Below are 57671 nucleotides of genomic sequence, written 5' to 3'. Positions count from 1 at the left end.
AATTTCATTCAAAACGTTATATATCTTCCTGTTGTGGCAAAAGCAGACAAGGATTCGTTTTTTTTAATGATGCTAAAATGTCGCATCATCTTAAAGATGTGAACGTAAAGTTAACCATTGAGGAATGCTTTCAATTAATGGAAGAAATGCAAAAAAGTTCGAGTGTATTTATCGAAACAGGCGGTGTACACAATGCTGCTCTATGTAGCAAAGATGGCATGATTCTTTCTCGTTTAGATATTGGTCGACATAATGCATTGGACAAAATATATGGTTACTGTCTTCGAAATCAAATTTCATTAAAAGATAAGGTTATCGTCTTTAGCGGGCGGATTTCCTCTGAGATTTTGTCAAAAGTAGCGAAGATTGGTTGTGAGGTTATTTTATCCAAATCAGCTCCTACCGACTTAGCGCTTGAACTCGCTGAAGAATTAGGAATAACTACCGTTGGTTTTATTCGAAATAATGCGCTCAATGTGTATACAAGATTAGATAGAATTGTAGATTTGTAAGAAAATCTTAGGAGAGGAGTGGTAAACATGGAGACTCAGGTTAAACAAGTCGAAACCATTTGTAGTTTTTGTGGAACTGGTTGTGGCCTTGATGTTGAGGTGGAAAACGAACAAATTGTGAAGGTAAAAGGGCATAAAGAAAATCCTTCTAGCCATGGAGAGACCTGTGTGAAGGGTGCACTTGGTTGGGGTTATATTCATAGTGACCGAAGATTAACTGAGCCACTCATTCGTAAAAATGGAAAGCTTGTACCTGCTAGTTGGGATGAGGCACTACAACTAATCGCTCATAAATTTTCAGCGATTAAGGAGTCTCATGGGCCAGATGCGTTTGGATGCTTTAGTTCTTCTCGTTCTACAAATGAGTTAAACTATCTTGTTGGAAAATTTATGCGTACCGTGATTGGTACGAATAATATTGATAGCTGTAACCGAACCTGACATGCTCCTAGTGTCACCGGTCTGGTGACTGTGTTTGGAACAGGTGCAGCAACTGGCTCTTATGATGAATTAGAAAATACCGATGTTATTCTTGTTTGGGGAAGTAACACTCAGGAATGTCACCCGATTATTTTTAATCATATGCGTCGTGGTATTAAGAATGGAGCCAAAATGGTTGTCATTGATCCTAGACGGATTGATCAAACGAAGTTAGCCCATAAGTATTTACCAGTACGTGTGGGAACTGATATTGCTCTAGCAAATGCGATGGGGCACGTCATTATTGAAGAGGGCTTAGCTCATGTAGATTTTATTCAAAATGCGACAGAACAGTTTGAACTTTATAAAGAGAAGGTACAACAATACACGCCAGAATATGCCGAGAAAATTACTGGAATACCAGCAGAGGATATTCGGGAAATTGCCCGCCTCTATGCGACTGCAGAAAAGGCAACGATTTGTTGGACATTAGGGATTACAGAACACCATAATGGAACGGAAAATGTTTTTTCTTTGGTTAACCTAGCTTTACTTACTGGTCACATTGGGAAATATGGATCTGGTCTCAATCCACTCCGCGGACAAAATAATGTTCAGGGCGGAGGAGATATGGGAGCGTTGCCTAATCGCTTAGTCGGTGGTTGGAATTACGATGACCCAGAAGGAAGAAGGCTTCATGAGCAAGTGTGGGGTGTACCGGTTCCTGAAAAGATGGGCAAACATCAGACATTAATGCTAGATGCGATGGAAACGAAGGAAATAAAAGCCCTTTATGTAATTGGTGAGAATCCAGTGCAATCAGATGCAGATGGACACCATGTAGAGAAGCTGTTCGAGAATCTTGATTTTCTCGTTGTTCAAGATATATTGATGACGAAAACGGCCATGATGGCTGACGTCGTTCTTCCTGCGAAAGGTTGGGCAGAAAACGATGGTACTCTTGTCAATTCTGAACGTCGCATCCAACGTGTTCGTCCAGCATTAAAAGGGCCAGGTATATCGCGTCATGATCATGAGATTGTGCAGGATATTGCCAACAGTATGGGAGCCAACTGGAACTATCAGTCAGCAGAAGAAGTTTGGGAGGAAATTCGTTTATTGGCCCCTAATTTTGCTGGGGTAACGTATAAACGAATTGATGAAGAAGGTGGTTTACAATGGCCTTGTCCAGATGAAAACCATCCGGGAACACCATTCCTTCATACCCGTCTTTGGTCAAACGACGTGGGTAAAAGAGCGACATTTGTGCCTACAGATTATCAGCCGCCAGCTGAGGTACCAGATGAGGAATATCCATTGATGCTGACAACTGGACGCCGTCTTCAATTTTATAATACCGGTGTTCAAACAAGTAATTATAAAAAGGTGAAAAATGCAGAGGAGGCCATCGAAATTCATCCGGATGATGCAGCTCATTTTGGTTTTGAAGATGGTGAAGTGGTTCGAGTAAGTTCCAGAAGAGGAAGTGTTGAGACTAAAATAAAGATAAGCAACAAACAGCCACGAGGCTTAGTCTTTATGTCCTTCCATTTCCCAGAACAAGCTAATACAAATCTATTAACCAATCATGCAACTGACCCTCTAGCTGGAACAGCAGAGTTCAAGGCATGTGCGGTGAAGATTGAGAAACAAGTGGAAGGATCGGTGTTAACTGAGGCGAAAGTATGATTATAATAGAGGTTTAATTAGGCAGCTTGAATTCTTAGTTTATCAAGAATTCAAGCTTCTTTTTGTTATTTTTTAGTAAAAACTACTGGTGTTGTACATACTAAAATTTACCGTTTCTCAATATGGTTAATTTTCAGTAAACAAACTTTACAAAACCTTTACAATTCATTAATGGAACATTTACAAAGAATCCTTATTGTTTACTTTAGGCAAACTACGAAATAGGACATATTCAGTCGAATTTTGGAGGTTTAACATATGAGAAGAAAATTAAAGATAGGGTCACTAGTGCTCTGTTTATCAATGATATTAGCTGCCTGTGGAAATGATAGTGCTGGAGATGAAACAGAAGCATCTGGAGGCAATGTCCATACGTTAGCCATTTCAGGCTCTACTTCTGTCGGACCTTTGGCTGAAAAATTGGCAGAAAAGTATGAGGGAAATAATAATACAAAAATAGAAATTAATCAGATTGGTTCATCCGCTGGTATCACGAATGCTATCAATGGAGTTTCAGAAATTGGTATGTCATCGCGCGAATTAAAGGATGAGGAGAAAGAGAGCTTACAGGAAACAGTCATTGCTTATGATGGGATTGTTGTTGTAACTCACCCGAGTAATAAAGTTAAAAATCTAACAATGGACCAAGTAAAAGACATATTCACAGGAAAGATTACCAATTGGAAAGACCTTGGTGGGGATGATTTAGAGATTGTTGTTGTTTCCCGTGAAGATGGTTCAGGTTCTAGAGATGCATTTCAAGAAATTGTAGGTTACTCTTCAGGCGAATTAATAAAAAGTGCGATAGTAGCAAGTGGAAATGGGAATATTAAAACGACTGTTGCAACGAATAAGCACGCGGTCGGCTTTATTTCTTTTGAGTATATCGATGAATCAGTTTCTCCAGTAAACATTAATGGAGTAGAAGCAACTGCAGAAAATGTTCTAAGTCAAAAATATGTTTTATCTCGTCCGTTCCTATTTGTTCATGTTGAGGACAATCTTACAAATGAAGGACAAAAATTTATCGATTATATTTTGAGTCCAGAAGGACAAGCGATAGCGGCTGAATCAGGGGCTATCCCAGTTCAATAATTAGCATAAGTAAAAGCAATCTTGGGGGAATGCAGAATGTCGAGCATACCGGTAAAAAAGGATGCAGGAGAAATTGGCAAGGCAAATAAAAGGAAGTATATATTAGAAAAAGTGTCTGGGAGAGTATTTTTATTTTGTGCACTTCTTTCTGTTGTCAGCTTATTGCTTATCATAGGATTTGTATTTTATAAAGGTTCGCATCCATTTATTGCAGAAGGGTATAGTTTTATTGATTTCTTGCTAGGAAGCGATTGGGTTCCAAGTGAGGACAAATTCGGGATCCTACCTATGATTGTAGCATCTATTTATGCTACGATAGGCGCCTTAATAATCGGTGTTCCGATTGGGTTATTCACTGCTATTTTCTTAGCGGAAATTGCACCGAGAAGTGTTGCAAAAATCATTTCACCCGCAGTGCAGCTTTTAGCAGGAATTCCATCTGTATTATATGGAGTATTTGGACTCGCGATCATCGTTCCTTTTTTACAAAATAACTTAGGGCTAATTAAGGGTCAAAGTTTAATAGCAGTAATAATAGTATTAGCAATCATGATGCTACCAACGGTTGTAACAGTGGCAGAAACAGCCATTCGGGCAGTGCCAAAAGCATATAGAGAAGGTTCGTTGGCATTAGGTGTTTCTCCAATTGGAACAATCTTCAAAGTAGTCGTTCCAGCTGCTAAGTCGGGAATTATGACGGCTATCGTTCTTGGAATGGGGCGAGCTATAGGTGAAACAATGGCGGTTATCTTAGTTGCTGGGAACAGCTTGGTCATTCCTACAAGCTTAACGGATAGTATCCGTCCTCTAACAACAAACATAGCTTTAGAAATGGGCTATGCATTTGGAACTCATCAAGAAATGTTGTTTGCGACAGGAATAGTATTGTTCTCGTTCATCTTAATATTAAATTTTGTTTTAGCAAGAATTAGCTCGAAAGGTGGCAATTAAGTTGAGGAAGCTAAAAGATAAAATTCTTCTTGGGTTACTTTGGTTTGCAGCTTTCTTAACAGTTGCAGTACTTGTCATGATTGTAGGTTATATTTTCTACAAAGGGATTGGCTTAATTAGCTTTGATTTTATTTTTGGTGATTATTCTCCATCTGGTGGTGGCGGAATATTACCTATGATCGTGACAACTATTTACACGATTGTTATCTCGCTGTTAATCGCGACTCCAATTGGAATTTTAGCTGCAGTCTATTTGCAGGAATACGCAAAACAAGGAAGATTAGTAAACACAATTCGTTTTGCGACAGAAAGCTTAACAGGTATTCCTTCTATTATTTATGGATTATTTGGTGCCGTGTTTTTTGTGACAACCTTGAAATTAGGTATGTCGATCATTGCAGCCTCACTTACTTTAACGATTATTGTCTTACCAGTTATTATTCGGACAACTGAAGAGTCATTAAAGACAGTACCGAGGACATACCGTGAAGGGTCACTGGCTCTAGGAACCACGAAACTCCAGACATTATACAAAGTAATTTTGCCAAGTGCTATGCCTGGTATCTTATCCGGGCTTATTCTCTCAATGGGTAGAATTATTGGGGAATCAGCGGCGATTTTCTTAACAGCAGGAACAGTGGCGGCAATGCCGGCAAGTATTTTCTCATCAGCACGAACGTTGACCGTTCACTCTTTTCTAGTCACACAGGAGGCAGGGGATATCGAACTTGCAGCGGCTGTTGGGGTCGTCCTCATCGTACTCATTTTAATCTTAAATTTAACTGCTACTTTTATATCGAAAAAGTTAAATAAAGCCAACTATTAAACGAGGTGAATGACTTGAATACAACAGTGATCGATCGTAAAACGGCGACAGATAAGTCAGCCAATACAACCGAGCAACAGACGAAAATTGCCGTGAAAGATTTAAATCTCTTCTATGGAGAGAAACAAGCACTTTTTGATGTTTCCATTGATATTAAGGAAAAAGAAGTGACGGCATTAATTGGTCCATCTGGTTGCGGGAAATCTACATTTTTACGAACACTTAATCGTATGAATGATTTAATTGACGGTGTGAAAATTAATGGGAAAATGGTTATTGATGGTGAGGATATTTACCAGTCTAATGATGTGATCAAGCTTCGAACCAAAGTGGGCATGGTATTTCAAAAACCAAACCTTTTTCCAATGAGTATTTATGATAACGTGGCGTATGGCCCACGGATGCAAGGGATTAAAAATAAGGCTGAGTTAAATAAAATTGTTGAGGAAAGTCTGCGAGGAGCAGCGATTTGGGATGAAGTAAAGGATCGCTTAAAGAGTTCTGCTCTTGGCCTTTCAGGTGGCCAGCAGCAAAGGGTTTGTATTGCACGTGCAATCGCGATGAAGCCAGAAGTAATCCTAATGGATGAACCGACTTCCGCACTTGACCCGATTTCCACTCTAAAGGTAGAAGAATTGATTGCTTCGATGAAGAAGGAATACACAATAGTTATCGTGACTCACAATATGCAACAGGCGGCACGTGTTTCTGATAAGACAGCCTTTTTCTTAAATGGTGAGATTATCGAATTTGATGAAACAAATAAAATCTTTTCTATGCCATCTGATCAAAGAACCGAAGATTACGTTACTGGTCGTTTCGGTTAAGCGGAGGAGAAAAACATGGTTGTTCGCGAGAATTTCGAAAATAGTTTGCAGGAATTGCAAGTAAAAATGGAAGAGATGACTCAATTGACAGTGGAGTCTTTAGAAAAATCATTTGATGCACTTAAAACTCAGGATGTTGAATTAGCTCTAAGAGTTATAGAAGAAGATAATGAAATAGATGATCTAGAAGAAGAGATTAATCAATTGGCTATTTGGCTAATGGTGAAAGAGCAGCCTGTAGCAAGAGATTTACGCAAAATCATTGGTGCCATTAAGATTTCCTCAGAGGTTGAACGAATCGCAGACTTTGGAGTTAATATTGCCAAAGCAACGATTAAGATCGGCAATGGAGATTCATTAATCAATAAGACAAGCCTTGAAGCGATGAAGGAAGTATGTATTACTATGTTGAACAAGGCTCTAAAATCATTTTTCGATGAGAATATGGCCCTTGCAAAAGAAGTTGGCGATATGGATGATGAGGTTGATGAATATAGTGATGAAACCTATAAGCAACTTACTGGCCACTTATGTGAGAGGCAAGAAGAAACAAACCAATTGGTGCAATTATTGTTTGTGAATCGTTATTTGGAACGGACTGCAGACCATATCACGAATATTGCAGAAAGCGCAGCATATTTAATAAAAGGTCGGAAATATGATTTGAATTGAAGAAAGGCTGGAATCTTTGTGGATCAAAGGTTTCAGCTTTTTTTTCGATAGGAAATCTTTACGGAGACAGCCTACACCAAAGTGACCCGATTTGTGTTGAAAGTGCAAATTCAACTTCATTATTGAAAATTCTAAATATTTCTGCTACACTTTCACACAGAAGGGTGATATTCATATGTCGCAGTTAAAAGATAAGATCATTACGACCTCGTTGCAATTGTTTGAAAAACATGGGTACCATGGTGTCACGGTTAATCAAATTGTTGAGGAAAGTGGTACTTCAAAAGGAGGGTTTTATCACCATTTTAAATCAAAAGATGAACTTCTGTTTTTAATTCATGATTACTTTATTCAATATGCATTAGACAAAGCTAAGCATGCCGTTCAAACCTACACAACATCCACTGAACAACTTCAAGCGATCATTTACTATCATGTACAAGTATTTGAGCTTTACAAACCACACATCTCCGTCTTCTATCAAGAAAGTAAGTATTTAAAACCCGAGTACGAAGAAATCATTAAACGAAAAAGAGATGAATATCGGGATATTGTTTTTCAAGTCATTCAGGATGGGATTCATTCTGGAGAGTTTCGTTCTGATCTGTCAGTTGAAATGACAGGTATGGCCATTTTAGGAATGTTGAATTGGATGTATAAATGGTATAAATCAGACCGAGAAAAAACGATTGAGGAAATAGCAGCTCATTTTATTGACCTTATTTTGCAGTCTGTATTAGTGAAGTAATAATTATATTTTATAAAATTTAAGCGCTTTCATCAGTCGACCCCGATACCGACCAACTAGTCGGTCTTAAGGGTTGTTCGATTCAGAGATTCGGTTTTGTTTATAACTTGTCCCATCAATGAATATATATGAATGAAGGAGGAACGAGGAATGAACTTTGAATTAACAAAAGAACAGCAAATGGTAAAAGACATGGTGAAGGAATTTGCGGAGAAAGAAGTGGCGCCAAAAGCGGACCATGTTGATAAGACAGGCGAGTTTCCGGTACAGACATTTGAAAAAATGGGGGAGCTTGGACTATTGGGAATTCCTTTTCCGGAAAAGTATGGTGGTTCAGGCGGAGACACGATCTCTTATGCCATAGCTGTTGAAGAAATCGGGAAGGCATGTGGCAGCACAGGTTTAAGCTATGCGGCAGCAGTTTCCCTTGGTGCCAGCCCCATTTATTATTTCGGAACAGAAGAGCAGAAACAAAATTTTCTTGTCCCATTAGCAAGTGGAAAGGGACTAGGAGCTTTCGGTTTAACAGAGCCAAATGCAGGCTCAGATGCTGGTGGAACGAGAACAAAAGCGGTTCTTGATGGTGACGAGTATGTGATCAACGGAGAAAAATGTTTCATTACAAACGCTGAGTATGCCAAAACGATTACCGTAACTGCCATGACGGGAAAAGATGAGCGGGGAAAAAATATTATTTCTGCAATTATCGTTCCTACTGATACACCAGGATTAACCATTAATAGCAATTACGAAAAACTTGGAGTTCGTGGTTCGAATACATCAGAAATTATTCTCGAAAATGTTCGTGTTCCGAAAGGAAATTTACTTGGAGACCCTACTGGTGGATTCAAACAATTTTTATATACATTAGATGGCGGTCGAATTTCCATTGCAGCTCTTTCCGTTGGGATTGCCCAGGCTGCTCTCGAAAAAGCATTAAGTTATGCCAAGGAAAGGACTCAATTTGGCCAACCGATTGCAAAGTTTCAAGCGATTCAATTTAAGTTAGCGGATATGGCAATGGAAATTGAGTTAGCAAGAAATATGGTTTATAAAGCTGCATGGCTCAAAGATAACGACAAGCCTTTTACAAAGGAATCGGCTTACGCGAAATTATTCGCTTCAGAAGCAGGGTTCCGAGCTTGTAACCAAGCAGTCCAAATTCATGGAGGCTACGGTTATATGCGTGAATACGAGGTGGAGCGGTATTTACGTGACATCAAGCTCATGGAAATTGGGGAAGGCACATCAGAAATTCAACGACTCGTCATTGCTAGACAGTTAGTTTAATAGAAACAAATATTTTCTAATGAGGGGGATTCAAATGGACGTTAGTGGAATTTTAAAAGTCGTTTCCGAAAGTAAGCTCGTTTATCCAACTGAAGAAAGACAAGTAAAAACCTCAATTGGAAGCAGTCAAGCTTTTCAAGAACTTCTGCAAAAATCCCAACAAGATCCCGCAACTTTTTGGAATGATGTCGCGAAAGAATTATTTTGGTATGAGCCATGGCAACAAACAATGAGTGGAAGTCTACCAGAGTTTCGTTTTTTTGAAGGGGGGATTAGCAACCCCTGTGTGAATTTACTTGATCGTCACGTGGAGAATGGGGCTGGCAATCGTACCGCTCTTATTTGGGAAGGTGAAAATGGAGATACAAAGTTTTTTACCTACAACATGCTGCTAGCTGAAGTGAATCGTTTTTCCAATGTGCTCCGTTCCTTTGGTGTGAAAAAAGGGGATTGCGTCGCCATATTTTTGCCAAACCTAGCTGAAGCGATTATCGCTGTCCTTGCATGCTTCCGCATTGGAGCCATATATAACACGATTTTCTCTGGTTATTCAGAGAAATCATTGAAGGATCGTCTTGTTAGTTTTGAACCAAAAATCATCGTGACGACCGATGCATCACCGAGACGGGGAAACACGATTCACTTAAAGGAAAAAGTGGATGCGGTCATTTCGGATATCCCTTCGATTGAAGCGGTAATTGTCGTTAATCGTTTAGGAACAGAAGTCAATATGACTGAGGGACGTGACTTCTGGTGGGATGAATTAACGAAGAAGGCGAGCATCCATTGTGAACCGGAAAGGCTAGAAGCAAATGATTATGGGATCGTCTTTTATACAAGTGGAACAACAGGGAAACCAAAGGGCGTCGTCCACTCTGGAATGGCCTTCGTCGTGCAAAATTACATTTATAGCAAATATCATATGGACCATCATGATGACGATGTGTTCTGGTGTACGGCTGATATTGGTTGGCTAACGATGCATATTTGGGGGATTGCTGGAGCATTAGCGAATGGAGTTACGACAGTTGTGTATGAAGGGGCGATTGACTTTCCGAGAAAAGACCGGTTCTATCAAATGATCGAAAAGTATCGTGTTAATAAATTGTTTACCGCTCCAACAGCACTACGGATGCTAAAGAGCTTGGGAGATCAGCTTGTGGATCAATTTGATTTATCCTGTCTTGAGGTCATTTCCCTTGTAGGTGAACCGTTTGACCCTGAATCATGGCAATGGACGTATGAAGTATTAGGAAAGAAAAATATATGTGTTAATAATACGTGGGGACAGACGGAAACAGCTGGATGTCCAATTGCGGGAGCAGCGTGGTTAACACCGATGAAGCCTGGTTCAGCAGGAATTCAATTTTTAGGAGCAGATGTAGCAGTCGTCGATGAGGAAGGAAAACCTGTTCCTCCTGGCACCTTAGGGAATTTGGTAATTCGAAAACCATTCCCGATGCTATGTCGGACCCTGTGGAAGGAGCCGGAACGCTATTTATCTTCTTATTTTAGACAGGTGGAAGGTAGTTATTTTGCTAGCGACTTGGCCTTGATTGATGAAGATGGCTATGTATGGGTTGTGGGTCGCTCGGATGATGCCTTCAATGTGGCTGGTCATCGCTTAAGCACGATGGAAATTGAAAGCGCTGTGCTCGAATGCGAAGGTGTAGCAGAAGCCGCTGTCATTGGGGTACCAGATGATATTAAAGGAGAGGTTCCGCTCGTATTTGTGCGAGTAAGCGATATTTCACTTGGGACCGATAGTTTGAAAGAAACAATTAATGAACGGATTGTCGAGCAGATTGGAAAAATTGCTCTACCGAAAGCAATCATTTTTACAGAGGCTTTGCCAAAAACGGTCAGTGGGAAAATCATGCGCCGATTATTAAAGGAAATCGTTACAGCTGGAAAGGTTTCAGGTGATATTACGGGGCTAGAAGATCCAGGAACTGTGTCGCAAATTCAAGAGATTATAAGCCGAAAGACGACCGTGAAGTGAGCCTTAAGGCTTGTCGTTGCATCATTGGGAGGTGTGTCTATGTTTTCGAAAATTTTAATTGCTAATCGTGGAGAAATTGCAGCACGTATTATCCGCACATGTAAAAAAATAGGAATTCAAACAGTAGCCATCTATTCCGAAGCAGATGCAGATGCTCCGTATGTATACATGGCGGATGAAGCCTATTGTATCGGAAAACCTCGTGTTCATGAAAGCTACTTACAGATTGAAAAAATTCTTGAAACAGCCAAAGCAGCAGGTGCGGAAGCCATTCATCCTGGCTATGGACTTTTAAGCGAAAATGCTGAGTTTGCACGAAAATGTGGGGAAGCTGGCATTGTGTTTATTGGTCCTAGCCCTGAAGTGATTGAGAAAATGGGTAGTAAAGTAGCAGCCAGAAATGCGATGAAGGAAGCGGGTGTCCCTGTGGTACCAGGTACCGAAGCGTCAGTTGCTGATGTGGGAGAGGCGATTGCGGCTGCAGTGCAAATTGGTTATCCCGTGATGCTCAAGGCAAGTGCCGGTGGTGGCGGAATTGGCATGCAAGTTGTGCAAAACGATGAGGAATTACTAAAAGCATTTGAGGGGAACCAAAAAAGGGCGCAAATGTTTTTCGGTAATGGAGAAATGTATATTGAGAAATTCATTGAAAATCCTCGACATATTGAGATTCAATTATTGGCTGATAAGTTTGGTAAATGTGTGTACTTATGGGAGCGGGAATGCTCCATTCAGCGTCGTCACCAAAAAGTAGTCGAGGAGGCCCCTTCACCATTTTTAGATGAAGACTCCCGTAGGAATATGGGAGAAGCAGCGGTGAAAGCTGCCTTAGCTATAGGCTATGAAAATGCCGGGACGATTGAGTTTTTAGTAGATGAAGAGAAAAACTTCTACTTCTTAGAAATGAATACCAGATTACAAGTTGAACATCCAGTAACAGAAGAAATTACGGGGCTTGATTTAGTAGAGGAACAACTACGAGTGGCAGTTGGGGAAAAGCTACGCTGGTCTCAGGAGGCAATAAAATTGGAAGGGCATGCGATTGAGGTCCGTATTTACGCAGAAGATCCAAAGACATTCCTTCCATCTCCAGGGAAAATCACAGCATTTGCTCTCCCTACAGGTGAAGGGATTCGCCATGAGCTTGCAGTACATGAATCGTCTACGGTTACGCCATTTTATGACCCAATGATTGGAAAGTTAGTAATGTCTGCCCCGACACGTGATGCAGCTATTCAACGCTTAACGGAGGCTTTGGAGCAATACCAGATCGAAGGGATTAAAACGAATATCCCGATGCTCCGGGAGGTTGTGGCTCACAGGGCATATCAAAATGGAGAGACGACGACTAATTTCATAGAAAAATATATTCAAAAATAGGAGGAATCATCATGGCAAATATTCAATCTAATATGGCAGGTAGTGTATGGAAAATACTCGTGAATGTAGGGGACGAAGTGACCGAAGGACAGGATGTCGTCATTTTAGAATCGATGAAAATGGAAATTCCGATTGCTGCGGAAGCAAGTGGTATCGTGAAAGAGATTAAAGTAAGTGAAGGGGACTTTGTCAACGAGGAAGATGAATTAGTGATATTAGAATAATTCCTGGAAAGGAATGTGAGTGATGAACCTTCAAAAGAAAGTAACGATTAAAGAAGTTGGGCCACGTGACGGGCTGCAAAATGAGAAGCAAATGATCCAGACAGAAGATAAGATTGAATGGATCAACATGTTATCTGAAACAGGGTTAACTTATATCGAAATTACATCCTTTGTGAATCCAAGGTGGATTCCTCAATTAGCGGACGCGGTTCAAGTAGCGAAATCGATTAAACGAAAAAACGACATTACTTATGCAGCGCTTGTCCCTAATGAAAGAGGTCTTGAAGGAGCATTGGAAGCCAATGTAGATGAAGTGGCTGTGTTTATGTCTGCCTCTGAAACTCACAATCTGAAAAACATTAACAAATCCATTTCAGACACATATCCGGTGCTAAAACCTGTCATACAAGAGGGAATTGTTGCAGGGAAATCAGTGAGAGGCTATGTTTCTACTGTATTTGGTTGCCCTTATGAAGGGGAAGTTTCTATCGATTCGGTACTGGCTGTTTCTGAGCAGTTATTTTCATATGGAATTGAGGAGCTTTCTTTAGGCGATACGATCGGGGTTGCCAATCCTAAGCAAGTGGAAGAGGTTTTAACAGAAGTATTGAAGCGATTCCCTCGAGAAAGAATCGCGATGCATTTTCATAATACAAGAGGGACGGCACTGGCAAATGTGCTCGTTGCACTGAATCTTGGAATTACAAATTTTGATAGCGCATTAGGGGGGCTTGGAGGTTGTCCATACGCACCAGGTGCATCTGGCAATCTTGCAACTGATGACCTGCATTATATGCTTGCGGGTATGGGAATTGAAACAGGTATTAATAAAGAAAAGCTTATACAGGCTGCACGATTTTTAGAAGAAAAAATGGGAAAGGAGCTTCCAAGTCATACGATGCAGACGGAACGAAGCAAGATTTCGAATTAGAAAGGTGGGCACCATTTTGTCGGCAACTGTTTTACTAAAAATCGAAAAAAATATCGCCACAATTACATTGAATCGACCTGAAGCAGCTAATGCTTTTTCGATGCAAATGCTCACTGAATTTAGAGAACTCATCGAAGATTTTAAGTATAACTCTTCGATTCGGACTGTCATCCTCACAGGCTCTGGTGAAAAAGTATTTTGTGCAGGGGCAGATTTAAAGGAACGAGCTAGGATGACTCCTATTGAAGTAAAGCAGACAGTAGCCTTAATTCGTCTAGTCATCAATTCTGTTGAACAACTCCCGATGCCAGTGATTGCGGCTATTAATGGAGTAGCCTTTGGGGGAGGGCTGGAACTCGCTTTAGCCTGTGATATTCGGATAGCTACTGAAACGGCAAAGGTAGGCTTGACTGAAACGTCGTTAGCGATTATTCCAGGGGCAGGTGGTACACAACGTCTGCCTCGACTCATCGGCTTAGGGAAGGCAAAGGAGCTAATTTTCACAGCTCAGAGAGTGGATGCATATGAGGCAAAGGAAATCGGCTTAGTAGAATATGTCGTTCCGAAAGAGGAACTTTTACAAAAAGCGATGGAAATCGCCGATAGAATTGCCGATAATGGTCCAATTGCTGTAGCTCAAGCAAAAATTGCTATCAATAAAGGAATGGAAGTTGATTTACAAACAGGTCTAGAACTTGAACAGATGGCTTATGCCATGACTATCCCTACTAAAGATCGTATCGAAGGATTAACAGCTTTTAAAGAGAAAAGAAAACCGCAATATAAGGGGGAATGATGGATGGCTGTTCAAGCACAGGGGGAAGAAAAAATGGAACAATATCATGAACTCGTTGAAAAGATTAAACAAGGCGGCGCAAAAGGATATCATGAAAAAAATGCGGAAAAAGGTAAGCTATATGTTCGCAAGCGCCTTGAACTACTTTTTGATGAAGGATTAAAAGTAGAAGATGCCTTCTTTGCTAACTGTATGGAGGATGGACTGCCAGCAGATGGCGTGGTCACAGGTATTGGGAAAATTCATGGTCGCACAGTCTGTGTGATGGCCAATGATTCAACAGTTAAAGCAGGGTCATGGGGAGCTCGCACAGTGGAGAAAATCATCCGAATTCAAGAGACAGCAGAGAAACTTCAGGTCCCGATGCTGTATTTAGTCGATTCGGCAGGTGCGCGAATTACCGATCAAATCGAAATGTTTCCAGGCAGGCGCGGGGCTGGGCGAATTTTTTACAATCAAGTAAAACTATCCGGGAAGGTTCCGCAAATATGCTTACTATTTGGACCATCTGCAGCGGGTGGTGCTTATATTCCAGCATTTTGCGATATTGTCGTGATGGTTGAGGGAAATGCGTCAATGTACCTCGGTTCACCAAGGATGGCGGAAATGGTCATTGGTGAAAAGGTGACACTTGAAGAAATGGGTGGCGCGAAAATGCATTGCTCAGTCTCAGGCTGTGGAGATGTATTGGTTAAAACAGAAGAAGAGGCATTAACTTTTGCCCGCCGCTATCTAACGTATTTTCCACAGAATTATAAAGAAAAGCCAGAAGTAGTGAAGTCTATTTCGCCTAAGCGATTTGAAAAATCAATTGAGGAGTTGCTTCCAAAGAATCAGAATGCTCCTTTTAATATGTACGAATTAATTGATCGACTCATCGATGAGGATTCTTTTTGTGAAATTAAAAAACTGTTTGCCCCTGAGTTGATCACAGGTTTTGCCCGATTGAACGGTCAGTCGATTGGAATACTTGCTAATCAGCCACGTGTAAAAGGAGGGGTCCTGTTCCATGATTCGGCTGATAAAGCAGCGAAGTTCATTACTTTGTGTGATGCTTACCACATCCCGCTCTTGTTTTTAACAGATGTTCCAGGTTTCATGATCGGAACCAAGGTAGAGCGTGTCGGCATTATTCGTCATGGGGCAAAAATGATTTCCGCGATGAGTGAGGCAACTGTACCGAAGATTTCGGTTATCGTCAGAAAAGCGTATGGAGCTGGGCTTTATGCAATGGCAGGTCCCGCCTTTGAACCTGATTGCTGCTTAGCTTTGCCTTCAGCAAAAATTGCCGTTATGGGACCAGAAGCGGCCGTGAATGCAGTGTACGCCAATAAAATCGCGGCTCTTCCTGAAGAGGAACGGCCGGCATTTATTCAGCAGAAGCGGCAAGAATACGACCAGGACATCGATATTTATCGTCTAGCCTCTGAAATGATTATTGATGGAATTGTCGAACCGAACAGCCTTCGTGATGAACTTGCCAATCGTCTGGAAATATACACATCCAAGTATCAAGTATTTACTGAGCGGAAGCATGGGGTATATCCGGTATAGAGAGGCTCATAAGAAAAACGCAGGAATTCCTGCGTTTTTTCTTATTTCTCCCTCGTCATCTTCACAAGTGTAATAATATCCTGCGAAACAGCCTCATACGGAACGTTATCTTTCTTCAAATCATTTTTAATTTTTTCGATCAGCGTCACTGCTTTCGGATTGGTAACGGTTAGGGTTTGAACATTACCATTAAAAACTTTGTTCATGTAATTTTTTGCTTTATCAAGATTGTCATCCACATCTGGAGCTGCTGTCTCCTGTGGTGCGTCCTGATTATTCCCATTAGGATTTGTTATTCCGTTGGCACTGTTAAGAACATGGTCCTGCATCGAATCATATTGATTCGAAGTCGTTTCAGCTGCTGCTCGTGCAAGAATAACCGTGTCATCTAAAACAAAAACCTTTATCCCGCTAATTCCTTCACCACCTAATCTTGACTCTAGGTGAGAAGAAATCCCTCCATCGTGTAACCCGGAACTTCCAATCATACTATAGACATCTGTTCCGGCTCCATGAGTCATTCCACCGTGTTCATCGGTAGTTTGTCTTTTTTCGCCATTTTCACTTGGGATAATTAAGCCATCATTCAAATTTTCAGTAGATACGCTTTTGTCATAAACATTTGTTGCATGAGGGCTGTGAGTGTCGATATGCTGTCCTTCTTCTGCTTGAACAGTTTCATCCACTTCATTTTGCTGTCCTGCGCACGCCGAAAGGGTCAATATGACTCCTAAAGGAACCGCTATTTTCCAAACTTTTTTCATATTTTTCCACCTCTAAAAAATAGATTTTAAGTTATCTTGCCCAAATTATTTCTGTGTATGAATGGATTTTTTTGGGGCAATCTATCGGTAAAATGTAGGAGGTGGATTTTATGGCTGAAAATGCTAACCAACAGGAAAAAAATGAATCTCTTACTCGCCGTAGATTTCTAAAGAATTCTGGGATCGCCATTGGTGGACTGGCAGTAGGTGGTGCATTAGGTAGTTTAATCCCATTTAAGGACAAAACGGATAAAGACGGAGTTAAAACCGAACAAAAAGCTGAGAATTATAATCTTGCCCTCATGTTTTTTACACAACAACAGTTTCGAATGGTCGAAGCAGCGACAGAGCGAATTTTCCCAGCCGATGATAATGGTCCAGGGGCAAAGGATTTAGGAGTGGCTTATTTTATTGATCATCAATTAAGTGGAGACTGGGGGTTTAATGCAAGGGAATACATGCAACCGCCATTTTTTAAAGGTGAAAAAGTTCAAGGGTATCAAGGTCGCCTTAGACGACGTGAGATTTTTGATATTGGACTTCGAGAACTACAAAATCATAGTTTAAAAAAATTTGAAAAGAACTTTATTGACTTAGATGAGGAGCAGCAAATTGAGGTTTTAACGGATTTTGCCGAAGATAAGGTTCAGCTTACAACGATTTCTCCTAGTGGATTTTTTAATATGATGAGGACCGCAACATTAGAAGGGGCTTATAGTGATCCGTTATATAGTGGAAATCGCAATATGGATGGCTGGAAAATGCGCAATTATCCAGGTAGTCAAATGGCCTATACGGATGTGATTGATCAAGAGTTTAAGGTAATTGCACCAAAGAGTCTTAAGGATCATTTAGGACATTAATAGAATGGGGTGAAGAGCGTGGCGAAGAAATTACCAAAAGTAGATGTGGTCATTGTTGGTGTTGGCTGGGCTGGCGGAATTATTGCTGCGGAGCTAACGAAACAAGGCCTAAATTGCGTCGGATTAGAAAGAGGAAAAGAACGAAAAACGGAAGATTACTTTATGGTGCATGATGAACTGCGTTATGCTCTCAGATATGAGCTAATGCAGGATCTTTCGAAGGAGACCATTACGTTCAGAGGCAATGAAAAGCTTCGAGCACTTCCTATGCGCCAATATGGTTCTTTTATATTGGGCGATAATTTAGGCGGATCAGGGGTTCATTGGAACGGGCAAACCTATCGTTTTCTTCCTTACGATTTTGAGATTCGTAGCAAAACAATTGAAAGGTATGGGGAAAAAAAGATTCCAAAGGACATGACGATTCAGGATTGGGGTATTACCTATGATGAACTGGAGCCCTATTTTGATAAATTTGAAAAAATGGCCGGCATTTCCGGGGAAGAAAATCCCCTTGGGCCAAAAAGATCTAGCCCATATCCAACTCCGCCGATGAAAACAACACCGGCACTGGAAAAATTCCGTAAAGCAGCAACAAACTTAAAGCTCCATCCATATAATCGTCCTTCTGGAAATCTATCAGAGGCGTATACAAATCCTGACGGGGTTTCGCGGGCGGCTTGTCAATATTGTGCGTATTGTGAGCGATTTGGTTGTGAATATGGAGCGAAAGCTGACCCAGTTGTAACGGTAATTCCAGTAGCGAAAAAGACAGGAAAGTTTGAAATACGTACTCATTCGAATGTGAGACGGGTGTTGAAATCAGGTAACAAGGCAACAGGAGTTATGTATATCGACACAACAACAGGCGAAGAAATTGAACAGCCTGCGGACATCGTGGTACTCACAAGCTATGTTTTTAATAATGTAAGATTATTGCTGCAATCAGGCATTGGTCGTCCGTATAATCCTAACTCTGGGACTGGAGTTATCGGGAAAAATTATGCTTATCAAGTTCAAAAAGGGAGTGCCACAGGCTTTTTTGAAAAAGAAGAGTTCAATACTTTTGCTGGTGCAGGTGCACTTGGCATGGTGCTCGATGATTATAATGGCGATAATTTTGATCATACGAAGCTAAATTTCATTCATGGCGGATCGATTGCTATTTCTCAAACAGGACTTCGTCCGATATCTAACAACAAAGTACCAAAAGGAACACCTACATGGGGAAAAGAGTTTAAAGCAAATTCGGTTAAATATGCTAATCGGATGTTATCCGTTGGGGGACAAGGGGCTAGTATGCCGTTTAAGCACCATTATCTTGATCTCGATCCAACCTATAAGGATGAGTTCGGTGACCCATTAGTGCGGATTACCTTTGATTTTGAAGAACAGGACCGGCAGCTAGCCAAGTATTTAAATGAACGCTGTATTGAAATCATGAAAGAAATGGGTGCTGATCTAGTGGACCCATTTGAAGAGCTAGGTCCATATGATATCACGACTTATCAATCGACTCATAATACAGGTGGTGTCATTATGGGAGCAGACCCAGATGCATCGGCCGTTAATAATTATATGCAAATGTGGGATGCTGAAAATGTCTTTGTCGTTGGTGCGACAGCCTTCCCTCATAATAGCGGCTATAATCCAACTGGGACGGTTGGGGCTTTAGCTTACCGAGCAGCTGAAGGGATTTTGTCATATAGAGATAAAGGTGGAATTTTAGCTTAAGAGGTGGTCAGTATGTTATCGAATATTGGTATTCCTGGATTAATCCTTATTTTAATCATTGCGTTGATCGTGTTTGGACCGAAAAAGCTTCCGGAAATCGGTTCTGCTGTGGGAAAGACCTTATCAGAGTTTAAACGAACAGCTACCTCTATTATTGATGAGGATGAGGAAGTTATAGAAATGGTTGAAGAAAAACAACTATAAATATGTATTAAGCAAGTTTTATTTAATATATAGTAGAAGCACGACTATAACAAGTAGACCAAATCATTCGGTTTGGTCTTTTATTATTCCTTTAAAAGGAGGATTTTGTTATTGTTAAAATATCCCCAAGTTAAAGTTCGTAATCATCTAGAATATATAAGTATTTCACCAATTCAGACAGGAAAGTAACTATTTAGACGAATCATGATTGGAGGTTTTTTATGATAAACGGAAAGTCACCACTTGTTATCGCTATTGCAGCTATTTCTGGTGGAGGGAAAACAACAATTACAAAACAGCTAGCTCAGAGCTTGGATAATTCAAGGACTCTCTTTTTTGATGACTATGATTTTAAAGGTCCAGATGATATTGTTGATTGGATTGAGAATGGAGGGAATCCGAACGAATGGAATTTAGCACCGCTTTTAAAGGATCTAAATCTGTTACTAGCTGAACCTCTCGATTTCATTATGTTAGATTTTCCTTTTTCTTATGAACATTCTCTAGTAACGGAGTTCATTGATTTTTCAGTCTTTGTAGACACCCCATTAGATATTGCTATGGCTCGCCGGATCCTCAGGGATTTTCGTGAAGGCTCGACGGAAGATATCTTAGTAGATATGGAAATTTATATTTCTAGAGGGAGACAGGCATATCTTCATATGCTACAAACAATAAAGCCTACTGCAGATATAGTCATTGATGGAACATTACCAGCAAGAGACATTATCCATGTTATTATGAATCACCTAGAGCTGAAAAAAGGATTGGATAACTAGAACCCAATCCTTTTTCGTATGCGACACTACATCCCCTCATAAAAAGGCAACTCAATAATAAAAGTAGTTCCCATCCCGTATTCACTTTTAATGTTAATTTTCCCCTTTAACTGTTCAATAATTTGAAAGGAAATCGTCAGGCCAATTCCAGTTCCTTTTTCTTTTGTGGAATAAAAGGGTGTACCAATCCGAGAAAGTTGTGATTTGGTCATGCCTTCACCATTATCGGCAATTTTAATGATTACTTTTTTGCTAGCGGCATAGGCCTGTATTTCTAGTTTTCCATTACTCTCCATGGCCTCGATTCCATTTTTTAAGATATTAATAAAGACCTGTTTAACTTCATCAGTATTCCCATTTATATAGAGGTTATCTTCAATTCTTGAAACTACTTCAATATTTTGGAGATTTGTATAAGAAGTCATAAGCTCGATTGTTTTCGTCAATTCTTCGCTAATGTTGACCATTTGAAACGATGAGTTATTCGGCCTTGCTAAAGATAGATAATCATTAATAATATCCTGAGCACGAGTCAATTCTCCCAAAGAAATATCGATATAATTCCGTTGTGTATCGGTAATATTTTCATCCCTCTTGATCAACTGTAAAAAACCGTTAATCGTCGTCATTGGATTTCTTACCTCGTGAGCAACCGATGCAGCAAGCTGGCTAATTACATTCAGTTTTTCAGAACGTTTTAACTCCCGTTGTAAAAATAATTGTTGTTTCAGATTTTCAATAAGAAGGAAGACAAGCATTAACGTGAACCAAGTGATTAAAGAGAAAATAAAAACCGTTAGAATGTAGTCAAGTTGCTCTCTTTTAATCATCGTAATACTTCTAGTTAACGTTATAAGCCAATAGACGGCACTAATGGAAAGAAGCTTTTTTTTCAAGCTAAGTAGTTTGAATTTTTTTCTAAGATAATAAAAAATAACTGTGATAATAGAATAGTTGATAAATAATATTAAGAGGTTGATTTCATCCAAGTAATACAAATAAAACAACATAATGATGACAGTGATGATTCCGGGTATCATCCCGATATACATGAAAGCGACAATAATGGGTATTAACCTGAAATCATACTCAAACCCATTTACATAACTAACTGGAAAGGACATCGTTAATAGGAGAATGATAATAACCATTCCTAATAGCTTTCCTCTGTGAGATTTACTAGAATAGATATTTTTTAGTATGGCTAAAAAATAGAATACAAGAATAGGAAAGATGACAATTAGAACATGATATAGTATGTGACCAATATTCTCTAGCAAGACACAGAATCCCCCTAAAAACGCCCAATTTATTCTCCCATTTTCTTAATTTCTACAACAATAGATATAATCCTTCAAAGGATTTGTAAATCCTACAAATTTTGCGGTGGGAATTTTTACCTCGGAGATATTTAGGTGGTAACAAGTGTGTATTTGCCATATACTTGGAATTGTAAAAGAGGTGAACTATCTTTTGATTGAAATAAAAAAATTTCATATTCAGATACTCATATTGATATTGAGGACTTTAGTCATTGCGATAGCGGGAGCGCTGATCGCAAACTTTATCCATCTTCCGATTCCATGGTTACTTGGTTCTATGGTCTCGGTTCTTATCGCTTCGAGGATGGGACTAAAATTATACTGGCCTAGGAGAATGCGAGATATTGCCATTGTCATTGTAGGTTATTCTATTGGTTTATCGTTTACTAAGGATGCGTTAAGATTAATACTGATTCAGCTCCCATCCATATTCCTAGCAACGATTTTCATTATCGGCTTTTGCGTTGCTTTAGCTTATCTAATTTCCAAAATAACTGGATTGGACTATCCATCTGTACTGATTGGAAGTATTCCGGGGGGACTGTCACAGATGCTTCTTTTAGGAGAAGAAATTAAAGGAGTCAATCTTTCAATTGTGACATTTCTACAGGTATCGAGGTTGATCTTGATTATTATTTTTGTACCTTTGTTAGTATTCAGTCCATTGGTTAAGAATGGCTCCACTAATGCATCAATGGTGATCCATTCTCCAACAATTACTTTAGTTGATTTGTTCCCAAATATATTGGTTTTCATACCTGTTGTTCTATTATCTATTATACTTGCGAAGAAGTTTAAATTCCCAACCCCATACTTAGTTGGTCCTATTTTTGGTACTGCAATCGTTGGATTAGTAGGATTTCAAGGTCCATCACTTCCATCTAGTGTACTAGATGTATCCCAATTAATGATCGGGTCGTATATTGGTTTATTAATTCACTTTGAAGAAATTGAACATAAATTAAAAATGGTTGGGGTGGCAATTAGTTCAGGAGTTTTGCTTCTGTTAGGATCCTGGGGATTGAGTTGGCTCTTTGCACATATGAAACATATATCATTCTCCACAAGTGCTCTTAGTTTGGCTCCAGGAGGAATGGATCAAATGGGGATAATTGCTGCAGAGATTCATGCTGATCTTTCCATCGTGGCAGGATATCAGTTGTTTAGGTTGTTTTTTATCTTTTTTGTTGTTCCCCCTATCCTTAGAATTTTTATTCATCATTTATATCGAAAAAAAGGTTTAGAACCTCACAAAATAGAAGTTTAGAAATCATCAACATATCATGTGCAAGAACCCATTATAAAAAAGACAGGAATCCAAAATAAGGATTTCTGTCTTTTTTTTATGGCACAAAAAATGCATGGAAATGAGGAAAATAAATTTAGGAGGATAAAGATGACTTACGAAAATGTGAAAGTGTATACAGATAGTAGATTAGGTGTCATTAAAATTAATAGACCAGAGGTAAGAAATGCTCTTGATGCAAAAACCTTACAGGAAATCACTCATGTTTTTGACCTTTGGGAAGAGAATGACGAAGTGAACGTAATTGTACTGACTGGTGATGGAGACAAATCCTTTGCTGCCGGAGCAGATATCAGACAGCTCAAAGATAGAAAACCCTTAGATGCATTATTACCTGGTAATCAGGGCGTTGCACAACGGATCGAAAATAGTAGCAAAGTGACCATTGCCGCCATAAATGGATTTGCTTTAGGAGGAGGATGCGAGTTGGCTTTAGCTTGTGATATTCGTATCGCAGCTGAACATGCCAAAATAGGGCTTCCTGAACTAAATCTATCGATTATTCCAGGAGCCGGGGGGACGCAAAGACTGGCAAGAATTATTGGGAAGGGTCGAGCAATGGAAATGATTCTTACCGGTGAAATTATTTCGGCAAAGAAAGCAGAGCAAATCGGATTGGTCTCATCTGCTGTTCCGAAAGAAGAATTGTGGGCCGTTGTCGAAAGCATGGCTGAAAAAATTATTAAAAAGGGACCAATCGCACTAAAATTAGCCAAAATGGTCATCAATCAAGGATTCGATGTTGATTTAAAAACAGCTTTAATGTTGGAAAAGTTTGCGCAATCTATTTTATTTAGTACGGATGATAAGCTTGAGGGAGTATCGGCATTCTTGGAAAAAAGAGAAGCACTGTTTAAAGGTGAATAAATGTAAACAATAAGAACGCAACTGTTCAAAAATGCAACACGAAGTTTTCAAGGAAACTTATAGCGTAAAAGAAAATTGGAAGTTTGTAAATTGGCACGGTTTATGCAAGGAATAAAGACGAGAAGGAATAATAAATTCGTAGAAACATTGAAAGGGGAAATTAAGAATGGATTTCAATTTTACAGATGACCAACAAGAATTGCAAAAGTGGGCGAGAAGCTTTGCAAAAGAAAAATTCTCAGAAAAAGCATATACATGGGTGAAAAATGGGAAAGTTCCTTGGGAGAATGCAAAAATTTTAGCAGCACACGGATTAATGGGGATGACCCTTCCTGAGGAAGATGGTGGGCAAGGACTGCCATTAATAGATGCCATTATTGTCATGGAGGAAATTGCAAAGGTGTGTCCAAACACTGCAGATATGTTTCAGGTTGGGAACTTTGGTGCGATTAGACAATTATCCGCTTATGGAAGCAAAGAATTAAAGCAACGTATTTTGCCATCTATTTTATCAGGGGAGAAATTAATTTCTGTTGCAATGTCTGAACCGAATGCTGGATCAGCTGTAACCGATCTTAGCACACGAGCTCGTATCGAAGGAGATAAGGTCATCATTAATGGGACTAAAGTATTCAATACACATGGTCCACATAATTCCTATTACGTCGTATGGGTTCGATTTGGAGAAGGAGTGAAAACTTCTGGAGCGATTTTAGTAGAAAGAGATTCTCCAGGATTCATAGTTGGGAAAACAGAAACACATATGTCTGGTGAGGAGCATTGCGCCTTGTATTTCGAAGATTGCGAAGTGCCGATCGGCAATATCCTTGTACCTGAAGATGGATTTAGAAGACTCTTTACGATGTTCAACATTGAAAGAATGGGGAATACCGCTCGTTCATTAGCACTTGCTCAAGCTGCATTTGATATGGCTGTTGAACATGCGAAAGAAAGACAGCAGTTTGGCAGGCCATTAGCGGAGTTTCAGGGGATTCAATGGAAAGTAGCAGAAATGAAAATGAAATTGGATGCAGGAAGATTGTTGCTTTATCGCGCTGCAACGAATGCAGATAAAGGAGCACCTAGTCCGTTAGAGTCCTCTATGGCAAAAGCTTATATCAATACGACGGCATTTGAAGTTGCCAATGAAGCTGTACAGATCTTTGGAGGGTACGGATATTCAACCGATTACCCACTTGAATATATTTTTAGAAGAGTTAGAGGCTGGATGATTGCTGGCGGTACACCTGAAATGATGAAGAACAAGATTGCGGAGGATGTATTCGGAATGAGATTTAGCCAGAGAAAAAAATAACAACAATTAATAGGAGGAAATGAGTTGGCTGAAAATAATATAGTAGTAGAATCCAATGTCGTCGAAGCAAAAGCTCATACTTTCCTGATGGAATTTGAAGGCGCCGAGCTTTTAAGAAAATTTGAGCTTCCTGTAGCTAAATCCAAATTAGCGAAGACGAAAGATGAAGCAAAAGAGTTTGCGGAAGCAATCGGATATCCAGTTGTATTAAAAGGAATGTCAAAAGACATTGTTCATAAGACAGAGGCAGGGATTGTAAAATTAGCTATTCAGAATAAAGAAGAACTATTTAGAGCTTATGAGGAAATTGTTGAAAACGCTTTAACATATAATCCAAATGCAAAGTTAGAAGGAGTCCTAGTGCAGGAGTTAGCTCCGAAAGGAATTGAGCTAATTCTTGGGATTAAAAAAGATCCAACCTTTGGTCATCAATTAATAATAGGTCTTGGCGGCACGCTCGTAGAAATCATGAAGGATTTTTCCATGAGAATGATGCCGGTCACTATTCAAGATATAGATGAAATGATGAAGGAACTAAAAAGTTTTCCAATATTGGATGGGTATAGAGGAAGGAGTGGAATTAACAAACAGCTACTATACACAAGTTGCTTATCTTTAAATGACTTAGTAGAATCTCATCCAGAAATTGAAGAATTGGATTTGAATCCGGTTATATTTACAGAAAATGAAGCAGTTATCTGTGATGTTCGAATTTTAATGGGAGAACAGGTAAAAGGAAACAGCCTTGATCGAGATTTATCCCATGTGTATCAAATGATTAATCCACGCTCCATTGCTGTTGTGGGTGCATCTACAAATGAAAAGAAAAATGGCGGAAGACTATTACGCTATATTGTTGAAAATGGATATACAGGTGAATTATATCCGATCAATCCTGGGGCTGAACAAATTAAGGGATATAAAGCCTATCCAAGCTTATTAGATGTTCCAGGAGAAGTGGAATTAGCCTGCATTATTGTCGGAGCAAGTCATGTCCCGAAAGTAATGGAGGAATGTGTTGCAAAAGGTGTGAAGGCGGCCATTATTTATTCTTCTGGTTTCGCAGAAGTTGGAGAAGAAGGGAAAAAGCTTCAAGAACAAGTTTTGGATTTTGCTAAAAAGGGAAATATTCGCGTTCTCGGCCCAAATTCAATTGGCATTGCGAGCCCAAGTAAAAATATCTACACGGCCTTTGGTGCGGCGCTTGAATCAAAAATTAAGCTTCCAGGCAATATCGGATTCGTGTCACAAAGTGGTGCGATGGGAAGTGCTTTGTTAAGCCGTGCCTGGGAACAGGGGGCTGGGTTCAGTCGTTGGATTAGTGTGGCCAATGAAGCAGACTTATCTACGTCTGACTTTGTAGAAGTCTTGGCAGACGATGAATTAACAAAGGTCATTACAATCTTTATGGAAGGTCTTAAGAATCCAAAAGCTTTTGAACAGGCAACAAAGAAAGCATTAAAAGTTAAAAAACCGGTTCTTGTTTTCAAAACGGGTCGATCAAGCATTGGAAAAAGGGCTGTTCAATCTCATACCGGCTCCATTGCTGGTGATGATGCTGTCTATTCAGCTGCATTTAAGAAGTTTGGTGCTTTAAGAATTCAGAGATTAGATGAAATCATCGATGTTTCACATGCCTTTACCGTACAACCACTACCAAAAGGGAAGAGGATAGGTGTCATAACAGCTTCTGGAGGGGCATGTAGTATTATTGCAGATTTATGCTCTGAACGTGGGCTAGAGGTTCCTGAATTAACAAGTACTTCAGAGAAAATAAAAGAATATATCCCGCCATTTGGTTCAGCACAAAATCCAGTTGACGTGACGGCGGAAGTGATTGCCAAACCTGAGATGTTCAAGAAAGTAGTGGAAACGCTTATCCAGGATTCAGATATCGATGGTGTCATTGTTATGTTAACGACTAATGCTGACCCAGGTGCGACTATCATAGCCCAATCATTAATTGATGTATTCAAGAATCACGATAAACCGCTAGTTATTGGTCGACTTGGTGCAGAAATGATTGCTCCTGAAGCAATGGCCTTATATAGCAAAGAAAATCTTCCAGTGTATCCGACCCCAGAAAGAGTCGTGAGTGTCATGGATTATCTGGTTAAATACAGTGAAATTTTGAAGAAAAAGCAATAGCAAAAGGAATGGAGGGAGAAATCTTCTCCCTTTTAATAGTTCACTACATGATACCGCATGGGAAGTTATACAGAAAGTTGAAAGGGGAAGTTTGATGTGACAAAAATCGCGATTATTGGATCTGGCGTGATGGGAAGAAGTATTGCCTACACAGCTGCTTTAGCTGGATATCAGGTCTATTTGCAAGATATCCACACAAAAGCATTGGATGATGCCCAGGCTTATATACAAAAGGAACTAAAACAATCGATTGCAAGGGGTTATGTAAATCCTGAAGCAGAAAATGAAATTCAACAACACTTGAATTTTACAACAAGCATGGAGGCAGCCGTTTCGGATGTCGATTTAGTGATTGAAGCTGTTATTGAACGAATGGATGTAAAAATTGAAGTGTTTAAAAAGCTTGATGAGATTTGTCCTGAACATACGATTTTGGCCACTAATACTTCTACTATGAGCCCTACTGAAATAGGCGCTCAAACGTCGAGAGCAGGACAGTGTATTACGATGCACTTTTTCAATCCAGCTCACAAAATGAAACTAGTAGAAATTGTGAGAGGTCTAGATACAACGGATGAGACCTATGAAATTGCGAAGGAAGTCGCCTTAGGGATGAAAAAAGAAGTGGTGGAAGTAAACGAGTTTCCTGGATTCGTGACGAGCCGAATGAATTGTCTAATTGGAAATGAAGCGATGAACATGTTAATGGAAGGCGTTGCTTCTGCTGAAGATATTGATAAAGCCATGAAATTAGGCTTAAATCATCCAATGGGTCCACTCGAGGTAGCAGATTTGGTCGGACTTGATTCCCGACTTCGTAATATGGAATATCTCTATAAGACATTGGGTGAAAAATATAGACCTTGTCCTCTACTGATTAAATATGTAAAGGCAGGCAGACTTGGAAGGAAATCGGGTATCGGTTTCTATAACTATAACTAAGAGATGGGGTTGAACAAGGATGAGAGATGTTGTTATCGTGGATTCGGTTCGAACGGCCATTGGGAGATTAGGTGGTAGTTTAAAAGAGGTAGAAGTCGATCATCTTGCTGCGAAAGTCATCGATGGAATCATCAATCGAACAGGAGTAGAGAAAGAAAAGGTAGATGAAGTAATTTTAGGACAAGGGAAACAAAGTACGGATACACCAAATTTGGCAAGAGTGGCTTCCCTTAGAGCAGGACTTCCTGTAGAGATCCCTTCTTATACGATTCATCGACAATGTGGTTCAGGACTTCAAGCTGTAAATAATGCTGTGCAACAGATTCAATGTGGACTATCCGATTGTATTATTGCTGGTGGTGCAGAGAGCATGAGCACGGCCCCTTATTACATCCGGAATGCACGTTTTGGATTTGGGGCTGGAAATGGAGAAATATTGGATCCAAATACGGAAAGTCAACCGCGTTCCCAACCAATTGATCAATATGGAAGCATAACTATGGGGTATACGGCTGAAAATTTAGCGGAAAAATACAATATTTCTCGTGAAGAGCAAGATGAATTTGCTTTAAGAAGTCAGGAGCTAGCGATCCAAGCGATAGAAAAAGGAATTTTTCAACAAGAAATAATAGATTATGAGATTTCTAGAAAAAAAGACAAGATTGTTTTTAATACTGATGAGCATCCTCGAAATACGCAACTAGAAAAACTGTCCACTCTCCAACCTGTTTTTAAGAAAAACGGGACGGTCACAGCAGGTAATAGCAGTGGAAGAAATGATGGTGCGGCAGCCCTTTTAGTTATGTCTGAGGAAGCTGCGAACAGGTATGGAATGAAACCTAAGGCAAAGGTAATTGCTCAAGCAGCAGCAGGGGTTTCCCCAGAGATCATGGGAATTGGTCCAGTTCCATCTACTGCCAAAGCGTTAGAAATGGCAGGATTAACAATTAATGATATTGGATTAATTGAATTGAATGAAGCATTTGCTGCCCAATCATTGGCTGTGCTTAGAGAATGGAATACGGATATCAATAAAATAAATGTCAATGGAGGAGCCATTGCGTTAGGTCATCCAATTGGAGCATCTGGAGCCATTCTCATGACGAAGCTACTCCATGAACTAGAAAGACGTGGCGAAAAATATGGCCTTGTCACACTATGTATTGCTGGTGGCCTTGGGATAACAACAATTGTGGAAAACTTCCAAGTATAATGATAGAGATTATTTCTTAAATAAAATTCATTTTGAATACCTAAATCGATACATCTTGTAAGTGTAAAACACATGCAAGATGTATTTTTTTTGTTGAATCTTTGTTTTAAAATTTAAATTTTCTAAAAATATATGATACGATGAACTGGTAATTTAGTTGAAAATTTGGACATCAGTGTTTAAAATTCTAACGCGTTGAAGCTTATATGGAAAGGGGATATTAGATGAGTCCAAAACTTATCATGACTGCTGGTTATCCAGAGTTAGTAGAAATGATTGAAAAAGTTTCCAATGAACTGCAAATTGAAGTAACAGTTGTAAAAGGAATCTTAACGGAGGCAGCTGAAAAAGTAAAAGAAATGGTTGACAATGGAAACTATGAAGTTGTTATTAGCCGAGCAGGGACAGCTAAAGCTGTTAGGGAAATTGTCGATTTGCCGGTTGTAAATCATGACTCTGATCAGTTTGATATATTACAAGGATTTATTCGAGCCAAGCAATTAGGTGAAAAAGTTTGCTTTATTACATATCCAGAAGAAGGATTCCTTTTTAATTTTGAAGACATGATGAAAGTGATTGGATTTGAAGTCACGATTCTTCCATATAACTCAACAGAGGAACTAGAACAGCAAATTAAAGTTGCGAAGGAAATGGGGATTGATGTCGTACTAGGTGGTGGTATTCGTTCTGCACAAATCGCCAAGAGCCATGGAATGAAAAGTATGTATCTCACCGCCAGTGAACGAACCATTAAAAGAACACTTATCTTAGCCAACAAAGTAGCGGAAGATCGGATTCTTCTCAAGGAAAAAGCAGTACGTCATAATGCTGTCATTAATGCTTCTGAGGAAGGAATCCTGTTTATTAATGGAGATAGAGAAATTGAAACATGTAATCCTGCTGCTGAACGAATATTGAACCTGAAAGCAGTCGATGTACTAGGAAAGAATGTAGACGAAGTTGCAGATGAGCAGCTAGTAAGTTTTCTACATGAAAAAGAGATTTATACGAGCAGAGGTAATTTTACGAGAAAGAATATTAACGTAACCTTTGAGCCTGTTTTAGTTGAAGAGAAAAGAATTGGAACCGTTATCACTTGTCGTGAAATAAGTAAAATCCAGAAATTAGAAAACAAAATTAGAAGGGAATTGCACTTAAAGGGTTTAGTGGCGAAATATTCTTTTCATGACATCATTCATCGTAGTAAAAAGATGGATGATGTTATCCAACTAGCAACAGAGTATTCTCGAACTGATTCCACCGTTTTGATCATTGGTGAAAGTGGAACCGGAAAGGAACTTTTTGCGCAAAGCATACATAATGCAAGTAAAAGAAAAGATGGCCCTTTTGTAGCAGTTAACTGTGCAGCTCTACCGGAATCCATTTTAGAAAGTGAGCTTTTTGGATATGCCGAAGGAGCCTTCACAGGGGCGAACAGGGGAGGGAGACAAGGGTTATTTGAACTCGCGCATGGGGGAACGATCTTTTTAGATGAAATCGGAGAAATCCCTTCTCATATTCAGACAAGATTACTAAGGGTATTACAAGAAAAGGTTGTCATGCGAATTGGGGGAGATCGTGTTACCCCAGTGGATATAAGAATTATTGCAGCAACGAATCGGAAACTTTGGGACTTGGTAAAAGAAGAGAAGTTCAGATTGGATCTTTATTTTAGATTAAGTGTTTTACATCTAGAAATTCCACCACTATTTCAGCGTAGAGAAGACATTCCACTCTTGGTGAATTCGTTAATGAAGAAACAAGGAGCAGCAAGCGTTTTTGAGGATCTCCCAGAGCAACTAAGGAATTTTTTCACTTCTTATCATTGGCCAGGAAATATTAGACAGTTGGAGAATATCGTGGAGAGACTTCAGCTTAGATTATCAAATGCAAAATTTTTAGGCAAGGAATTTGTTCATGAAGTTTTAATGGAGACTGAATCGGATGCTCGCACACAGCAGGCTCAGGATGGACTAGTAGTAAGCTTAGGAACAATGGAAGAAATTGAACAGCAAGTAATTCACAATATGTTAGAACGCTACAATCAAAATCGTACCCTAGTGGCAGAAAAATTAGGAATAAGTAGAACAACATTATGGAAGAAGCTAAATGGATAATATGGATTTGAATGAACCATTCATTAGATAAATGAACAATGTTTTGAAAATGAACAGCTATTGAATCCGTGTTTAAATATTGAACTCGAATCTTTGAAACGCAATTTTCGCTCCTTTATTTATAGCAATCTAAAAATAAGAAAATGTTGGCACAGATCTTGCTAGGTTATATAAGAAAAAAATAAGGGGCTGGTTATCCTATAATATTAGGTAGGTGAAAGTGTTAGTGAAAAGTGTAGAAGTGGTATGTCAGGAAGGGATCACCATCGTTTACTTAAATGAACCGGATTCTTTAAATGCTTTAAGTAAAACCTTAAAAGAAGAATTGGGCAAAGTATTAGCCCAAATAGAGAACGATGACTCGATTAAAGTCGTTATTTTCACTGGAAGAGGAAGGTCATTTTGTGCTGGTGGAGATGTAAAAGCCATGAAGCTTTCCTACGATCCGATAGAAGTAAAAAAAGGAATGGAAGCATCCGCAAATATGATTAAGAAAATTCGTGGCTTATCTAAAATTACGATTTCAGCTGTAAATGGATATGCAGCAGGGGCCGGAATGAGCTTAGCCATTTCTTCGGATATCATCATTGCAGATGAAAATGCTAAATTCGTCTTATCTTTTAAGAATGTAGGCTTAATTCCAGACTTAGGTTTACATTATCACTTACTTAGAAGAGTAGGTGAATGGAAAGCAAAAGAATGGATATGGTCTGGGAAAAGACTAACCGCTCAAGAGGCATATGAATATGGGTTTGTCACAGAGATTGTACCAGATGGTTTGTTATTGAACAGAGCACTTGAAAAGGCCCAGGAATTAATCAAAGGCCCTATACAATCCTATATTTCCTCTAAACTGATAATCAATCGTTTTCAACAGGCTAGCCTTGATGAAGTACTTGAAAAAGAAGTGGATATTCAAACCATCATAAAAGGTACGAATGAACATAAGGAAGCGGTAAATATGTTTTTTTCAAAAAGGTAAATTAAAGCGTTTTCAAAAGATAAGCAGGCATATACTGCATGTGTTTCGTAGGAAAGGAGTTCCTTTAAACATGAGAAAAGTTACGGAAGAATTGGCTGAGTATGTGGCAGACTCTATTAATCTCGTTTTACATGAAGAATTGGTTCATCAAGTGAAACGAGTTATCTTAGATTATTTTTGTTGCGCCATAACTGGTTCGAAAACAGCTGTAAGCAACCAAGTATTTCAAACTCTTTTAAATTTAGATGGAGAAGGAGATTATAACGCAATTGGCTATGAAAAAGGTCTATCAAAAACAAATGCAGTGTTTATAAATGGAACGAGCACACATTGTTTGGATTTAGATGATGGTCACACGAATGGCTCTATTCATCCTGGCGTAGTGGTCTTACCACCTGTTCTAGCGGAGGCCCAGAAAATAAAACCGAGTTTTGAAGAACTAGCGAGAGCGATCATTATTGGTTATGACATTTGTTTACGAATTTCTTCGGCTATCCATCCTTCATCTAGAAAGAGAGGCTTTCATAATACGCCTATCGCAGGAATTTTTGGTGCTGTAGCCGGTCTTTGCGTACTGAATAAGTGTGGAAAAGAGGAAGTACGCAATGCATTTGGGATTGCAGGTAGCTTTGCTGGTGGAATATTTGCTTTTCTTGGTACGGGTTCAGAGGTAAAACGAATTCATCCTGGTCAGGCTGCACGTGATGCCATTTTAGCAGTGGAGTTATCAATGAATGGGTTAACTGGACCGAAATCAGTTCTGGAATCAGAGAATGGATTCTTTCAAGCGTTTGCTGGAGGAGATATATCAGTAGAACGGTTATTTTTAGATTTGGGTACATCCCATGAAATAATGAATATCTATTTTAAACCACATCCATGTTGTAGACATCTTCATTCATCTATAGATGCCATATATAAAATAAAAGAGAAGACCAATTTGAATCTTACTGAAATTACTTCGATAAGAGTAGGCGTCAATAGCATAGCGTACAAACATCGTCATCACGAATGCCAATCATTTCTTGATGCACAGATGAGTTTGCCTTATTCTTTGGCGTTAGCACTCGTTCATCCATCGCTTGAAATTGAACATTTTACACCGGAGAATTCTACGGACCTGATTAGAAATTTAGCAAAACGTGTAGATATATACATTGATGAAAGAGCTGAACAAGTATATCCATATGAAAGACCGGCATTTATTGAAATTACTCTTAAAGACGGTACTAAAATGGTTGAATCGGTATCAAATCCGCTTGGTGAGCCATCTGTCCCATTGGATGATAAGAAGTTGAAGGAGAAATTCTTAGGAAATTGCAAAGGAATTATGGGGGAAGACAAGGCACAACAAACCATTGATAACATTTTCAATAAGGACATTAATTTAGATTTTCTATATAGACTCTAACTCTTCGTCATATTTTGACATATTTAGATGATTGAAAACAATTGCAGATAAGCTGAACTTGGCATGAAAATTGCTTGTAATATATGTATCTACTGAAATAAATTTTGAGTTCAAAGGGAGTGAAGAGATGGGAAGAATAGATGTTTTAAATCCAGTTGCCGTAACTGGTATGAAGGACAAAAAGGATGTTTCAAAGCTTGAAAAGCTAGAAGGAAAAGCAATCGCCTTTCTAGATAATTTAAAACCACAATCCGACCAAGTTCTCTTTGGGATAAGGGATTATTTTGAAAAAAGAGGAATTCGTACAAAGGTTTTTAGAAAAATTGACACCCCAACGGCTGTACCTGAACCAGTGGTGCAAGAAATTAAAGAAAAATATCACGCTGTCATAACAGGAGTAGGTGACTGAGGGTCCTGCACATCATGGAGTGTCCATGATTCAATTACTTTTGAAACACTAGGAATTCCAACAGTCACGATTTGTTCGGAGGTTTTTCAGCCATTGGCTGTTATGGAAGCAGAGGCAAAAGGATTTCCAGATCTAGTGATCAAAGAAGTCCCACATCCTCTTGGAAGTGCATCAGCAGAGCAAGCATTCCAATATGGGGGAAATATTGCTGAGGCTATAGCCAAATCTTTAACCGAGCCTTCTTCTACTACTGAGAGTAAATCACATGAAAAAGAATTTGAGCCGATAACGTTTGATATGAAAATGGATAATCCACTCGAATTCTTTGATCGAGTAAATGAGTACTTTTATAACCAAAAATGGTCAGACGGATTGCCGTTTATCCCTCCGGTTCCTGAAAGGGTAAAAGAAATGCTTGAACATACATCGCATAGCCCTTACGAATCATTAGGAGAATTTCCACCTGCATGGGCAAACACAACGGTTGAGAAGGTAGCTGTTAATGCAGTCATGGCTGGATGTCGACCTAATTATTTTCCTGTCGTTCTTACAGCTGTTCAAGCTTTGTTGGATAAAAGATTTAACCTGTATGCGATTCAGGCTACAACCAATCCGGTTACACCACTTATTGTGGTCAATGGACCAATAGCAAAAGAACTAAAAATGAACAGTAAGGCGAATGTTTTTGGGCAAGGGAATATGGCGAATCTGACGATTGGTAGAGCCATTCGCCTTTGTATGTTAAATATTGGAGGAGCCTTACCTGGTGAAATGGATCGAGCAACCCAAGGGCAACCAGGAAAAATAAGTTTCTGTATTGCTGAGAATGAAGAGGATAATCCGTGGAATGCTCATCATATCGAACAAGGATTCTCAGCCAATGAAAGCACTGTTAGTGTTTTCGGTGTGGCAGGAACTCATAATATTCTCGAACAAACCAGTACAACTGCGCAGAATTTGCTGATTATGATAGCTGGCTCGATGACCCCATTGGGAATTAACAATATGACCATTGGTGGAGAAGTCTTATTGGTATTCTCTCCTGAACATGCCAAATTGATTGAAAAATGTGGTTTCTCTAAGAAGGATGTTCAGAAATTCTTGTATGACAACGCACGTGTTCCAATCAGTCAGTTTCCAGAGGAAACACGAAAGCAGTTATTGTTCAAGAGAAGAGAGAAATGGTTTTCCAATGTACCAGAATATTATTCCGTTCCAGTGGTTGATTATTTAGAGGATATAAAAATATTGGTAGCTGGTGGGGCTGGAGCCCATACTACTTTTATGCCATCATTTGGTGCCGCGAGTAGAACGGTTACTAAATTAATAGAATAGCTGTCTTTACATGATACACACTATTTTCACAGTAGCATTTACACAAAGGGGGATCTCACATGTTTACCAAAGAACGTATTATCAAACTTAGTTTATCGGGGTTAATATTCATAACTTTCGCTTATCTTGCAGGATGTTCAAGCAGTGCTGCGGGAAAAGATGGAGGAACGAATCAATTAAAAATTGTTACCGCTACAACGACAGGGGCGTATTATCCAGTTGGTGGGGTAATGGCCTCTATTCTAAGTGAAATGGAAGGTTATAACTTCACAGCAGAGGCGAGTGGAGGTTCACAAGAAAATGCTAGATTAATGGATTCAAAACAAGCCCAAATTGGTTTTCTTGGCTCAGATTCATCCTACAATGCTTATAATGGCTTGGAGTCTTTTGAAGGAAAAGCAATTGAATTGGCAGGTCTAGCGCAAATCTACTCGATGCCTTTCCATGTTGTAGTACTAAAAGGGAGTGGCATTGAGTCGATGGAAGACTTGAAAGGAAAGACCGTTGCTGTAGGTGCACCCGGTTCCGGTACATCCGGTAAAGCAAAAATTATCCTAGAGGAATTTGGTCTTCCTTTTGAAAAAGAAATAAAAGCAGAATATCTCAATTTTACAGAGGGAGCAGAGGCCCTAATTGATGGAAATGTAGATGCAGTTATTATCTCAGTTGGACTGCCATCTGGAAATATCCAAGAACTTGCAACATCTCATGAAATTGAATTGCTTCCTTTTGAAAAAGAAAAAATCTCCAAGCTAATTGAAAAATACCCGTACTTCCGAGAAACCCAAATACCTGGTCGCACCTATAAAGGGATTGATGAGGATGTAACCGTGGTAAGTGTTCCAACGGATATTGTTGTTGCTCCAGACTTGGATGAGGAACTTGTTTACAATATGACAAAAATGCTTTATGACACACATTACGATCAGTTTATCAATTCACATGCAAGTATGAAGGAGTCAACACTTGAAATTGCCCCTTATACAAGTGTCCCACTACATCCTGGTGCTGAAAAGTTCTATAAAGAAAAAGGTGTATTAAAGTAGAAAAATTTGAGTGGAGAACCTGAGATAGATGGATTTATCTACAAATATTTGACCGAGGGAGGTTACACAATGGTTAAAAAGTTAGTCTTTTTTATTGCGTTGGCGACTTCATTATTTACTGTATATACGGCTACTTTTGGACAATTCACACCAGTTCTCCAACGCGGGATTTTTATCGGATTAATTCTCTTACTCGTATTTTTACTATATCCAACTAGTAAAAATAAAAAATGGTTAAGAGTTATCGATATTATCGCGTTACTTGGAGTAATTTCTTCTATAACGTATCTTTATATTTCTTATCCAACGATCGAAAGCAGGATTGGGTATGTCAATCATGCAGATACCATTTTTGGTTTGATTCTCGTAGTACTCTTGCTAGAAGCTTGTAGACGTGTAACGGGCTGGGCTTTGACTATTATCGCAGGTATCTTTTTAGCCTACGGATTCTTTGGATTCCTAGTCCCAGGCTATTTTGGTCATGAAGGCTATGATCTTGCACGATTAATGACAACGATGTTTTTAACTACTGAAGGGGTATTCGGTTCAGCATTAGCAGCAGCGGCTACATTTGTTGCGATGTTTATTATCTTTGGAACATTTCTTGAAAAAGGTGGTGCGGGCCAAGTATTTATTGATCTTGCCATGGCTGTTGGTGGAAGAAAAAGAGGTGGCCCAGCAAAAGTGGCAGTGTTTGCAAGTGCTTTAATGGGCTCTGTAAACGGTAGCCCAGTAGCAAATGTTACGACTACGGGAGTGTTCACGATCCCGTTAATGAAAAAAGTTGGCTATAAGAATGAAGTGGCCGGGGCAGTTGAAGCAGTTGCTTCAACCGGTGGCTCCATTTTGCCGCCAGTCATGGGTGCTGGCGCATTTATAATGGCCGAAATGGCGGGTCTTCCTTATTCGGCAATCGTTACTGCTGCTGTAATCCCTGCTCTATTATATTATTTGTCTATTTACATGGTGGTTGATTTTGAGGCTGCCAAGAATAAGCTCGAAGGTCTATCGAAGGAAGATACTCCTGATTTAAAGGAAACGTTGAAAAAAGGGATTTTGCTCCTGCTTCCGTTATTTGTGTTAATCTTCTTTTTAGTTTTTGCAAAAGTATCTGTAACTAGAGCTGCTCTGTATTCGATTTTGGCAGTAATCATCGTCAGCTTCTTTACCAAGGATAAGAAAATGGGGATTCGATTATTGATTGAAACCTTTATTGCATCGGCCAAGAGTATGATTGTTGTATCTGTAGCCTGTGCAACTGCCGGAATTGTCGTTGGGATTATAACACTTTCTGGACTAGGACTAAAACTATCAGGTGTATTGCTTTCCATTGGTGAAAGCTCTCTATTCTTAACATTAGTTTTAACGATGATTGGGGCGGTTATTATTGGTATGGGACTACCACCTACACCTGCCTATATTGTTTTTTCTGTCTTAGCTACGCCGGCACTCGTTCAATTAGGAGTACCGTTACTGGCTGCACACATGTTTGTATTCTACTATTCTTGCTTTGCACCTATTACGCCACCAGTTGCGTTAGCGGCATTTACTGCTGCAGGTATTTCAGATGCAAAACCTTTTAAAACTGGCTGGACTTCGTTTATCTATGCACTTCCCGCTTTTATCATTCCTTTCCTATTTATATATGGGCCGGAATTGATGGGAGAAGGTACGTGGCCACAAATTATCTATAGTACTTTAACGGCATCGATTGGAGTAATTGCGATAGGAGCTGCAACAACTGGCTGGTTTAGGAAAAATCTAGTCATTGTTGAGAGAATATTAATGCTTGTCGCTGGTGTCACTTTGGTTATTCCTGGATTATTGTCTGATATCATTGGAGTCATCCTAATTGTGGTTGCAAATTTGCTGATCCAAATTAGAAAGTCAAAGGCTTCGAATTTAAATAGTAATAACTCAGTAAAAGAGGCTGTGGAATGATGGAGCTGAACAATACGATTCGTGGTTTATTAAAGAATGCAGTGGAATTTCATGTCCATTTTGCACCTGATGGACTAACAAAGAGAAAAAATGATGCGTTTGAACTCTTGAAAGAGGCAAAGTCTGTAGGGATGCGAGCGGTTGTTTTGAAGAATAAGAGTTTTGGTACAGGGGCTATCGCTCTTCTCGCCAATAAATATTGTGATGGAGCAAGGGCCATTGGCGGGATTACGCTTGATTCAAGTGTTGGGGGACTTAATCCAGAAGCAGTGGCTATCGAAGCGGCAATGGGTTCCAAAATTGTTTGGATGCCAACCTATTCTTCCAAAAATGATCCAAACCATATGAATACGAAGAAGCAGAAAATTAGAAACAGTATTTCCATTGTTGATACTGAAGGGATTCTACTACCAGAAATAATAGAAATTTTAGGAATTATTAAAGAGAATGAAATGATTTTAGCAACAGGTCATATCTCGAGAAATGAAATTTTTATACTATTTAAGACTGCTATCGAAATGGGGATCACGAGACTTGTTGTTAATCACCCTCTTACTCCATCAGTAGGGACACGTCTTAGCATAGAGGACCAAATCATATTATCAAAAATGGGTGCTTATATGGACCATTGCTGGGTTGCTACACGACCAAAACATTCCCGCTTGCCAATAAGTGACTATGTAACCGCTATAAAAGCAGTTGGAGTAGATAAATGTATCATGTCAACAGATTTTGGTCAGGTTCATAACCCGACACCACTTGAAGGCTTCCGGGATATGGTTCAAGGCCTATTGGAGGAAGGCTTTACAATAGAAGAACTTGAACAAATGATCAAACAAAATCCAGCCCAATTATTGGATCTTGATGGGAATGATTAAAGGATGAAGAGTGAGATAAGACTAGGCTTCATCGGATTTGGAGAAGTGGCACAATCAATTTCTGCTGGTTTAATGGAGGTTGGGTTTGGAGATCTATTTGCTTATCATTACAGAGGACTTCATGTTTCCACGAAATTACAAGAGCAGGCAAAGGAGCTAGGGGTTAGGCTGGTTGGAACACAGAATGAGTTAACAAAAGAGTGCAATATAATCTTTAACGTTACAAGAACGTCAGTTGCCAGAGATACAGCTTTTGGTATAATGCCCTTCTTAACAAAGGAACATCTATATGTTGATCTAAATAGCACAAGTCCACTTGTTAAGAGAGAAATAGCGGAAGTGTTTGATAAGCAAGGTTTAGTGTTTATTGACGGAGTATTAATGGCCCCTTTGCCACTGACGAAACATCGTGTCCCGATCATTGCATCAGGGGCAGGGGCTGATAGGCTCGCCGAAATACTCAAGCCTCTTGAAATGAATATTGAAGTGATTGAGGGAAGCCCTGGAACGGCTTCTAGTATTAAAATGATTCGAAGCATGTTCATGAAAGGACTTGCTACTCTTTTAATAGAAACCTTTGTTGCCGCTAAACAGTCTGGAGATGGTTATGAAAAAATCATGGGATCGATTCGACAGACAATGGATACGACTCCCTTTGATACGTTAATGGAACGGTTCTTAACAGGTACTGCAAAGCATTCCGGTAGAAGAATCGGTGAAATGGAATCTGCCCTTTCTTATGTCTCTGAGTCAGGAATGGTCCCTGTTATGACAAAAGCGACGAACGATCTATTACAGATGATTTCTACTGCCAAGGACGCACAGGATTCTTTCCTATTACCGAGTAATCAAGATGAGCTATACTCCTTTTACAAAAACGTTTTTACGGAGGAGGAGAATCGATGAGTAAGGATAAATATTTTTCGCATGAGAAATTAAAATCATTGGTTCAGAGTATTTTTACGAACATTGGGCTGAATCAGAAGGATGCAAATGTTATTGCTGATCACCTTGTATTAGCGAGTTTAAGAGGTGTCGATTCTCATGGTTTAAGTAGGGTTCCGATATATGTTAAACGAATAAAAGAAGGTCTTGTAGATATTCATGGTCAGGTGAAGATTACTCATGAGACTCCTTCTTCAACTCTCATTGATGGAGATAATTTACCCGGAATATTGGTGGCGCAAACAGCGATTGAACTTGCTGTTAAAAAGGCGAAGACTTCTGGTATTGCCATGATTGGAACGAAGAATTCTAATCATTGTGGGATGCTCGGGGCTTATGCGTTATACGCTGTGAAGCATAATATGATTGCCTTTTTAACCTCCAATGCATCCCCTTCCATGGCTCCTTGGGGAGGAATGGGGAAATTTTTTGGAACAAATCCTTTTTGTTATGGAGTACCAGCAGGTCAAGAACAGGACATAATCTTGGATATGGCTACAAGTGTTGTTGCCAAAGGGAAAATCAGATTAGCGGAAAAAAAACAAGTGCAGATCCCTGAAGATTGGGCGATTACCAAGGACGGTAAACGAACGACCGACCCTACGGAAGCGTTGGATGGACTAGTTCTTCCGATGGCGGGTCCAAAAGGATATGGTCTTGTTTTATTAAACGATATATTATCGGGGGTCTTTACAGGTGCTAATTATGGTCCCTATATCTCTTCTATGTTTGAACAAAAAATACAAGGTGTAGGTCACTTTTTCGTCGTTATGAGACCAGATTTATTCCAAACGCTGGATACCTTTAAAGATAAGATCGATCGTTATATTACTGAAATCCGTAGGGTGAGACGTATGGAGGGGATTGATCGAATCTATTTGCCAGGTGAAATTGAACGTGATATCGAGGAAAAAAGAAGAATAGAGGGAATTCCGTTAACGGCTTCTTTGCTTGATGAACTGAACAAAATTTCATCTGAATTAAATATCCATGCTATTTAAAGGAAGATGAATAATTTGTTCAAAATGGGAGGGGAAAACATGGCTGAGTCTACGTTACAACAAAGTCCTTTCTGGAATTATATTAATATGAAGGAAATGGTATCAAAGGATGGATATGGAGAAGTGGAAATCAGTGTTTTTCCAGATCTATTACAACGAAGAGGGCATGTCCATGGTGGAGTAATCGCAACACTTGTGGATGCCTCCATCGGTTGTGCGATTCGTTCCTTATTGAAAGAGAATGAAATATCCGCAACGATTGAGTTAAAAACGAATTATCTTCGACCTGCTATCAGTGCAAAGCTAGTGGGAAAAGCGCAAATCGTACAACGGGGTAGATCCATTGCGGTAGGAGAAACGAAGGTTTGGGATGAAGAGGGGAAGTTAATTGCAATGGGTACTGCCACTTTTAACATAAAGGAAAAGGGATGACAGATGGCAAAGTACTGGGATGATTTCCAAATTGGAGAAACGTATAAAAGCGATAGTAGAGTTGTCCAAGAAGAGGATGTTATGCAATTTGCTTCTCTTTCTGAAGATATGAATCCTTTACATCTTGATGAAGAGTTTGCAAAAAAGACTCCTTATGGAAGAAGAATTGCTCATGGCATGCTCGTTCTATCAAAAGTGACGGGGCTACATTATGGATTAGGTCTCTTCAAAGGAACTTCGCTTGGAGTATTAGAAATACAATGGAAATTTAGAAAACCAGTTTTCATTGGAGATAGTATTGAATTTGTTGCATCTGTAGAGGACAAAATTGAAACATCAAAAAAGGATAAAGGGATATTGGTACGTTCCATTCTAGTTAGAAATAGCAACGGAGATATCGTACAGGAAGGGAAGTTTATAAATCTAATTAGAAGGCGAAATGGGTAAGACTATCTACATGCCTTTACCCTTCCTATTATTTGATAACCAAGCAACAAAGGGAGACTGAGATTTCAGCTCCTTTATTCTTTGTTAAGGGAGGCTTGAACATTGCAATTGCTCATGTTTCTAGGAATTCAACTGTTCGTGTCAATCGTTTTACAAGGAACAAAACCAATTGTATCTTTGTATGCAGATTCCCTAGGAGCATCCGCAGTCGAAATTGGAATATTGGTATCCGCATATGCATTTTTACCGATGTTATTAGCCATTAAGATTGGAAAAGTTCTCGATCGGATCGGGGCGAAAAAGCTTACCTTGTATGGGGCAATTGGAATGTTAATCGCTGTGATTGTCCCAATTTATGTTCCCAATTATTATGCACTCGTTTTTACTCAATTGGTCATTGGATGTTCCGTCATATGCTGTTTGATTTCCATGCAAAAAACCATTGGTAACCTACCAGGAAATCGTGACAAGTTAATCGCTCTATTTAGTTTGATAGGCGCAATGGGAGAGTTTATTGGGCCTGTCCAAATGAGTTTTATTTATGAACACTTAGGAATTAAGGAAACGTTTGGGATGAGTATTATTCTATTACTTTTCGTTATTTTGATGGTACTTGTATTGCCTAAAACCTCCTGGAGAAAAATAGAAAATTCAACAACTAGTCATGGCAGCACCTTCGCTCTACTAGCAAATATGAATTTACGTAAAGCCATGATTATTTCTGGTTTAGTATTGAGTTCGAAGGACCTCTTCGTTGCCTACTTTCCTATTTACGGTACAGACATTGGACTTAGACCCAGTACGATTGGTTTGATTATTTCTGTCACGGCTGTTTCAGCGATGGTTGTTCGGATTTTACAATTTCCATTAGTGAATCGTTTTGGACGAGGAAGAGTACTCACAGGAACTTTATTGTTAAGTGCCATTTGCTTTTTGCTTATACCCTTATTTTCAAAAATTTATATCCTATTTCTGATCAGCGCATTATTGGGACTTGGTCTTGGATTAGGGCAGCCATTAAGTCTTGTCTTCGCATTAAATGTTAGTAAAACCGAAAGGCATGGAGAAGTACTCGGATTGCGATTAACGATTAATCGTGTTTCCCAATTTACTGCACCTTTTGCATTTGGAGGTGTCGGAATGATAGCTGGAGTAGGAACCATATTCTATATTATTGGCTCGGTTATATTTATGGGGATGTTTTTTACAAAAATAAATGGAGAGGCCACGGAAGGGTTAGATGAAAAAAATATATCTTGAAAATTGGTGAGGAAATAAACCCTTGCTATTTTTTTGTCTTAATTAATGTTCAAATAAATAACAAGATGAACAGAGGTATGTATAGAAAATAAACGTTCTAAAAGTGAGTTAAGAGATTCATTAAGAAAAATGGCTTATTTATTAGGTTTTAAAATATTTTTTAAAAATTTTAAATATTGGCATTAAACTTGCTTGAATAGTAAATGAACTAAAATTTTAGGAGGGGTAAAATGAAGGAACAAATATTGGAGGTATTAGAGCCGTTTAGAAAAACACTTCAGGCTGATGGTGCAGATCTTCAAGTCAACAATGCAGATACACAGAATATTACCATGGAATTAGTAGTTGCTGATGAAACTTGCCTTGATTGTATTGTTGCTAAACCTATTATGAGTAATATCATTGAAAGTCAACTTAAGAAAAGTGGTATTCCTTTTGAACAGCTCAATCTAGTTTATCCTGAATTTTAAATAGAATTGATAGTAAAACTAAATGTTTCAAATGATTTAGAAGGATTGTTTTTACAACATAATGAAAGCGTTGTCAAATTATATTTGAGAATATATTTTATGATAAATACTTATGAGAAAGAAGGGAAAAACGTGAAAAAGAAGAGACTCTTTAAAAAAATATATTCTATTTGTATAGCATTTTTAGTTATTGGAATTCTTGCAGCATGTTCAGGTCAGTCATCCTCTGGATCTAGTGCGGGATCAGGCGGTACAAAACAGTATAAAATCGTAACTGCGACAACTACTGGTGCCTATTATCCAGTTGGAGGAGTCATGGCATCCATTCTAAGTGAAATGGAGGGCTACAACTTTACTGCAGAAGCAAGTGGGGGATCACAAGAAAATGCACGCTTGATCGATTCTGAACAAGCCCAAATTGGATTCTTTGGTGCTGATACGTTATATAATGCGTATAATGGGCATGAAGCGTTTAAAGAGAAACCAATAAAGTTAGCAGGACTCGCACAAATTTATTCCAATCCATTCCATGTCGTTGTTTTAAAAGAAAGTGGCATTACTTCTATTGCTGATTTAGAAGGAAAAAAAGTAGCTGTTGGTGCTCCAGGTTCCGGAACATCTGGAAAGGCAAAGCTAATTCTTGAATCCTATGGACTGATTTTTGATGAAAATATGAAGGCGGAATATCTTGATTTTGCAGAAGGTTCAGAGGCACTAATTGACGGGAATATAGATGCTGTTATCATTTCCGTTGGTTTACCATCAGGAAATGTACAGGAACTTGCCACATCCCATGAAATTGAATTAATCGGTTTCGAACCTGAAATGACCAAGCAGATTATGGAGCAATATCCATACTTTACTGAGACAGTTATTCCGCGTGGAACTTATAATGGAATTGATAAAGATGTAACAGTCATTAGTGCCCCAAATGAGATTGCGGTTGACCCGGACTTAGATGAGGATTTTGTGTACGAAGTCACCAAAATGCTATATGAGACAAAATATAAAGAATTTGTAGCTTCCCATGCAAGTATGAAGGATTCTACTTTGGAAATAGCTCCAAATACAACGGTGCCACTCCATCCAGGAGCAGAACGCTTTTATAAAGAAAAAGGTCTGATTGAATAAGAAATTTAGATGAAACAAGCCAGCAGGAAGAATGTTTTCTTTCTGCTGGCTTGCTGGTTATTCATTAAGCTTTTTCTTGATTCTGAACTCTTTTTACCATTGGATAGAAAAATATCCCGCTTGCGAGTAAAGCAACGCCCAATAGGAATGTTTTCAAATCAGATGTACCAGTGAAAATCACCCAAAGTGAGTAAATCGTTGCAAGTACAGCAATGATTCCATCAGGCACTCTATTAGAGCCACTTAAGTAGGTTTCTCCTGTAGTAACTAGCTTCAATTGATACAATGAAGAAATTAAATACGGAACAAGATAAGCTAATGTTGCAATGTATATGACGAAGTCAAATGCACTGGCAATCGAACTTGAAATCGTTGAAAAAAGAAACACTTGCGCTAATCCGTTAGAAAGAATAAGGGAGAAGACAGGCATTCCCTTATTGTTTTCCTTTAAAAAGGCGGGTATAAATAAGCCTTGCTTTGCTGCTTGATAAGGAACCTCTGCACTTAACAAAATCCAACCTAATGTGGAACCTAATAAGCTAATTAGTCCAAGTCCAGCGATTAAATACGCTCCGACAGGCCCTAAAATCGTCTCGATTGCATCAACTAAAGGTTTCTCAGATTGAATCAATTGCTCTTGAGGGAGAATCCCCATCACAAGAACACTAATCCCAATATAAATGGCTAAAGCGATGAAGAGTCCAAGAATCGTAGCTTTCTTAACATCCTCTTTTCTTTTGGCTCTTCCGGCAAAAACGATTGCTGATTCTATTCCAAGGAATGCCCACAGGGTAGAAACGGCAGCATTGTTAATTTGACCTAGTAACCCAACCGTATTTCCAGCGTCATCATATCTTGGTGCGTCAAATGGTAACAAATAGCTTTTTTGAAAAGCAAATAATGCAATGACGATAAAGATGAAAAAACCGATAACCTTCGCAAATGTAGCGATAAAGTTAAGGGTTCCTGCTCCTTCAATTCCTTTTAAAATGATGAAATGCATGCCCCATAATAGAACTGAACAAATAATAAAAGTGACAAGATTCCCTAATTGAAGCGTAAAGTCGCCAATTTGAGTGACTGTCGCATCACTATTAATAATCGGAAAGAAAGTAGATAAGTAGCTAGTAAAAGTGGTGATGATGGCCACATTCCCTGCGAAATTTCCAATCCAGTAGCCCCAAGAAGACATAAAGCCTGAAAGAATGGAAACATTTGAATCTTTTTTAAACAATTCTTTCGCATAAATTTGCGGTCCACCATTTAATTCAGGTTTTCTAATAGCGAGGTTTCCAAACACGAGGGCAACCATAAGAACTCCAAATCCAGTCAATCCCCAACCTAATAATACTCCTGCTGGGCTTGCTGCTTCTGCTAATACTCGTGGGAGCATAAATATACCAGAACCAACCATGTTCCCAACGACTAAAGCTGTTAAAACCCAGAAGCCTAATTTATTTTCAGCCATAAAAGGTTATTCTCCCTTCAATGTGTAAATGATTTTTTATGCACAGAAATTCATAATAACCATTTCGACAAAAATCGTCAATAGCTAATCCTTTTTCTACTTATTTAATATATCCAATAAGTAGATGAGCTTAACAAAAATACTTTCGATGCTCTAATAATTTTCATTGATAAAGATAAATTAGTATTTTATAATAATTAGAAATATTACGAAAATTTATCATGCAAAAGGAGGGCACGCGAATGAAACTCTATATGTCAGTAGACATGGAAGGAATCACAGGTTTAGTAGATTATACCCATGTTGATTCTCGGCAGCACAATTATGAACGCTCTCGTCAAATCATGACAGATGAAGCAAATTACGTGATCAATACAGCTTTTGAACAAGGCTGTAAAGAAGTAATTGTGAACGATAGTCATTCGAAAATGAATAATTTATTAATTGAAAAGCTCCATCCTGAAACTCAGCTTATAAATGGAGGAGTAAAACCTTTTTCTATGGTAGAAGGCCTTGATGAAAGCTTTTCAGGAGCTATTTTTGTTGGATACCATGCACGTGCTTCAATGAAGGGTGTTATGAGTCATTCGATGATCTTTGGAGTCCGCCATTTCTACATAAACGACGTTGTTGTTGGAGAATTAGGGTTCAATGCTTATGTAGCTGGATATTATGGTGTTCCCGTTATCATGGTAGCTGGTGATGATCAAGCAGCAAAAGAAGCAGAGGAACTCATTCCGAATGTGACAACGGCAATTGTCAAAGAAACGATTACACGCTCTGCCATTAAATCTCTTACCCCTACAAAAGCCGGACAGCTTTTACAAGAAAAAACGGCGATTGCACTTAAGAATAGACATCTCGTGAAACCACTCATTCCACCAGAAAATCCAGTACTAAGAATTGAATTCGCCAATTACGGACAGGCTGAATGGGCTAACCTCATGCCTGGAACAGAGATTGAACCAGGTACAACAACTGTTCGATTCCAAGCCAAGAATATTCTCGAAGCCTATCAAGCCATGTTAGTTATGACTGAATTAGCGATGCATACCGATTTTTGTTAGGGAGTGAGTAAATGGCTACATATTTGATTAAACGATTCTTCGCCATGATTGTGACATTATGGCTCATTATCACGTTAACCTTCTTTCTCATGCATGCTCTTCCTGGTTCACCCTTTAATGATGAAAGGAATACGAGCGAGGCTGTTCAGAAAAACTTAATTGCCCACTTCAACCTCGACCAGCCAGTTTCCGTCCAGTACATAGAATATCTTAAATCCATCGTTCAATTTGATTTTGGCCCTTCAATTAAGAAATCTTCACAAACGGTAAATGACCTACTAGGAAGGGGTTTTCCTGTTTCCTTTGAATTAGGAATGGTCACGCTGGTGGTCGCAATTATATCAGGAATTTTACTAGGTATTGTTGCGGCGCTTAAGCACAATGGGGTCATTGATTACCTCGCGATGACCATCGCTGTATTAGGGATATCAGTGCCAAACTTTGTACTAGCTACCATGCTAATCCAGCAGGTGGCAGTGAATTGGGAGCTCTTGCCCGTCGCAACATGGAAGAGTTGGAAGCATATGGTGCTACCAACCTTAGCTCTTGCAACTGGTCCTATGGCAATTATTGCCCGACTTACTCGTTCCAGTATGCTAGAGGTGCTCACACAGGATTACATCCTAACGGCGAAAGCCAAAGGGTTAACTCCTTTTAAAATCGTCTTCAAACATGCGTTGAAGAATGCACTATTACCGGTTGTAACCGTTCTTGGTGCATTGGCCGCTGGAATTTTGACAGGGACCTTCGTTATTGAAAAAATCTTTGCTATTCCCGGAATGGGGAAGTATTTCGTAGATAGTATTAATAATCGTGATTACCCAGTCATCATGGGAACGACAATTTTTTATAGTGCTCTATTAATCTTTTTATTGTTCTTGGTGGATGTAGCATATGGGATTCTCGATCCAAGAATCAAGCTACATAAAAAGGAGGGACGATGATGGAGGCACCAAAGCAGCAGGATACATCCTTTACTCAACCAAATATTCTTGACGAGTGGTTTGTGCCAAAGAAGCCAAACAAAGACGAAGCGGAAGCGGTTGTTAGACCGAGTGTCTCTTATTGGAAAGATGCATGGTATCGTCTCTTGAAAAATAAACTAGCAATGATAGGGCTCGTGAGTTTGATATTACTAGTTTTGATGGCAGCATTTGGACCAATCATTGCGCCAGATTCAGCCGAAACAACCGTTCTTCAAAATCAAAATCAGCCTCCATCCTCTGAACATTGGTTCGGCACAGATGAGCTGGGTCGAGATGTGTTTATACGGACGTGGGAAGGAGCTCGCATTTCTCTATTTGTCGGGGTAATGGCTGCCCTTATCGATTTTATCATAGGTGTTGCCTATGGCGGGATTGCCGGGTACAAAGGGGGAAGAACGGATCATTATATGATGCGTTTTGTTGAGATTCTCTACGGCCTTCCTTATTTGTTGGTTGTTATTTTAATTAGTGTTGTCCTTAAGCCGGGTCTATTTTCTATCATTATTGCTCTTTCGATTACCGGATGGGTAGGAATGGCTCGAATGGTTAGGGGGCAAGTTTTGCAAATCAAAAACTATGAATTTGTGCTAGCATCGCAAACATTTGGAACGAAAACGTCAAGAATAATCCGCAAAAATTTGCTTCCGAACACAATGGGACCCATTATCGTCCAAATGACTTTAACCGTACCATCCGCCATTTTTGCGGAAGCTTTTCTAAGCTTTCTTGGGATCGGTATTCAGCCACCTTTTGCAAGCTGGGGCTCGATGGCAAATGATGCATTACCTGTAATCTTGTCAGGAGATTGGTGGCGATTATTCTTTCCAGCCTTCTTCATTTCCTTAACGATGTTTTCCTTTAATGTTTTAGGGGATGGATTACAAGACGCACTTGATCCGAAGTTAAGGAGGTAACAGCTATGGAAAAAATACTGCAAGTAAAGAATCTCCATGTCTCTTTTCGAACCTATGGGGGAGAGGTTAAGGCGGTTCGTGGAGTGACTTTTGATTTACATAAGGGAGAAACGATTGCGATTGTCGGGGAATCAGGTTGTGGGAAAAGTGTAACGGCGAAAAGTATTATGGGCCTTATTCCTAACCCACCAGGAAAAATTACCGACGGAAAAATTCTTTTTAAAGGAAAGGATTTAGCAAAATTACCGGATAGGGAGCTGCGGAAAATACGTGGCGCAGATATATCGATGATTTTCCAAGATCCAATGACCGCTCTGAATCCAACGTTAACGATTGGCGAGCAAATTATGGAGGGGATCATTCAGCATCATAAGATTGCTAGGTCAAATGCTCGAAAAAAAGCGCTGGAAATTTTGGAGTTAGTCGGGATTCCGAGCCCGAAAAGTAGACTTAAGCAATATCCTCATCAGTTTAGTGGTGGAATGAGACAAAGGATTGTGATTGCCTTAGCGCTAATCTGTGAACCAGAAGTGATGATTGCTGATGAGCCAACAACCGCATTAGATGTGACCATACAGGCGCAAATATTAGATTTATTCCGGGATATCCAAAAGAAAACCGGCGTATCTATCATTCTTATCACCCATGACTTAGGTGTAGTTGCCCAAGTGGCGGACAGGGTCGCGGTTATGTATGGGGGAAAAATTATAGAGACAGGAACAAAAAGAGAGATCTTTTATGAGCCTCAGCATCCTTATACAAAAGGATTGCTAAATTCTGTTCCTCGTATAGATATAGAAGATGCTGAGCTTGTACCAATTGCTGGGACACCTCCTGATTTATTTGCACCTCCAGCTGGCTGCCCATTTGTGGCTAGGTGTGGGTACGCGATGGAGGTTTGTGACAGAATCTATCCGACTCAAACGCTGAAAGGGAATGAACATCAAGTTTACTGTTGGCTTCAGGATGCCCGAGCTAAAACTAGTTTTGCTACTAAACGGTAACTTCTTTTAGAGATAGACTCTAGAAGTTAAATAAATACCTAGTTACATACCAAAACGTTAGGGGGAAACAGAATGAGGAAGTATTTATCGATCTTTTTAGCAACTCTATTAATCTTTGTTTTAGCAGCGTGTACGGCAAATGAGGATGCAGGAGAAGATCCTAAGGACGAAGATGGAGCGACAGAAGAAGCGAGTGAGAAGGTTCTCTATTGGAACAATAGTATTGAACCAACATCATTTGATCCTCCCGTTGGATTTGACGCAGTTTCTTGGAGTGGGTTAAACAACCTAATGGAGGGATTAACACGTCTAGACGAGTCACACACTCCACAGCCTGCTATTGCAGAAGACTGGGATGTTTCTGAGGATGGAAAAACGTATACCTTCCATATCCGCGAAAATGCGAAATGGTCAAATGGAGACGATTTGAAAGCTTCTGATTTTGTCTTTGCGTGGAAACGTGCCCTCGATCCAGAACTTGCAGCTTCATCAGCATTCTTGGGGTACTTAATTGAAGGGGCAGAGGCCTACAACAGTGGCACAGGGTCTGCCGATGCAGTAGCAGTAAAAGCAGTTGACGACAAGACGTTTGAAGTAACACTTACAAGTCCACAAGCCTATTTCTTAAACATTATTTCGTTGCCAACCTTTTTCCCAATTAATGAAAAGGTAGCAACAGAAAATCCAGAGTGGTTTGCAGAAGCAGAATCATTTGTCGGAAATGGTCCATTTAATTTAACAGAATGGGAACACGACAGTCACTTTGTGATGGAGAAAAACGATCAGTATTGGGATGCTGAAAATGTGAAGATTGATAAAATTCATTGGGCAATGGTTGATGACCCGAATACAGAGTATCAAATGTACCAAGCTGGTGAGTTAGATTCATCTAATATTCCACCAGAGTTAAGTGAACAGCTATTTGAAGAAGGTGATGTAGAAATTGTTGACCAAGCTGGACTATATTTCTACCGTTTTAATGTCACGAAAGAACCGTTCCAAAATAAAAATATTCGTAAAGCATTTGCTTTAGCTGTTGATCAACAGCAAATCGTTGATTATGTAACGAAAGGTAAGGAAGAGCCTGCATATGGATTTGTTTCTCCAGGGTTCCCTGATGCCAATGGGCAAGATTTCCGTGAAACAAGTGGAGACCTTTTAAAAACAAATGTTGAAGAAGCAAAAGAATTGCTGAAAAAAGGGATGGAAGAAGAAGGCTATGAGACACTTCCAGAAGTTACTTTAACCTATAGCTCAACTGAAACACATAAAGTAATGGCAGAGGCAATTCAACCTATGTTTAAAGAAGTATTAGGTGTCGATGTGAAATTACAAAGTGTTGAATCCAGCGTGTTTTCAGAGGAACAAACAGAATTGAAGTATCAATTATCTCGTAGCTCATTCTTAAATGACTTTGCTGATCCGATTAACTCTCTGGAAAGCTTCCAAACAGGACATTCGATGAACCGGACTGGATGGAGCAACGCAGAGTATGACAAGTTAATCCAGGATGCTAAGAAAGAGTCTGATGAAGCAAAACGATTTGAAATGTTGTATCAAGCAGAGAAAATTTTAATGGACGAAGCACCAATTTTCACTGTTCATTTCTATAATCAAACATTCTTACAAAATGAAGCTGTAACAGGTGTCGTTCGTCATCCAGTTGGCTACGTTGAGTTTAAATGGGCAGATAAAGCAGAGTAATTTTTTTGATATGAAAGGGGTGTTCAATCGGACATCCCTTTTCCACTAACGATTTGGAGGCGTATTGTCGATGATGTTGCCAGACCGTTTAAAACAAGGAGATATGGTTGGGATTATTGCTCCTGCTAGCCCTCCTAATTTAGAGAAACTTGAGAGGGCGATTACTTTTCTATATGGGTTAGGTTTGAACGTCAAAATCGGGAAGAATCTTGAAAAAGAGTATGGCTATTTAGCAGGACAAGATGAGGAAAGATTAGCGGATTTGCATGAGATGTTCGCAGATGATGAGGTCAAAGCCGTCTTCTGTGCTTGCGGTGGCTATGGAACTGCAAGACTTGCTGACGCAATCAATTATGATGTCATCCGTAACAATCCAAAAATCTTTTGGGGCTATAGTGATATTACCTTCCTTCATACCGCAATTCGGCAGCAAACTGGATTGGTGACCTTTCATGGACCGATGTTAGCAAGTGATGTTGGGCAAGAGGACGTTAATGAGTTAACAATGAAAACTTTTTCACAACTATTTGAGCCAACGGCAATTACTTATTCAGAACAAATTTCACCTTTGCATATATTAATAGAAGGTGATGTGACGGGGATTCTCGTCGGTGGGAATCTTAGTTTATTAACAAATACATTAGGAACAAAATTCGAGGTCGATACAGAGGATAAGATTCTTTTCATTGAGGATGTCAATGAAGAGCCTCGGTCTGTTGATCGAATGCTAAATCAAATGTGGATGGCAGGTAAGCTACAAAATCTTAAAGGCGTGTTAGTCGGGGATTTTAAAAATTGTACCCCTCATCGTGAAAAAACACTTTTACTAGAAGAAGTCTTCGATCATTACATAAAGAAAATCAATAAGCCTACTATGAAAGGCTTTAACATTGGCCATTGCTCGCCAAATATTGCTGTTCCGCTAGGTGTAAACGTTAGGTTGAATACGTTTGATAAGAAAGTTGTATTTGAAAATGGGGTCCAATAAAGAAGAGGTGGATCATGATGAACATTACAAATATCGATACTTATAAAGTGTCTGTACCGTTGATTAAACCTTTTAAGACGGCGTTACGTACCGTTGTTGTAGCAGAGTCGATTATTGTAAAAGTCACCTGTGATAATGGGATTATTGGCTGGGGAGAAGCACCACCAACTCATGTGATTACAGGAGAAAGCCTCGCAAGCATCGAGGCGGCCATTCAACAAGTGATGAAACCTGCTTTATTGGGGAAAAGTCTGTTAAACTATGAAGCTATTTTTCACGAGTTGTCGGCAGTTTTGGTGGGAAATTCAAGCGCAAAAGCTGCGGTTGATATGGCATTATATGATTGTCTAGCGCAAAACTGTCGGCTTCCTCTTTACCAGTTTCTTGGCGGACATAAGGACGAAATTGAAACAGATTTTACTGTTAGTGTGAATGGTCCAGAAGAAATGGGAGAGGATGCTGTTCGCTATGTCCAGCAAGGTTTTGATGTGCTAAAAGTGAAAGTCGGGAAGGATGATATTGCTACGGATTTGAAGAGGATTGCTGAAATCCGAAAGCGTATTGGTAACGAGATTAAAATTAGGCTTGATGCGAACCAAGGCTGGCAACCGAAAGAGGCGATTCGCATCATTCGGAAAATGGAAGATTTAAATTTAAATATTGAACTAGTAGAACAGCCTGTTAAAGCACATGATCTCGAGGGATTAAAACAAGTAACTGATGCGGTCGAGACATTGATTATGGCCGATGAAAGTGTGTTTACGCCGAAACAGGCGTTAGAGGTTGTGAAATCTAGAAGTGCTGATTTAATCAACATTAAATTGATGAAGGCCGGAGGAATCTATCAAGCTACGATTATCAATCAGCTCGCTGAGGTAAGCGGAATGGAATGTATGGTTGGAAGTATGATTGAGACACGCCTGGGAATTACAGCGGCAGCTCACTTTGCGGCTAGTAAGAAAAATATTACGCGCTTTGATTTTGATGCACCACTTATGTTAGCGAAAGATATTGTCGATGGTGGCATTCAATATAATGGAAGAAAAATTACTTTTTTAAATCGTGCGGGCTTAGGAATTAGTCAAATTCATGTGGAGGGAGAGGTTGTTCATGGTTAACGCTAAGGTTGTTAATGTTCCAGTGGCTACAGTTTGGACTTCATTCGATTCACCTCGGGAGTTTGACCAAAAGGCGATTTCTTACCCAGTGGATATTCAGGATTGGATCGACAGTATGTCCTATGAAGAATCCCTGGACCTCTGCAATTCTAATCTTGTTCAAACTCAAGTTCTATTTGGTGAAGAAGTATTGGTTGTGGAAGAAAAGGATGGCTGGTCAAAGGTTCTTTTACCTGAGCAAGCATCTAAAAAGGATGAACGTGGCTACCCTGGTTGGATCCCGAATGCTCAATTAAGGAATGTTGCCGAATGGAATGTTAAGACTGTACCGATTGCTGTCGTCACTAGTAAAAAAGCTGAGATTTTTGACGAGGAGAGAGCTCCGCTATTTCTATTAAGCTACCAGACGACTCTGCCAGTTCTTGGTCAAGATGAAGAGCGGGTGAAGGTACAAACACCAACAGGTTTTGGATATTTGAAAATTGAGGATGTTGAGATTGCTCCTTCTTTTGCTGAACGGAAACTAGGAAATGGACAGGAGATCGTAGCAGCAGGCGAGCAATTTTTAAATCTGCCTTATCTTTGGGCCGGAACGAGTAGCTTTGGATATGATTGTTCAGGTTTTTGTTACAGCATGTGTAAAGCAAATGGCTACATCATTCCGAGGGATGCGGGGGACCAAGCTGGAGCTGGAAAATCTATACCCTTGAGTGCGATCGAGCCAGGAGATCTCCTCTTTTTCGCCTATGAAGAAGGCAAGGGAAGCATTCATCATGTGGGGATTTATTATGGGGATGGGAAACTTCTTCATTCACCGAAAACGGGAAAGACGATTGAAATCATTGACCTAAAAGGAACCATTTACGAAAGAGAATTATGCGCAGCAAGCCGTTACTGGTAGATTCGGAGGAAGATAAAATGGAAAAACAGGTACTTTTAGAAGTGAAAAACTTGAAGAAACACTTTTCCCTTAGCCGCAAAACTACTCTGAAAGCTGTTGATGGAGTCTCGTTTCAAATTTATCAAGGAGAAACGTTTGGAATTGTTGGCGAATCAGGCTGTGGAAAATCAACAGCAGGTAGAACGATTATCGGACTGTACGATCAAACAGAGGGCGAGGTTATTTTTAACGGGAAAGATGTCCATTCATTAAATAAGCATGAAAAATTCCAAATGCAGAAAAAAATGCAGATGATCTTTCAAGACCCGTATGCCTCATTAAACCCGAGGTCGACCGTTCGCGAGATTATTTCTGAACCAATGGAGGTTCATGGTTTATATCCGAATAAGTTAGAACGGTTGGAACGAGTGTACCAATTATTAGAGGATGTTGGTTTGAATCGAGAGCATGCCAATCGCTATCCTCATGAATTTAGTGGGGGGCAACGGCAAAGAATCGGGATTGCTAGAGCATTAGCGTTAGATCCTGATTTTATCATTGCTGACGAGCCTATCTCTGCCCTTGATGTATCCGTTCAGGCACAGGTTGTCAATCTGCTAAAAAAATTGCAGGAGGAAAAGGGATTAACCTACCTATTTATTGCACATGATCTTTCGATGGTGAAGCAAATAAGCAATCGCATTGGGGTTATGTATTTGGGGCATCTTGTGGAATTAACGTCAAGTAGCCAATTATACAAAAATCCTCTGCATCCTTATACGAAAGCATTGTTATCAGCAATCCCGATTCCAGATCCGGATATTGAAGACAAGCGGGAACGTATTATTTTGGAAGGGGATATTCCTAGTCCGATTGATCCGCCAAGTGGCTGTGTCTTTAGAACACGCTGTGCACATGCGATGGATGTTTGTGCAAGGGTGAGGCCAGAGTGGCAGGAAATCGATTCTGATCATTTTGTTGCTTGTCATCTTTATAGTCAGGCTGAAAACAATGACGCGGCGGGTCCGAAAATAAACTTGATGGCGAAAATATGAAGCGGTTAGTCGATAGTATCAGAAAGCAGATTGAGTTGTGTCCAGGACGCATTAGTCTTTGGGTGGAAATTGGTGATTGGTCTTTTGAGCATGATAGTGAACGAGTGTATTCATCAGCTAGTCTTATTAAGGTTCCCATTTTGATTGAAGTACTTCGACAGAATGAAAAAGGTCTTTTTTCTTTGGCTGATTCTTTGCAGATTGGGGAGGGGCAGCGTGTAGGTGGATCAGGGGTTATCCAAGCTTTGGAACAATCTTTCTGGACGATTAAAGACTTAATGACTTTGATGATTACAGTCTCAGATAATACAGCTACTAATATGCTTATTGAGTTATTAGGGATGGATGCAGTGAATGAAAGTATGGAGTTAATGGGATTGAAAAAGACAAAACTTCAGCGTAACATGATGGACTTTACTGCGTTGCAGCAGGGAACGGATAACCAAACTTGTGCTAGTGATATGATTCGCTGCTTAAAAGTAATTGATGAGTGTGGATTTTTAACGGAGAAAAGTTGTCATGAGGCAAAAAAGATTTTGCAACATCAACAGTTTCATAAAATACTAGAGCTTCTTGACTCGGATAAAGGGTATATGGGAAGCAAGTCTGGTAGTCTGCCAGGAGTTGAGCACGACTGTGCCATCATCAATTATGAAGGTAAGACTGCTTATGTCGCGATTCTAATTGATCAAATACCGGACGGAAAAAGCGGTACTTTATCGATGAAGGAAATCGGCAAGGCTGTATTTGACGCAATGACCACAGTTTAGTTTGTTAGCTGTGGTTTTTTTGCGTACATCGATTTAAGTTGTAAGACAAAGTGGTTTGAATGACAGAATGGCTCTGGGAGGAGGGAAAGTTGTCAATGAAAAGTAGTTTGAATGACAGAATGGCTCTGGGAGGAGGAAAAGTTGTCAAACAAAATTAGTTTGATTGACAAAATGACTCTAGGAGAAAGTCAAGTCCTTAATCTTGTGTAAAAGTGCCAACAATGGGTTTTCAACTAAACTAAAAATTTGTATAGTAAACAAGAATTATTTCGAATTTATATTGAGAGGCGGGCATGATAGCCTGGAGGGCGAGCCAGGTGTTGTAAAACTCCTGGCTTCCTGGCTTTACTTCATGCCCGCTGGAGGCTCAATGTCAATTCGAAATTAGGCATTCCCACCACATATGGAAAGGTAGTATAGCCTATTTTTTTCTTGGTTTTCCTCTAGTAATTTGTTTCATCGATTGTTCCTCGTTTACCTGCATGAGAACAGCTCCAATCAATCTAAATGCGGATTGAGTATTCGGAAATATACGGAT

Annotated in this window: 52 protein-coding genes (1 of these 52 running past the window's edge); 49 read left to right on the top strand and 3 right to left on the bottom strand. The window is 39.5% G+C overall.

Features of this window, described 5'->3' with window-relative positions:
* The 15 genes from fdhD to FAR12_RS13795 form a co-directional block, all read left to right on the top strand.
* A protein-coding gene (fdhD, locus tag FAR12_RS13865; RefSeq protein ID WP_170972204.1) for a formate dehydrogenase accessory sulfurtransferase FdhD crosses the window boundary here: on the top strand, positions 1-512 show its 3' portion. 280 nt of this gene lie to the left of the window's left edge; the window shows 512 of its 792 coding nt (coding positions 281-792); its start codon lies beyond the left edge, outside the window; it ends in the stop codon at positions 510-512.
* 27 nt (positions 513-539) lie between these two features.
* A complete protein-coding gene (fdhF, locus tag FAR12_RS13860; RefSeq protein ID WP_126409258.1) occupies positions 540-2621 on the top strand; it encodes a formate dehydrogenase subunit alpha in 2082 nt (693 codons plus the stop codon).
* A gap of 258 nt (positions 2622-2879) precedes the next feature.
* The gene (locus FAR12_RS13855; RefSeq protein ID WP_126409257.1) at positions 2880-3716 is read left to right on the top strand and encodes a phosphate ABC transporter substrate-binding protein; all 837 of its coding nucleotides are present in this window, start codon (positions 2880-2882) and stop codon (positions 3714-3716) included.
* Positions 3717-3752: 36 nt separating this feature from the next.
* Complete coding sequence (gene pstC / locus FAR12_RS13850) at positions 3753-4667, top strand: phosphate ABC transporter permease subunit PstC (RefSeq protein ID WP_126409256.1); 915 nt, start codon at positions 3753-3755, stop codon at positions 4665-4667.
* Between the two features lies 1 nt (position 4668).
* Positions 4669-5493 carry a phosphate ABC transporter permease PstA gene (gene pstA, locus FAR12_RS13845; protein WP_126409255.1) on the top strand — a complete coding sequence of 275 codons (825 nt, stop codon included), beginning with the start codon at positions 4669-4671 and terminating at the stop codon, positions 5491-5493.
* Positions 5494-5519: 26 nt separating this feature from the next.
* On the top strand, positions 5520-6320 hold the full coding sequence (pstB, locus tag FAR12_RS13840; RefSeq protein ID WP_425456184.1) for a phosphate ABC transporter ATP-binding protein PstB: 801 nt from the start codon (positions 5520-5522) through the stop codon (positions 6318-6320).
* A 15-nt stretch (positions 6321-6335) separates the two neighbouring features.
* A complete protein-coding gene (gene phoU, locus FAR12_RS13835; RefSeq protein WP_126409254.1) occupies positions 6336-6992 on the top strand; it encodes a phosphate signaling complex protein PhoU in 657 nt (218 codons plus the stop codon).
* Between the two features lie 175 nt (positions 6993-7167).
* Positions 7168-7740, top strand: a complete 573-nt coding sequence (locus tag FAR12_RS13830) for a TetR/AcrR family transcriptional regulator (protein WP_126409253.1) — start codon at positions 7168-7170, stop codon at positions 7738-7740.
* Positions 7741-7890: 150 nt separating this feature from the next.
* Positions 7891-9030: an acyl-CoA dehydrogenase family protein gene (locus FAR12_RS13825; RefSeq protein ID WP_126409252.1), complete on the top strand. Its 1140-nt coding sequence runs from the start codon at positions 7891-7893 to the stop codon at positions 9028-9030.
* Between the two features lie 34 nt (positions 9031-9064).
* Positions 9065-11032 (top strand): acetate--CoA ligase, encoded by a 1968-nt coding sequence (locus FAR12_RS13820; RefSeq protein ID WP_126409251.1) that lies wholly within the window; start codon positions 9065-9067, stop codon positions 11030-11032.
* Between the two features lie 39 nt (positions 11033-11071).
* Positions 11072-12412 carry an acetyl-CoA carboxylase biotin carboxylase subunit gene (gene accC, locus FAR12_RS13815; RefSeq protein WP_126409250.1) on the top strand — a complete coding sequence of 447 codons (1341 nt, stop codon included), beginning with the start codon at positions 11072-11074 and terminating at the stop codon, positions 12410-12412.
* A gap of 11 nt (positions 12413-12423) precedes the next feature.
* Complete coding sequence (locus FAR12_RS13810; protein ID WP_126409249.1) at positions 12424-12636, top strand: acetyl-CoA carboxylase biotin carboxyl carrier protein subunit; 213 nt, start codon at positions 12424-12426, stop codon at positions 12634-12636.
* A gap of 22 nt (positions 12637-12658) precedes the next feature.
* Positions 12659-13567, top strand: coding sequence for a hydroxymethylglutaryl-CoA lyase (locus FAR12_RS13805; protein WP_126409248.1), 909 nt, complete (start codon positions 12659-12661; stop codon positions 13565-13567).
* Positions 13568-13583: 16 nt separating this feature from the next.
* Positions 13584-14363, top strand: a complete 780-nt coding sequence (locus tag FAR12_RS13800; protein ID WP_126409247.1) for an enoyl-CoA hydratase — start codon at positions 13584-13586, stop codon at positions 14361-14363.
* Positions 14364-14396: 33 nt separating this feature from the next.
* Positions 14397-15917 carry an acyl-CoA carboxylase subunit beta gene (locus tag FAR12_RS13795; protein ID WP_170972212.1) on the top strand — a complete coding sequence of 507 codons (1521 nt, stop codon included), beginning with the start codon at positions 14397-14399 and terminating at the stop codon, positions 15915-15917.
* 41 nt (positions 15918-15958) lie between these two features.
* Here the strand turns inward: FAR12_RS13795 and FAR12_RS13790 are convergent, their stop codons facing one another.
* The gene (locus tag FAR12_RS13790) at positions 15959-16681 is read right to left on the bottom strand and encodes a hypothetical protein (RefSeq protein ID WP_126409245.1); all 723 of its coding nucleotides are present in this window, start codon (positions 16679-16681) and stop codon (positions 15959-15961) included.
* Positions 16682-16791: 110 nt separating this feature from the next.
* Between FAR12_RS13790 and FAR12_RS13785 the strand changes: the two genes are divergently transcribed.
* The 4 genes from FAR12_RS13785 (at position 16792) to FAR12_RS13770 (ending at position 20261) form a co-directional block, all read left to right on the top strand.
* Positions 16792-17544, top strand: coding sequence for a gluconate 2-dehydrogenase subunit 3 family protein (locus tag FAR12_RS13785; protein ID WP_126409244.1), 753 nt, complete (start codon positions 16792-16794; stop codon positions 17542-17544).
* Positions 17545-17562: 18 nt separating this feature from the next.
* Positions 17563-19278, top strand: a complete 1716-nt coding sequence (locus tag FAR12_RS13780) for a GMC family oxidoreductase (RefSeq protein WP_126409243.1) — start codon at positions 17563-17565, stop codon at positions 19276-19278.
* A 12-nt stretch (positions 19279-19290) separates the two neighbouring features.
* Complete coding sequence (gene tatA / locus FAR12_RS13775; RefSeq protein WP_126409242.1) at positions 19291-19482, top strand: twin-arginine translocase TatA/TatE family subunit; 192 nt, start codon at positions 19291-19293, stop codon at positions 19480-19482.
* A 221-nt stretch (positions 19483-19703) separates the two neighbouring features.
* A complete protein-coding gene (locus FAR12_RS13770; protein WP_126409241.1) occupies positions 19704-20261 on the top strand; it encodes a nucleoside/nucleotide kinase family protein in 558 nt (185 codons plus the stop codon).
* A gap of 26 nt (positions 20262-20287) precedes the next feature.
* On the opposite strand, the gene FAR12_RS13765 is transcribed toward FAR12_RS13770, so the two are convergent.
* On the bottom strand, positions 20288-21541 hold the full coding sequence (locus FAR12_RS13765) for an ATP-binding protein (RefSeq protein WP_126409240.1): 1254 nt from the start codon (positions 21539-21541) through the stop codon (positions 20288-20290).
* Between the two features lie 238 nt (positions 21542-21779).
* Here FAR12_RS13765 and FAR12_RS13760 point away from each other — a divergent pair, with 238 nt between their 5' ends.
* From FAR12_RS13760 to FAR12_RS13660, 20 genes are all read left to right on the top strand, one after another.
* The gene (locus FAR12_RS13760) at positions 21780-22850 is read left to right on the top strand and encodes an AbrB family transcriptional regulator (RefSeq protein ID WP_246010396.1); all 1071 of its coding nucleotides are present in this window, start codon (positions 21780-21782) and stop codon (positions 22848-22850) included.
* Between the two features lie 129 nt (positions 22851-22979).
* Positions 22980-23756: an enoyl-CoA hydratase/isomerase family protein gene (locus FAR12_RS13755; RefSeq protein ID WP_126409239.1), complete on the top strand. Its 777-nt coding sequence runs from the start codon at positions 22980-22982 to the stop codon at positions 23754-23756.
* Between the two features lie 166 nt (positions 23757-23922).
* Entirely contained in the window at positions 23923-25071 is a 1149-nt protein-coding gene (locus FAR12_RS13750) for an acyl-CoA dehydrogenase family protein (protein ID WP_126409238.1), read from the top strand.
* A 24-nt stretch (positions 25072-25095) separates the two neighbouring features.
* A complete protein-coding gene (locus FAR12_RS13745) occupies positions 25096-27219 on the top strand; it encodes an acetate--CoA ligase family protein (RefSeq protein ID WP_126409237.1) in 2124 nt (707 codons plus the stop codon).
* A gap of 96 nt (positions 27220-27315) precedes the next feature.
* A complete protein-coding gene (locus tag FAR12_RS13740) occupies positions 27316-28161 on the top strand; it encodes a 3-hydroxyacyl-CoA dehydrogenase family protein (RefSeq protein WP_126409236.1) in 846 nt (281 codons plus the stop codon).
* 19 nt (positions 28162-28180) lie between these two features.
* Positions 28181-29374, top strand: a complete 1194-nt coding sequence (locus FAR12_RS13735) for a thiolase family protein (RefSeq protein ID WP_126409235.1) — start codon at positions 28181-28183, stop codon at positions 29372-29374.
* Between the two features lie 224 nt (positions 29375-29598).
* A complete protein-coding gene (locus FAR12_RS13730; protein ID WP_126409234.1) occupies positions 29599-31491 on the top strand; it encodes a sigma 54-interacting transcriptional regulator in 1893 nt (630 codons plus the stop codon).
* A 226-nt stretch (positions 31492-31717) separates the two neighbouring features.
* Complete coding sequence (locus tag FAR12_RS13725; RefSeq protein WP_170972203.1) at positions 31718-32473, top strand: enoyl-CoA hydratase/isomerase family protein; 756 nt, start codon at positions 31718-31720, stop codon at positions 32471-32473.
* A 70-nt stretch (positions 32474-32543) separates the two neighbouring features.
* Positions 32544-33884, top strand: a complete 1341-nt coding sequence (locus FAR12_RS13720; RefSeq protein ID WP_126409232.1) for an MmgE/PrpD family protein — start codon at positions 32544-32546, stop codon at positions 33882-33884.
* Positions 33885-34011: 127 nt separating this feature from the next.
* Positions 34012-35628: a UGSC family (seleno)protein gene (locus FAR12_RS13710; RefSeq protein WP_273701419.1), complete on the top strand. Its 1617-nt coding sequence runs from the start codon at positions 34012-34014 to the stop codon at positions 35626-35628.
* A 59-nt stretch (positions 35629-35687) separates the two neighbouring features.
* On the top strand, positions 35688-36674 hold the full coding sequence (locus FAR12_RS13705; protein ID WP_126409229.1) for a TAXI family TRAP transporter solute-binding subunit: 987 nt from the start codon (positions 35688-35690) through the stop codon (positions 36672-36674).
* 69 nt (positions 36675-36743) lie between these two features.
* Positions 36744-38615, top strand: coding sequence for a TRAP transporter permease (locus FAR12_RS13700; RefSeq protein WP_126409228.1), 1872 nt, complete (start codon positions 36744-36746; stop codon positions 38613-38615).
* Positions 38612-39493, top strand: coding sequence for a DUF6282 family protein (locus FAR12_RS13695; RefSeq protein WP_126409227.1), 882 nt, complete (start codon positions 38612-38614; stop codon positions 39491-39493). The genes FAR12_RS13700 and FAR12_RS13695 overlap by 4 nt, the downstream gene beginning before the upstream one ends.
* A 3-nt stretch (positions 39494-39496) precedes the next feature.
* Positions 39497-40399, top strand: a complete 903-nt coding sequence (locus tag FAR12_RS13690) for a DUF1932 domain-containing protein (protein ID WP_126409226.1) — start codon at positions 39497-39499, stop codon at positions 40397-40399.
* Complete coding sequence (locus tag FAR12_RS13685; RefSeq protein WP_126409225.1) at positions 40396-41439, top strand: Ldh family oxidoreductase; 1044 nt, start codon at positions 40396-40398, stop codon at positions 41437-41439. Before FAR12_RS13690 ends, FAR12_RS13685 begins: the two co-directional genes overlap by 4 nt.
* A gap of 39 nt (positions 41440-41478) precedes the next feature.
* Positions 41479-41871, top strand: coding sequence for a PaaI family thioesterase (locus tag FAR12_RS13680; RefSeq protein WP_126409224.1), 393 nt, complete (start codon positions 41479-41481; stop codon positions 41869-41871).
* Positions 41872-41874: 3 nt separating this feature from the next.
* The gene (locus tag FAR12_RS13675; RefSeq protein WP_126409223.1) at positions 41875-42318 is read left to right on the top strand and encodes a MaoC family dehydratase; all 444 of its coding nucleotides are present in this window, start codon (positions 41875-41877) and stop codon (positions 42316-42318) included.
* Positions 42319-42420: 102 nt separating this feature from the next.
* Complete coding sequence (locus tag FAR12_RS13670) at positions 42421-43578, top strand: MFS transporter (protein WP_126409222.1); 1158 nt, start codon at positions 42421-42423, stop codon at positions 43576-43578.
* 230 nt (positions 43579-43808) lie between these two features.
* The gene (locus FAR12_RS13665; protein WP_126409221.1) at positions 43809-44048 is read left to right on the top strand and encodes a NifU family protein; all 240 of its coding nucleotides are present in this window, start codon (positions 43809-43811) and stop codon (positions 44046-44048) included.
* Between the two features lie 132 nt (positions 44049-44180).
* The gene (locus FAR12_RS13660) at positions 44181-45179 is read left to right on the top strand and encodes a TAXI family TRAP transporter solute-binding subunit (protein WP_170972202.1); all 999 of its coding nucleotides are present in this window, start codon (positions 44181-44183) and stop codon (positions 45177-45179) included.
* A gap of 64 nt (positions 45180-45243) precedes the next feature.
* On the opposite strand, the gene FAR12_RS13655 is transcribed toward FAR12_RS13660, so the two are convergent.
* On the bottom strand, positions 45244-46647 hold the full coding sequence (locus FAR12_RS13655; protein WP_126409219.1) for an amino acid permease: 1404 nt from the start codon (positions 46645-46647) through the stop codon (positions 45244-45246).
* 242 nt (positions 46648-46889) lie between these two features.
* Between FAR12_RS13655 and FAR12_RS13650 the strand changes: the two genes are divergently transcribed.
* The 10 genes from FAR12_RS13650 to FAR12_RS13605 all read left to right on the top strand — a co-directional run bounded on the left by FAR12_RS13650 (position 46890) and on the right by FAR12_RS13605 (position 57133).
* Positions 46890-47714, top strand: a complete 825-nt coding sequence (locus FAR12_RS13650; RefSeq protein ID WP_126409218.1) for a M55 family metallopeptidase — start codon at positions 46890-46892, stop codon at positions 47712-47714.
* A gap of 11 nt (positions 47715-47725) precedes the next feature.
* Positions 47726-48658: an ABC transporter permease gene (locus FAR12_RS13645; RefSeq protein WP_126409217.1), complete on the top strand. Its 933-nt coding sequence runs from the start codon at positions 47726-47728 to the stop codon at positions 48656-48658.
* Entirely contained in the window at positions 48658-49614 is a 957-nt protein-coding gene (locus FAR12_RS13640) for an ABC transporter permease (protein ID WP_126409216.1), read from the top strand. Before FAR12_RS13645 ends, FAR12_RS13640 begins: the two co-directional genes overlap by 1 nt.
* A gap of 5 nt (positions 49615-49619) precedes the next feature.
* Positions 49620-50618: an ABC transporter ATP-binding protein gene (locus tag FAR12_RS13635; RefSeq protein ID WP_126409215.1), complete on the top strand. Its 999-nt coding sequence runs from the start codon at positions 49620-49622 to the stop codon at positions 50616-50618.
* Between the two features lie 72 nt (positions 50619-50690).
* Entirely contained in the window at positions 50691-52322 is a 1632-nt protein-coding gene (locus FAR12_RS13630; RefSeq protein ID WP_126409214.1) for a peptide ABC transporter substrate-binding protein, read from the top strand.
* Between the two features lie 70 nt (positions 52323-52392).
* Positions 52393-53310, top strand: coding sequence for a S66 peptidase family protein (locus FAR12_RS13625; protein WP_126409213.1), 918 nt, complete (start codon positions 52393-52395; stop codon positions 53308-53310).
* Positions 53311-53327: 17 nt separating this feature from the next.
* Positions 53328-54428, top strand: a complete 1101-nt coding sequence (locus FAR12_RS13620) for a dipeptide epimerase (RefSeq protein WP_126409212.1) — start codon at positions 53328-53330, stop codon at positions 54426-54428.
* Positions 54421-55329 carry a C40 family peptidase gene (locus tag FAR12_RS13615; RefSeq protein WP_126409211.1) on the top strand — a complete coding sequence of 303 codons (909 nt, stop codon included), beginning with the start codon at positions 54421-54423 and terminating at the stop codon, positions 55327-55329. Before FAR12_RS13620 ends, FAR12_RS13615 begins: the two co-directional genes overlap by 8 nt.
* 17 nt (positions 55330-55346) lie before the next feature.
* Entirely contained in the window at positions 55347-56363 is a 1017-nt protein-coding gene (locus FAR12_RS13610; RefSeq protein ID WP_126409210.1) for an ABC transporter ATP-binding protein, read from the top strand.
* Complete coding sequence (locus FAR12_RS13605) at positions 56360-57133, top strand: serine hydrolase (protein ID WP_126409209.1); 774 nt, start codon at positions 56360-56362, stop codon at positions 57131-57133. The genes FAR12_RS13610 and FAR12_RS13605 overlap by 4 nt, the downstream gene beginning before the upstream one ends.
* Positions 57134-57671 lie beyond the last annotated feature (538 nt).

Origin of the sequence: Bacillus yapensis (assembly GCF_005280205.1) — a bacterium.
Classification (GTDB): Bacteria; Bacillota; Bacilli; order Bacillales; family Cytobacillaceae; genus Robertmurraya; species Robertmurraya yapensis.
The sequence above is the reverse complement of the archived record's forward strand: the minus strand, read 5'-3'. Positions and strand labels throughout refer to the sequence as shown.

Bases quoted from the DNA above. Each gene is read 5' to 3' on its own strand.
- FAR12_RS13855 (WP_126409257.1), top strand. From the start codon at position 2,880: ATGAGAAGAAAATTAAAGATAGGGTCACTAGTGCTCTGTTTATCAATG.
- pstC (WP_126409256.1), top strand. From the start codon at position 3,753: ATGTCGAGCATACCGGTAAAAAAGGATGCAGGAGAAATTGGCAAGGCA.
- phoU (WP_126409254.1), top strand. From the start codon at position 6,336: ATGGTTGTTCGCGAGAATTTCGAAAATAGTTTGCAGGAATTGCAAGTA.
- FAR12_RS13830 (WP_126409253.1), top strand. From the start codon at position 7,168: ATGTCGCAGTTAAAAGATAAGATCATTACGACCTCGTTGCAATTGTTT.
- FAR12_RS13825 (WP_126409252.1), top strand. From the start codon at position 7,891: ATGAACTTTGAATTAACAAAAGAACAGCAAATGGTAAAAGACATGGTG.
- FAR12_RS13820 (WP_126409251.1), top strand. From the start codon at position 9,065: ATGGACGTTAGTGGAATTTTAAAAGTCGTTTCCGAAAGTAAGCTCGTT.
- accC (WP_126409250.1), top strand. From the start codon at position 11,072: ATGTTTTCGAAAATTTTAATTGCTAATCGTGGAGAAATTGCAGCACGT.
- FAR12_RS13810 (WP_126409249.1), top strand. From the start codon at position 12,424: ATGGCAAATATTCAATCTAATATGGCAGGTAGTGTATGGAAAATACTC.
- FAR12_RS13805 (WP_126409248.1), top strand. From the start codon at position 12,659: ATGAACCTTCAAAAGAAAGTAACGATTAAAGAAGTTGGGCCACGTGAC.
- FAR12_RS13795 (WP_170972212.1), top strand. From the start codon at position 14,397: ATGGAACAATATCATGAACTCGTTGAAAAGATTAAACAAGGCGGCGCA.
- FAR12_RS13790 (WP_126409245.1), bottom strand. From the start codon at position 16,681: ATGAAAAAAGTTTGGAAAATAGCGGTTCCTTTAGGAGTCATATTGACC.
- FAR12_RS13785 (WP_126409244.1), top strand. From the start codon at position 16,792: ATGGCTGAAAATGCTAACCAACAGGAAAAAAATGAATCTCTTACTCGC.
- tatA (WP_126409242.1), top strand. From the start codon at position 19,291: ATGTTATCGAATATTGGTATTCCTGGATTAATCCTTATTTTAATCATT.
- FAR12_RS13770 (WP_126409241.1), top strand. From the start codon at position 19,704: ATGATAAACGGAAAGTCACCACTTGTTATCGCTATTGCAGCTATTTCT.
- FAR12_RS13755 (WP_126409239.1), top strand. From the start codon at position 22,980: ATGACTTACGAAAATGTGAAAGTGTATACAGATAGTAGATTAGGTGTC.
- FAR12_RS13750 (WP_126409238.1), top strand. From the start codon at position 23,923: ATGGATTTCAATTTTACAGATGACCAACAAGAATTGCAAAAGTGGGCG.
- FAR12_RS13735 (WP_126409235.1), top strand. From the start codon at position 28,181: ATGAGAGATGTTGTTATCGTGGATTCGGTTCGAACGGCCATTGGGAGA.
- FAR12_RS13730 (WP_126409234.1), top strand. From the start codon at position 29,599: ATGAGTCCAAAACTTATCATGACTGCTGGTTATCCAGAGTTAGTAGAA.
- FAR12_RS13720 (WP_126409232.1), top strand. From the start codon at position 32,544: ATGAGAAAAGTTACGGAAGAATTGGCTGAGTATGTGGCAGACTCTATT.
- FAR12_RS13705 (WP_126409229.1), top strand. From the start codon at position 35,688: ATGTTTACCAAAGAACGTATTATCAAACTTAGTTTATCGGGGTTAATA.
- FAR12_RS13700 (WP_126409228.1), top strand. From the start codon at position 36,744: ATGGTTAAAAAGTTAGTCTTTTTTATTGCGTTGGCGACTTCATTATTT.
- FAR12_RS13695 (WP_126409227.1), top strand. From the start codon at position 38,612: ATGATGGAGCTGAACAATACGATTCGTGGTTTATTAAAGAATGCAGTG.
- FAR12_RS13690 (WP_126409226.1), top strand. From the start codon at position 39,497: ATGAAGAGTGAGATAAGACTAGGCTTCATCGGATTTGGAGAAGTGGCA.
- FAR12_RS13685 (WP_126409225.1), top strand. From the start codon at position 40,396: ATGAGTAAGGATAAATATTTTTCGCATGAGAAATTAAAATCATTGGTT.
- FAR12_RS13680 (WP_126409224.1), top strand. From the start codon at position 41,479: ATGGCTGAGTCTACGTTACAACAAAGTCCTTTCTGGAATTATATTAAT.
- FAR12_RS13675 (WP_126409223.1), top strand. From the start codon at position 41,875: ATGGCAAAGTACTGGGATGATTTCCAAATTGGAGAAACGTATAAAAGC.
- FAR12_RS13665 (WP_126409221.1), top strand. From the start codon at position 43,809: ATGAAGGAACAAATATTGGAGGTATTAGAGCCGTTTAGAAAAACACTT.
- FAR12_RS13655 (WP_126409219.1), bottom strand. From the start codon at position 46,647: ATGGCTGAAAATAAATTAGGCTTCTGGGTTTTAACAGCTTTAGTCGTT.
- FAR12_RS13650 (WP_126409218.1), top strand. From the start codon at position 46,890: ATGAAACTCTATATGTCAGTAGACATGGAAGGAATCACAGGTTTAGTA.
- FAR12_RS13645 (WP_126409217.1), top strand. From the start codon at position 47,726: ATGGCTACATATTTGATTAAACGATTCTTCGCCATGATTGTGACATTA.
- FAR12_RS13640 (WP_126409216.1), top strand. From the start codon at position 48,658: ATGGAGGCACCAAAGCAGCAGGATACATCCTTTACTCAACCAAATATT.
- FAR12_RS13635 (WP_126409215.1), top strand. From the start codon at position 49,620: ATGGAAAAAATACTGCAAGTAAAGAATCTCCATGTCTCTTTTCGAACC.
- FAR12_RS13630 (WP_126409214.1), top strand. From the start codon at position 50,691: ATGAGGAAGTATTTATCGATCTTTTTAGCAACTCTATTAATCTTTGTT.
- FAR12_RS13625 (WP_126409213.1), top strand. From the start codon at position 52,393: ATGATGTTGCCAGACCGTTTAAAACAAGGAGATATGGTTGGGATTATT.
- FAR12_RS13620 (WP_126409212.1), top strand. From the start codon at position 53,328: ATGAACATTACAAATATCGATACTTATAAAGTGTCTGTACCGTTGATT.
- FAR12_RS13615 (WP_126409211.1), top strand. From the start codon at position 54,421: ATGGTTAACGCTAAGGTTGTTAATGTTCCAGTGGCTACAGTTTGGACT.
- FAR12_RS13610 (WP_126409210.1), top strand. From the start codon at position 55,347: ATGGAAAAACAGGTACTTTTAGAAGTGAAAAACTTGAAGAAACACTTT.
- FAR12_RS13605 (WP_126409209.1), top strand. From the start codon at position 56,360: ATGAAGCGGTTAGTCGATAGTATCAGAAAGCAGATTGAGTTGTGTCCA.